The sequence below is a fragment of the Ruegeria sp. HKCCD6157 genome (genome assembly GCF_013110685.1).
GTDB lineage: Bacteria > Pseudomonadota > Alphaproteobacteria > Rhodobacterales > Rhodobacteraceae > Ruegeria.
Window position 1 is genome coordinate 1 of record NZ_WVRB01000010.1, and the last position, 57671, is coordinate 57671.

Annotated in this window: 45 protein-coding genes and 1 pseudogene (1 of these 46 running past the window's edge); 27 read left to right on the forward strand and 19 right to left on the reverse strand. The window is 58.0% G+C overall.

Translation table 11 applies throughout. The features are described 5' to 3' along the window. Both GS612_RS19260 and GS612_RS19265 read left to right on the forward strand, forming a co-directional pair. Window positions 1-419: pseudogene (locus tag GS612_RS19260) on the forward strand (hypothetical protein); the annotation flags it as partial. A gap of 126 nt (window positions 420-545) precedes the next feature. Next, window positions 546-1910, forward strand: coding sequence for an O-antigen ligase (locus GS612_RS19265; RefSeq protein WP_171642496.1), 1365 nt, complete (start codon window positions 546-548; stop codon window positions 1908-1910). Here the strand turns inward: GS612_RS19265 and GS612_RS19270 are convergent. From GS612_RS19270 to GS612_RS19285, 4 genes are read right to left on the reverse strand one after another with little or no spacing between them, the layout of a single operon-like run. Then, the gene (locus GS612_RS19270) at window positions 1907-2587 is read right to left on the reverse strand and encodes a polysaccharide deacetylase family protein (protein WP_171642498.1); all 681 of its coding nucleotides are present in this window, start codon (window positions 2585-2587) and stop codon (window positions 1907-1909) included. The two genes, GS612_RS19265 and GS612_RS19270, sit on opposite strands and share 4 nt — an antisense overlap. Beyond that, window positions 2584-3627 carry a GNAT family N-acetyltransferase gene (locus GS612_RS19275; protein ID WP_171642500.1) on the reverse strand — a complete coding sequence of 348 codons (1044 nt, stop codon included), beginning with the start codon at window positions 3625-3627 and terminating at the stop codon, window positions 2584-2586. Before GS612_RS19275 ends, GS612_RS19270 begins: the two co-directional genes overlap by 4 nt. Window positions 3628-3634: 7 nt before the next feature. Then, window positions 3635-4837, reverse strand: a complete 1203-nt coding sequence (locus GS612_RS20755) for a GNAT family N-acetyltransferase (RefSeq protein WP_171642502.1) — start codon at window positions 4835-4837, stop codon at window positions 3635-3637. Further along, window positions 4834-5793: a glycosyltransferase family 2 protein gene (locus GS612_RS19285; RefSeq protein WP_171642504.1), complete on the reverse strand. Its 960-nt coding sequence runs from the start codon at window positions 5791-5793 to the stop codon at window positions 4834-4836. Before GS612_RS19285 ends, GS612_RS20755 begins: the two co-directional genes overlap by 4 nt. A gap of 234 nt (window positions 5794-6027) precedes the next feature. On the opposite strand from GS612_RS19285, the gene GS612_RS19290 reads away from it, so the two are divergent. Genes GS612_RS19290 through GS612_RS19300 form a run of 3 tightly spaced genes read left to right on the forward strand, consistent with a single transcriptional unit; the run spans window position 6028 to window position 8885 of the window. Then, window positions 6028-7047 carry a GNAT family N-acetyltransferase gene (locus GS612_RS19290; protein ID WP_171233838.1) on the forward strand — a complete coding sequence of 340 codons (1020 nt, stop codon included), beginning with the start codon at window positions 6028-6030 and terminating at the stop codon, window positions 7045-7047. Between the two features lie 27 nt (window positions 7048-7074). Continuing rightward, window positions 7075-7707 carry a hypothetical protein gene (locus tag GS612_RS19295; RefSeq protein WP_171642506.1) on the forward strand — a complete coding sequence of 211 codons (633 nt, stop codon included), beginning with the start codon at window positions 7075-7077 and terminating at the stop codon, window positions 7705-7707. Window positions 7708-7721: 14 nt separating this feature from the next. After that, window positions 7722-8885: a DegT/DnrJ/EryC1/StrS family aminotransferase gene (locus GS612_RS19300; protein WP_171642508.1), complete on the forward strand. Its 1164-nt coding sequence runs from the start codon at window positions 7722-7724 to the stop codon at window positions 8883-8885. A 34-nt stretch (window positions 8886-8919) separates the two neighbouring features. On the opposite strand, the gene GS612_RS19305 is transcribed toward GS612_RS19300, so the two are convergent. Beyond that, window positions 8920-10446 (reverse strand): oligosaccharide flippase family protein, encoded by a 1527-nt coding sequence (locus tag GS612_RS19305; RefSeq protein WP_171642510.1) that lies wholly within the window; start codon window positions 10444-10446, stop codon window positions 8920-8922. Window positions 10447-10827: 381 nt separating this feature from the next. On the opposite strand from GS612_RS19305, the gene GS612_RS19310 reads away from it, so the two are divergent. Both GS612_RS19310 and GS612_RS19315 read left to right on the forward strand, forming a co-directional pair. After that, complete coding sequence (locus tag GS612_RS19310; RefSeq protein ID WP_171642512.1) at window positions 10828-12090, forward strand: nucleotide sugar dehydrogenase; 1263 nt, start codon at window positions 10828-10830, stop codon at window positions 12088-12090. Beyond that, window positions 12077-13333 (forward strand): glycosyltransferase family 4 protein, encoded by a 1257-nt coding sequence (locus GS612_RS19315; RefSeq protein WP_253286228.1) that lies wholly within the window; start codon window positions 12077-12079, stop codon window positions 13331-13333. Before GS612_RS19310 ends, GS612_RS19315 begins: the two co-directional genes overlap by 14 nt. Before the next feature lie 148 nt (window positions 13334-13481). Here the strand turns inward: GS612_RS19315 and GS612_RS19320 are convergent, their stop codons facing one another. The 6 genes from GS612_RS19320 to GS612_RS19345 all read right to left on the reverse strand — a co-directional run bounded on the left by GS612_RS19320 (window position 13482) and on the right by GS612_RS19345 (window position 22479). Then, window positions 13482-15029 carry a hypothetical protein gene (locus GS612_RS19320; RefSeq protein ID WP_216603656.1) on the reverse strand — a complete coding sequence of 516 codons (1548 nt, stop codon included), beginning with the start codon at window positions 15027-15029 and terminating at the stop codon, window positions 13482-13484. 167 nt (window positions 15030-15196) lie between these two features. After that, a complete protein-coding gene (xrtD, locus tag GS612_RS19325) occupies window positions 15197-16747 on the reverse strand; it encodes a VPLPA-CTERM-specific exosortase XrtD (protein ID WP_253286229.1) in 1551 nt (516 codons plus the stop codon). Window positions 16748-16948: 201 nt separating this feature from the next. Further along, window positions 16949-18382 (reverse strand): hypothetical protein, encoded by a 1434-nt coding sequence (locus GS612_RS19330; protein ID WP_171642518.1) that lies wholly within the window; start codon window positions 18380-18382, stop codon window positions 16949-16951. Window positions 18383-18538: 156 nt separating this feature from the next. Further along, entirely contained in the window at window positions 18539-19150 is a 612-nt protein-coding gene (locus GS612_RS19335; protein ID WP_170346999.1) for a polysaccharide biosynthesis/export family protein, read from the reverse strand. A 115-nt stretch (window positions 19151-19265) separates the two neighbouring features. Next, a complete protein-coding gene (locus GS612_RS19340) occupies window positions 19266-21719 on the reverse strand; it encodes a tetratricopeptide repeat protein (RefSeq protein ID WP_171642520.1) in 2454 nt (817 codons plus the stop codon). Between the two features lie 70 nt (window positions 21720-21789). Beyond that, on the reverse strand, window positions 21790-22479 hold the full coding sequence (locus GS612_RS19345) for a sugar transferase (protein WP_371809364.1): 690 nt from the start codon (window positions 22477-22479) through the stop codon (window positions 21790-21792). A 655-nt stretch (window positions 22480-23134) separates the two neighbouring features. Here GS612_RS19345 and GS612_RS19350 point away from each other — a divergent pair. The 4 genes from GS612_RS19350 to GS612_RS19365 are packed head-to-tail and all read left to right on the forward strand — an operon-like array spanning window position 23135 to window position 27265. Next, complete coding sequence (locus GS612_RS19350; protein WP_171120590.1) at window positions 23135-23992, forward strand: ExeA family protein; 858 nt, start codon at window positions 23135-23137, stop codon at window positions 23990-23992. Between the two features lies 1 nt (window position 23993). After that, complete coding sequence (locus GS612_RS19355) at window positions 23994-25535, forward strand: lipopolysaccharide biosynthesis (protein WP_171642522.1); 1542 nt, start codon at window positions 23994-23996, stop codon at window positions 25533-25535. A gap of 31 nt (window positions 25536-25566) precedes the next feature. After that, on the forward strand, window positions 25567-26400 hold the full coding sequence (locus GS612_RS19360; RefSeq protein WP_171642524.1) for a CpsD/CapB family tyrosine-protein kinase: 834 nt from the start codon (window positions 25567-25569) through the stop codon (window positions 26398-26400). After that, window positions 26381-27265, forward strand: a complete 885-nt coding sequence (locus GS612_RS19365) for a glycosyltransferase family 2 protein (protein WP_171642526.1) — start codon at window positions 26381-26383, stop codon at window positions 27263-27265. The genes GS612_RS19360 and GS612_RS19365 overlap by 20 nt, the downstream gene beginning before the upstream one ends. A 59-nt stretch (window positions 27266-27324) precedes the next feature. On the opposite strand, the gene GS612_RS19370 is transcribed toward GS612_RS19365, so the two are convergent. Next, on the reverse strand, window positions 27325-27891 hold the full coding sequence (locus GS612_RS19370; protein ID WP_171642528.1) for a VPLPA-CTERM sorting domain-containing protein: 567 nt from the start codon (window positions 27889-27891) through the stop codon (window positions 27325-27327). A gap of 632 nt (window positions 27892-28523) precedes the next feature. Between GS612_RS19370 and GS612_RS19375 the strand changes: the two genes are divergently transcribed. The 3 genes from GS612_RS19375 (at window position 28524) to GS612_RS19385 (ending at window position 31944) form a co-directional block, all read left to right on the forward strand. Beyond that, window positions 28524-29234, forward strand: coding sequence for a methyltransferase domain-containing protein (locus GS612_RS19375; RefSeq protein ID WP_170347013.1), 711 nt, complete (start codon window positions 28524-28526; stop codon window positions 29232-29234). Between the two features lie 200 nt (window positions 29235-29434). Then, the gene (locus GS612_RS20760; RefSeq protein ID WP_216603657.1) at window positions 29435-30922 is read left to right on the forward strand and encodes a hypothetical protein; all 1488 of its coding nucleotides are present in this window, start codon (window positions 29435-29437) and stop codon (window positions 30920-30922) included. Beyond that, window positions 30919-31944, forward strand: coding sequence for a glycosyltransferase (locus GS612_RS19385; protein WP_171617578.1), 1026 nt, complete (start codon window positions 30919-30921; stop codon window positions 31942-31944). Before GS612_RS20760 ends, GS612_RS19385 begins: the two co-directional genes overlap by 4 nt. A 38-nt stretch (window positions 31945-31982) precedes the next feature. On the opposite strand, the gene GS612_RS19390 is transcribed toward GS612_RS19385, so the two are convergent. Both GS612_RS19390 and GS612_RS19395 read right to left on the reverse strand, forming a co-directional pair. Next, window positions 31983-33368 (reverse strand): sensor histidine kinase, encoded by a 1386-nt coding sequence (locus tag GS612_RS19390; RefSeq protein ID WP_171642531.1) that lies wholly within the window; start codon window positions 33366-33368, stop codon window positions 31983-31985. Next, the gene (locus tag GS612_RS19395; protein WP_170347020.1) at window positions 33358-34023 is read right to left on the reverse strand and encodes a response regulator transcription factor; all 666 of its coding nucleotides are present in this window, start codon (window positions 34021-34023) and stop codon (window positions 33358-33360) included. Before GS612_RS19395 ends, GS612_RS19390 begins: the two co-directional genes overlap by 11 nt. A 166-nt stretch (window positions 34024-34189) precedes the next feature. Between GS612_RS19395 and asnB the strand changes: the two genes are divergently transcribed. Continuing rightward, a complete protein-coding gene (gene asnB, locus GS612_RS19400) occupies window positions 34190-36127 on the forward strand; it encodes an asparagine synthase (glutamine-hydrolyzing) (RefSeq protein ID WP_171642533.1) in 1938 nt (645 codons plus the stop codon). A 15-nt stretch (window positions 36128-36142) separates the two neighbouring features. On the opposite strand, the gene GS612_RS19405 is transcribed toward asnB, so the two are convergent. Then, window positions 36143-37627, reverse strand: coding sequence for an NAD(P)/FAD-dependent oxidoreductase (locus GS612_RS19405; protein ID WP_253286230.1), 1485 nt, complete (start codon window positions 37625-37627; stop codon window positions 36143-36145). A 671-nt stretch (window positions 37628-38298) separates the two neighbouring features. Between GS612_RS19405 and rfbF the strand changes: the two genes are divergently transcribed. The 6 genes from rfbF to GS612_RS19435 all read left to right on the forward strand — a co-directional run bounded on the left by rfbF (window position 38299) and on the right by GS612_RS19435 (window position 44799). Continuing rightward, window positions 38299-39072, forward strand: a complete 774-nt coding sequence (rfbF, locus tag GS612_RS19410; RefSeq protein WP_171642537.1) for a glucose-1-phosphate cytidylyltransferase — start codon at window positions 38299-38301, stop codon at window positions 39070-39072. After that, window positions 39054-40139 carry an NAD(P)-dependent oxidoreductase gene (locus GS612_RS19415; RefSeq protein WP_210093869.1) on the forward strand — a complete coding sequence of 362 codons (1086 nt, stop codon included), beginning with the start codon at window positions 39054-39056 and terminating at the stop codon, window positions 40137-40139. The genes rfbF and GS612_RS19415 overlap by 19 nt, the downstream gene beginning before the upstream one ends. Continuing rightward, on the forward strand, window positions 40136-41368 hold the full coding sequence (locus GS612_RS19420; protein WP_171642539.1) for a class I SAM-dependent methyltransferase: 1233 nt from the start codon (window positions 40136-40138) through the stop codon (window positions 41366-41368). The genes GS612_RS19415 and GS612_RS19420 overlap by 4 nt, the downstream gene beginning before the upstream one ends. Continuing rightward, the gene (locus GS612_RS19425; protein ID WP_171642541.1) at window positions 41368-42246 is read left to right on the forward strand and encodes an NAD(P)-dependent oxidoreductase; all 879 of its coding nucleotides are present in this window, start codon (window positions 41368-41370) and stop codon (window positions 42244-42246) included. Before GS612_RS19420 ends, GS612_RS19425 begins: the two co-directional genes overlap by 1 nt. After that, the gene (locus tag GS612_RS19430) at window positions 42243-42644 is read left to right on the forward strand and encodes a GtrA family protein (protein WP_170347032.1); all 402 of its coding nucleotides are present in this window, start codon (window positions 42243-42245) and stop codon (window positions 42642-42644) included. Before GS612_RS19425 ends, GS612_RS19430 begins: the two co-directional genes overlap by 4 nt. Window positions 42645-42762: 118 nt before the next feature. Continuing rightward, the gene (locus tag GS612_RS19435; protein ID WP_171637930.1) at window positions 42763-44799 is read left to right on the forward strand and encodes a B12-binding domain-containing radical SAM protein; all 2037 of its coding nucleotides are present in this window, start codon (window positions 42763-42765) and stop codon (window positions 44797-44799) included. 19 nt (window positions 44800-44818) lie between these two features. On the opposite strand, the gene GS612_RS19440 is transcribed toward GS612_RS19435, so the two are convergent. Together GS612_RS19440 and GS612_RS19445 are read right to left on the reverse strand one after the other, a co-directional pair. Further along, window positions 44819-46861 carry a hypothetical protein gene (locus GS612_RS19440; RefSeq protein ID WP_171642543.1) on the reverse strand — a complete coding sequence of 681 codons (2043 nt, stop codon included), beginning with the start codon at window positions 46859-46861 and terminating at the stop codon, window positions 44819-44821. After that, complete coding sequence (locus GS612_RS19445) at window positions 46858-47865, reverse strand: glycosyltransferase (RefSeq protein WP_171642545.1); 1008 nt, start codon at window positions 47863-47865, stop codon at window positions 46858-46860. Before GS612_RS19445 ends, GS612_RS19440 begins: the two co-directional genes overlap by 4 nt. A gap of 221 nt (window positions 47866-48086) precedes the next feature. Here GS612_RS19445 and GS612_RS19450 point away from each other — a divergent pair, with 221 nt between their 5' ends. Beyond that, a complete protein-coding gene (locus GS612_RS19450) occupies window positions 48087-49592 on the forward strand; it encodes a PepSY domain-containing protein (RefSeq protein ID WP_171642547.1) in 1506 nt (501 codons plus the stop codon). Window positions 49593-49654: 62 nt separating this feature from the next. Continuing rightward, entirely contained in the window at window positions 49655-50770 is a 1116-nt protein-coding gene (locus tag GS612_RS19455) for a glycosyltransferase family 4 protein (RefSeq protein WP_216603659.1), read from the forward strand. Between the two features lie 7 nt (window positions 50771-50777). On the opposite strand, the gene GS612_RS19460 is transcribed toward GS612_RS19455, so the two are convergent. Beyond that, window positions 50778-52046, reverse strand: a complete 1269-nt coding sequence (locus GS612_RS19460) for a glycosyltransferase (RefSeq protein WP_216603660.1) — start codon at window positions 52044-52046, stop codon at window positions 50778-50780. Further along, on the reverse strand, window positions 52047-53483 hold the full coding sequence (locus GS612_RS19465) for a lipopolysaccharide biosynthesis protein (RefSeq protein WP_171642553.1): 1437 nt from the start codon (window positions 53481-53483) through the stop codon (window positions 52047-52049). It lies immediately after the preceding gene. A gap of 307 nt (window positions 53484-53790) precedes the next feature. Between GS612_RS19465 and GS612_RS19470 the strand changes: the two genes are divergently transcribed. The 4 genes in view from GS612_RS19470 to GS612_RS19485 are tightly spaced (at most 3 nt apart) and all read left to right on the forward strand, a layout consistent with a single transcriptional unit that may run on beyond the window. Next, window positions 53791-54717 (forward strand): glycosyltransferase family 2 protein, encoded by a 927-nt coding sequence (locus tag GS612_RS19470; RefSeq protein WP_171642555.1) that lies wholly within the window; start codon window positions 53791-53793, stop codon window positions 54715-54717. Window position 54718: 1 nt separating this feature from the next. Beyond that, the gene (locus GS612_RS19475) at window positions 54719-55693 is read left to right on the forward strand and encodes a lysylphosphatidylglycerol synthase transmembrane domain-containing protein (RefSeq protein WP_171642557.1); all 975 of its coding nucleotides are present in this window, start codon (window positions 54719-54721) and stop codon (window positions 55691-55693) included. Beyond that, entirely contained in the window at window positions 55690-57129 is a 1440-nt protein-coding gene (locus tag GS612_RS19480; RefSeq protein WP_171642560.1) for an FAD-dependent oxidoreductase, read from the forward strand. Before GS612_RS19475 ends, GS612_RS19480 begins: the two co-directional genes overlap by 4 nt. 3 nt (window positions 57130-57132) lie before the next feature. Beyond that, window positions 57133-57671: the 5' portion of a polysaccharide deacetylase family protein gene (locus GS612_RS19485; protein ID WP_171642562.1), read on the forward strand. Its footprint extends 211 nt past the window's final position; 539 of the gene's 750 nt are visible here — the first part of the coding sequence; the start codon lies at window positions 57133-57135; the stop codon falls past the right edge of the window.

Consider the following 57671-nt stretch of genomic DNA (forward strand, 5'->3'; position numbering starts at 1 on the left):
AAATGCGACATCGGAATGTGCTGATCGAGAACAACATAATATACAATGGTCATATCCACGGCATCTCGGTCCATGGTTCGGACAATATATCTGTTCGAAAAAATACATTAATCCATGTACCAGGAGGGCATTCAGTTCCAACCATCAACATTTCACCGGATTCAACATCCGTGGTGATCGAACAAAATGCGACAGCACCGATTATAGGGTATGAAGGGCAGCGCAATTGGGTAGTGCTTAATAACGCAATCATTCAGGATCAAAGCCCGTCGAAAGGCGGCTATTATGATAGCGAGTTCATCTATTATGCAGTTGGTCGCCAGAACGGATACAATGAATACGGGGTGCGCCCCGGAGGGGTGGTCGATCAGCTGCAAGCTGGGTCGACATTGGTGGAAATATATCCCTCACGCAGGTAAGATATGGCAGCGGAAGTGTTGACATCCGGCTTGGCGTTGGCAGGCCATGAGGTCAAATCGGTGCATAGGCGAACATCTGGATGTATGCGGCTCAGCCAGCGCAATCACAAGAGAGCGAAGATTTAGATGACTACGCTTCTAGCAGCAAAAGCCAAAGCCGAGGTGACAAAGCCGCTTGTGCTGGGGCTTTTGATATTTTCCTTTGCAATGCCATTCTTCTTTTTTCTGGGCGGGTTGAAGCTCAATGGGTACCGAACGGTTTTGCTCATCTTCATGTTCCCGGCTGTTTTGGGCTGGCTTAGTGGCCGGGCAGGAAAAATCAGGGGAATCGATTTTCTGGTCATCGGCTTTGCGTTTTGGGCAGCGCTTTCGCTTGCCGTGAACCATGGTTTTGGGAATCTGTGGGAATTTATCGGGATGTTCATGATCGAAACTCTCGCCCCTTATTTCATAGCCCGGACATATATACGCAGTCTTGGAGCATTCAGGTATTTCGTGAAATGCTTCTTTGTTCTTATGCTGATCCTTCTGCCATTTGCCATGTTCGAGGCCAGCACGGGCAAAGCACCGCTGCTGGATATCTTCGGAAAGGTCCTGAATGTGTATCCTTGGCAGGGGTGGAAATTTCCGCCGCGGTTGGGCTTCATGCGAGCTCAGACAACAATGCCGCACCCGATTCTGTTCGGGGTATTTTGTGCACCGGCTTTTGCGCTGACTTGGTATGTCCTTGGGTGGGGAAAATCGCTCTATTCAAAGGCTGGGCTTACATCCATCGTCGCGGGCGTTGTTTTCTTTTCGCTTTCATCAGGTGCCTTCCTGAATGTTATCATACAGGTGATGCTGATGGCTTGGAATCGGTTCTTTCAATTCCTCAAGAGCAAATGGAAAGTTTTGATCATCGGCTTTAGCGTACTGTTTTTTCTGGGCGAAGTAGCGTCCAGCCGAACCATGTTTCAGATTTTTGCCACACACTTTACATTGTCACCCGGAACAGCATGGATGCGAATTCACATCTTTAACAATGTTTCGGACGATATCCTGAGAAATCCGATTTTTGGGATCGGTTTGTCTGAATGGACCCGTCCAGCCTGGATGTGGACGCTGAGCAGTGTCGATAATTTCTGGCTAGTGATCGCCTTGCGGCACGGGCTTCCAGGGTTGTTCCTGCTGGTTGGTGCAGTGGCTATCCTTTTCTTCCGGGTTGGGGGCAAGCAACTCAGTGGGGCGACGGCGGATGCCCGTCTGGGATATCTGATCTCATTGTTCGGTCTGATCATGTCAGCCGTTACGGTGCATTTGTGGGATGCCACGTTCTGTTTCTTGATGTTCTTTCTTGGGGCAGGGGTCTGGTTTCTGGATGCAGATGACGGGTCCGGTCAGGATGGGGACCAGGCCCAGGCCGAGGAAGGAGGGCGAAAGATGCGGTATACCCGGTTCCCCAAGGCCCTGCCCGGAGAACTGTCTATCGGGCGGGTTGCACGCACCCGCTAGCCGGTCGTCGTCCAGCGCCGTCTGGCCATTCCCAATGCACGCCGAAGGCGGCGTAAGGGCGCTACCCTGCCAGACAGGACCGCTTGTATCTGGTGATCGCTCATATCCTCACGCAAGGATGTTCGGGGGCGCAGGAAAGCGTTCTTTTGCCAGGTTCCGCCATCGCTTGACCAGGCGGCCGTGTATCCGGCCGTGCGCAGGGCGCGCAGAACACGAGCATCATACCGTCCAAAGGGGATGCCTGCCTCGGTCACCGGGCAGCCGCATATCATTTCCAACTGCGCGCGGGATTCGCTGAGTTCTCGGATCAGAGCAGCGTCATCCAGTGTCGGCCAGGCAAGATGGTCAATTCCATGGCTGCCGATTGTCATATCCGCATTCTGCAAGCGACGCAGATGGTCTGCATCCAGTGATCCGGCCTGTCCGATCCGTCCGGTCAGGACAAAGAACCGTGCCCGAAGCCCCCGGGCCGACAGCGCTGGCAGGGCGATGTCATGATCCGAAAGATTGCTGTCATCGAAGGTGATGGTGAACCGGTTCGGATCGGGGTCTGCGGCGATCCGGTCCAGAACCCGTTCGAATTGCTCGACCGAAAGCCAATAGGGGGCCTCGCCCGGTTCCAGAGGGCGTTTCGGTGTTCCGATGCCGTGAAAGTTGATACCGATGGGCTTTGTCATGAGCGCAGTTTCTTCAGGCGGGCGTGAATGGTTTCGGCGATGCTGATCAGGGCAGAGCTTGCGCCGGCAGGGCGGAACTCGTACGGGCCCGCTGCGCGCAGCTCTGTGCCGCCCGTGCGCAGCTTGTAACGTGTGACGGAAGGGTTGGCTTCAGGATCTATCCCGCCCAGGTCGAAATACTTCAGGCCCAGGTCGCGACAGCGCAGCATGGAATGCCACATCAGATAATGCCCGGCATTCAGGCGCCGCCCGGTGTCCAGAGTGGCCCCGAACAGATAGACGGCATTGGACCCAGCCCGTCCCAGCGTCATCGCGGCAATGTCGGCCCCGTCCTTGCGGGCAAACAGAACCTCATGAGCAAAGTCAGCCCCCTCAAGGCCATAATAGAATTCTGGCGGGATATCCGGCCGAAAGCCTTTGGCTGTCTGAACCTCGGTATACATCGGATGAAACCGGTCGGCTGCCTGTGCAATCGGCACGATATCCAGATCAAGACCGGCTTTCAGCGCATTGCGCAGGGGGTTGCGCCATTTTCCGTGCAGGGCACGCATCAGTGTGTCTTCGTCCTGGGTACAATCCACGACCACGGTTCGATAGGTCGGGGATCGATCGGTGGGCAAAAACGCTTCGCTACGGGCCAGCTGATCCAACAATGCAACATCATGCCAGGGTGTGGCCGGAAACCGCAGGCGCAGGATATGCCCGCTCTCCTGAGCATACGTACGCAGTGCGGCCAGCACGGCACGCAGTGTCGCAGCGTCGGGATCAGGCCGATCGACATGCTGCACCAGCGGTCCGGCGGCAAGCCATGCAATGCCACGCCGCAGGCCGGGAACATGTTTGATGCGCAGACATGCGGCGGCAACAGGCTGCCCGTCCGGGGTGGTGAGCATCAGGAACTGTACGTCTGCCCCGATCCGGCGGGCCGCCGCGCGGGCATAGGTCAGGCTGTGTTCAAGGGTCAGGTCGCGGAACGACGCGCTGAGGGCGGGCCACTTTTCTTCAGGCAGAACCCGTGCAGAGAGCTGATATGCGATCATATCCGCCTCATATTCTTGTTTTGATCCAGCTGGACCACAGCGATTTGTTTTTCAACGGGATCACGGCCCTCAGCCGGGGTGCAACCCGCCCGAACCAGAGCCTGTAATAGACCAGGTGCAACACACGCGCCCAACCAAGGCAGAGTTTCAGCAAGACAGGGGATATTCCTGATCGCCTTGAGACGATCAGGCGATGAGTGGGCACCGATTCACCGCCATAGACCAGCTTGTAACCATATGCGCCAACCCCGGCTTCGATCCGCGTCACGCCTGCGGCGATCAGCTGTTCGATCATCTGAACCAAGCCGATTTTCCCAAGGCTGAGGCGTTCCAGTTCCGGGTCGGTCGATCTGGCGGGCAACCGCCAATGGCAGGTCTGCCCCTTGACCAGGCAGAATTGGGTGGCAAGGGGGCCGTCCTGGCCCTGCTGTTCGACAAACCAGGTTTCCTGCCCCTGCTGGGTGGCGTCTGCCAGATCGCAGTAGAAGGCGGCGCTGCCAGGCCAATCCACGAAATGGCCTCCTTTTCCAACCTCCTGCCATTGCCGGTTGTGGAAGTCGACGAAATCCCCGAATTGATGCGCATCAGGATGGACCATCCGTGTTGTCAGGCCGTGGTCATTCTGTAGGTGTTTCAGATCCCGCCGATACTGACCCCGCCGTTTCTTGGACAGGTTGGCAAGATAGCCCTCAAACGTATCGGGCAGATCAAAAACCGTATGGGTGCCAGCCGGCGTGTCGGTCAGCGCCAGCCCCGGTGCCACCCCATTGCGGATGGCTGCCAGCATGGTGCCGTGTTCCGAGGCGGGGGTGAAACTGACCAGATGCGCCCGGCCATCGTCGAGAAGGCCGTTCAGGGCCTCGGCGCAGCTGTTCTTTAGCGCGGTTTCCGTGGCGGCCAGTTGGAAAATCACCGTGTTGGGATCGGTTGCGGCCAATTTGGCGATACGGATCCTCACAGGCCCCAGCCAAACCGGATAGATCATGAACGGCAGCAAAGCGACCAGCTGCCCCTGGGCGTCATATGCCACAAGGGTCCGGAGCGTTTTACCGCGCCCGAAATGAGCCCACCAGGTCAGGACCCAGACCGGAGCGGCATAGATGTCCGCGCCGGTCTGTCGGGCCAGTGCGGCCCACGCATCGGTCATGCGTTCAAGGCCCGTGACCCCATCAACCCATTTGAATGTCAGCCGGACGTCTGTGTCGGTCACTCTGTCGGCTCCTGGCTGGTCAGGTGATAGCGCAGCGAGGCCCGGGCCAGACGCCGCCGCGCGGCAGCTTCTTCCCGCCGATTTGCGACCGACATGACAAAGCGCAATACGGATGACCCCACAAACACCATCCGGCCGCGGAACAGGCCCCAAAGGCCATAATGTTTGCGCAGATAGATCATCTTGCTTTTCTGCATCTGTACGTACATCCGCGAGCGGATCTGGGCGGTGCTTTTGCCGCCTCCCTCAAGGTGCAGGATGCGCGCTTCGGGGGTGAACACGCATTTCCAGCCTGCATCGCGGATGCGACGGCACCAGTCGGCCTCTTCCGAGTAGACGAAGAATGCCTCGTCCAGAAGGCCCACGGCCTCGAAGACACGACGGGGCACAAGCATGAACATGCCCGAGACGACGTCGACCTCGCGTTGCGAACGCCGATCCCAGTCTCCGTACTCGGCGCGGGCCAGAAGCGGATTGCGCCGAGACAGGCGGTGCAGCCCAAACTCGATCAGCGCCAGGTTTCCCGGACCCGGGTCGGCAAAACAGGTGCGCTGAATGGTGGTTTCATCTTCCAGGACCTGACATCCAGCGCAGCCGACATCCGGGTGCTGATCCAGCCAGTCCAGCATGGTATCGATCGCACCATCCAGAATGATGGTATCGGGATTGAGCAACAGCAGATTGTCACCCCGTGCGATTTCCAGACCCTGATTGTTGGCGGCGGCAAATCCCCGGTTCGCGTCATTGGCGATCAAGCGAACATCAGGGAATTCGTCACGGACAAGATCGACGGATCCGTCGCTTGATGCATTGTCGACGACGATGACCTCATGCGGCTTCCGGGTCTGCCGGGAAATGGATATCAGGCAGTCCCGAAGAATGTCCCGGGTATTCCAGTTCACGATGACAATGGAAACAGCGCATTCGCTCTGCGTGCCGTGTGACGGTGAAGTCATGAAACCCTGTTCTCGTTACTCACTTACATTTTCAAATTGTTTAGCCATTGTTCTGATCTATGAATACACTCAACGTCATTAAGCGACGGCTGTTGTTAAATAGTAGCTGTGAAATTCAGAGCGAATAAACCGGTATATTGAGGTATTAGTTTGGCTGTGCAGGAACTTGAAGGGCAAGATAGTGTTGCGATTGAATGCACTGAAACCCTGACCGCAGACCGGAATGCCGAATGGATGACGTTTCTGAATGCGGCCCGGCATCAGCATCCGCGGCAATCTCCGTTGTTTACGAATTCGGAACAAAGGTTGAATCGCAAGGTGATTTATGCCTCGGCGCGCCGGGATGGGGCGCTTGTGGGTGTCGCTCTGATCTCGCTTGAACCGCACCCGTATCTGCCCGGCGCCTGGGCCCGGGCCCACTGCCTGAGCGGCCCGGTTTGCGACGATGCCGCCGACATGGTGACGTTTCTGGACGGCCTGTGCCGACAGCCGGGGTTTTCAAGGGTCGGCAGCCTGACTGTCACCCCGTTCTGGACCGAAGAAGAGGCCGACACACTGGATGCCGCGCTGTCTTGTGCGGGTTGGCGCGTGGCTGAAGAAGATCAGTTTCGTGAAACCGGATGGGTCGACATATCGGTCACGAGCGAAGAGATCATGGCGGCGTTTTCCAAAAGCGCCCGTCGCGAGGTCAGACGCGCCGAACGGCAGGGCGTGACGTTCCGAAGCGCGCAGACCCCGGAAGAGTTCCGCATTTTTCTCGAGAGCATGAACCGGTTGCGCGTTTCGCGCAGGCTGCCCGAGCTGAGCTTTCCCGCCTATGAGGCGATGTTTGAAGATGTATTGCGGCCCGATGAGATTGGCACCGTGATCATGGCCTGGCAGCAAGAGGCCTTTCTTGCCGGGCTTTTGGTGTATCGCAGCAGGGACATTGTGCACGGCCGGCATTTCACCACCGAGCCGGATCATCTGCGGGCGGCGGGCAATCTGCGTATCGCCCCGGCCTTGTGGTTGGAGGCCATGAGATGGGCCAAGGGCAAGGGCTGTAGCACCTTGGATGTCGAGGGCTATCACGTACCGGTTTCGGGCGAGAAGAAGTTCAACATTCACAAGTACAAGTCAGAGTTCAATCCGCGCGTCGTGCAGCGGATTTCAGCACGTGAAAAGGTGTTGAACCGGTCTGTGTACCTGACGGGAAATGCGCGTGATCTGATCCGGGGGCAGTTGAAAAAGCTCAAGAGGGCAGCGGCGGGTTAGGTCCCTGAACGATTGGTAAGGCGAAGTATGAATCTGGCCAAGAAAGGCAAATTGCAACTGATCCGGGGGGCCGCGCGACGTGGGCCGGTTGTTCTTGTCCGGCAGCTTTGGCTGGCCCTGATGGACAGCTTTGTGCGCAAACGCCATCTGGTATTCCGGCTTGGTGCGACCAGTTGCGCTGCCCACTCACAAGCCGGGCAGGACGTGCAACAGGTGCGGGAAATTCGATCACGCGAAGACCTTACCAGTGACGAACTGGCCAGCCTGACGGACCCTGAGGCGGCGCATGACTGGGGAATGCTGGAATGGCTGGACGCCGGGTGGCAGCTTTGGGTGCTGACGGAAGAGGGGCGCATCCAGGCGGTGGCCTGGGTTAGGGATGCCGCGCATAGCCGCGATTTCTTTGTGCCCCTCACCGACACGGAAGAGCTGTTCTGGCATGTTTATGTCCTGCCAGAATACCGCGGCAGAAATTTGCAGGGCCGGCTTTGGGACACGATTGTTGCCAACAAAATATCCGCGGGAATCGACGGGTTTTATACCAATTGCCGGGATTACAATTTACCTTCCAGGCTCAATATCCTGAAAACGGGGTTTTCACCGGTTGGGCACTGCAATGAATACCGCCTGACACATCATCGGACTTGGCGGCAGTACTGAAATGCGAGGGTGGCATGAGCAGCGACACACATGAGACCGCGCTTTATTGCGGCGACCCGCCCATGCAGTTTGCCAATCTGTTTCGCCGGGACCCGGCAGGCGGATATACGGCCCTGTTTCGGAAACGCCCGGTTTTCTGGAGTTTCAATACCCGCGTGGCGATCCGGGCGGCCTGTGATCTTTTGGCCTTGCAGCCCGGGGACGAGGTTTTGGTGCCAGCCTATAATTGCGGCTCAGAGGTTGACCCGCTGATCGACGCGGGTCTTTCGGTCCGGCTGTATCCTGTCTCGGACGATTTACTGGCTGATCCGGATCGCATTGCACCGCTTATCACGGAGCGCACGCGGGCGATTTACGTGACGCATTACTTCGGCGTGATCCAACCCTCACTGACCGGGCTGCGGGCGCTGTGTGACCGGCACGGGTTGCGGTTGATCGAAGATTGCGCGCTGAGCCTGCTGAGTGGTCAGACCCCCGCCGAAGGCCGGGTGGGTGACGTTTCGGTCTTCTGTTTTTACAAGTTTGTTCCGGTTTTGGGCGGCGGCGCCTTGGTGATCAACGCGCCGGATCTGCATGCTGAGCATCCGTTTACACGCCCGCCCCCCCGCAAGATGGTCACCAAAATGCTGCTGCGGGCCGGGCTGGGCAATGTGCTTGGTACAGCGCGCCTGAAAGGGCTGGTGCAGGCGTTGCGGGGCGGCGAACAAATCCCCGTGGGCATGTGTCCTGAGAGAGAACTGGAAGATATTCCAAGCCATTACTACTTTGATCCGGCTCTGCGCAACACCCGCATGAGCGCGTTTGCGGCCCGCCCCTTGCGGGCGTTTTCCGTATCCGAGGCCATCGCAACGCGCCGGGCAAACTGGGAAAGGTACCGTGAACTTCTGGCTGATGTCGCGGGTGTGCGCATGCTTGTGCCCGAGCTGACGGTCGACACCTGCCCGCTGAACATGCCGGTGTTGGTGGAGGAGCGCGACCGTGTCGTGCAGGCTTTGCAACACGGCGGGATCGGGGCAACACCTTGGTGGGCGGGATTCAACCGTAATCTCGACTGGACCGGACAGGCCGAAGCGATGGCGCTTAAAAATGACGCCGTGTCACTGCCGCTACATCAGTATCTTTCCGAGGCGCATGTCGATTACATCGTCTCGGAGCTGAAAGAGGCGCTTGCAACCTGATCTATAGGAAAACCCGCCCGAGACGGGCGATACCCTAATGTCCCGTAATAAACTTGGATCTGATTTTCGCCGCCATACCCAGTACTAGGCTCTCGAACCCTTTTGGCTTCCCGGCAAGGCGCCAGAGCAGCAGATGTGTGCCAACATAGACAAAAACGCCGACCAGAACTTTGACCGAGAACCGGATACGCAGCAGCGGCAGGTCTTCCGCTGTCTCGTAAGCCCATCCCACTGCGTCGCCACTGCCATAGGCGCTGCTGACAAATAGAACGGCAAGCAACATGGCAAAGGTCGACGCAAATGTACGCCAGGCCATCAGGATCGGCGCCAGAAGCCCGCCGGTTCCGAAATCTTTGGCCATGATCAGCGCTAGACCGATCGCAAACAGGCTGGCGGCTCCGGAGCCGAGGATCGCGCCGGTAAAGCCGTAGTTCGATCCCAGCACCGTCAGCGCAGTTGTGGCGATCAGCAGGATCGTGTTGCGGAGAAACAGGCGCTTTGTAGAGCCTTCGACGTAGCTTGCAGACCGAACATTGGCCTGCAATGTCTCGATCGCTTTCAAAGGGGCAAGCACCCAGATGACCTGTGCAGCGGCCAGCCACTGATAACCGGCCACGACAACGATCAGGTGATTGGCAACCAGAGCCATGCCGACACTGGCTGGAACGATGATCCCTAAGAGGATGGCGTTGGCCCGTTCGAAGGCTTCCCGGCTGGAGCCTTGGGTCCGGGTTGTATTGGCAAGGCTTGGGTAAACGACCCGTTCCAACGGGCCGATGATCTGGCTGGTGAACAGGACCACAAGGCGATAGCCGACCCTGAAAATCCCTGCATCGGCCAGACCCAGCATGCTTCCGATGACAATCTGGGGCATGTTGTTGATCAGAAACTGAGTGATCTGGGCCCCCAGTGACCATGATGACACATCAATGCAGTCATGCCAGCATCGGAGCGTTAACCTGGGCCGCATCGGGGCAACGGAAAAGCTCCAGATGACCCGGATGACCTGAGTGATGACGCTGGCGACCACGATGGCCCAATAATCACGCCAGATCCATGTGAGGCTAATGGCCATCAATGTATATGCAATTCGGCTGGTCGTTTCTTCGCCTGCGATGAAACCGAACCGGAGATCTCTTTCCAAAAGTGGGAAGCGTGTGCTCTTGATGGAACTTGCGATAGCGATGAAGCAGAGCGCGGGGATAAGCGATTTCAGTTCCGCAAGCCCGAAAAATGTCATCAGAGGGGCGCTGGCCCAGATCAGGAGTGCCGAAAAGATGCCCAACAGCACCTGCATCGTGAATACGGTGTTCAGGTGATCGTCGGTGATTTCGGGCTGGCGGATCAGAATCATGGAAACGGCCCGCTGGACGATTTCCAGAAACGCGGCCGCGATTATGAAATAGGCAATGATCCCGAAATCCGTCGGCGTTAGAAGACGGGCCGTCACAACCAATGTCAAAACGCCCAGAAACTGGCTGAAAACGCCCGATGCAAACAATGTTGCGGCCCCCCTGGTAAGGGTCGTGCTGTGATCGGGTGTGCCCGGGGCGATCGTCACGCCTGGTTCAACTGGAGGCTTCAAAAGACTTGCCTTTCCATACTCGGAACAAAAAACTTAACAACGTACCAATGTTTCTAATCTGGCTACCCTCAACGTCGCTTCAAAAAACCCGCACTTGCTGTTCTAGGAATTTAGTCGGCTGGCTGCTAGTCAAACCTGTAAGTATATTTTTGTGTTGAAATCGCATGTTTTTCCAGTTTCAGAGAGATACACCATGTTTCAATCAGTACCGTCGCGGCGAGTCGGCGCAGAATATTACATAGCAAAATGAAGTTTCGCCTCAGTGTCTCAGATTGGATTCTGACTGCGCAAGGGTAACAAGTAGAAGAGCCCGGTGTTTTCTGGACCCGGCACCTGTTTTCAAGATGGTATAACGGTATGAAGATTGCGATTTTTGGTCTGGGGTATGTGGGGTTCACGGCAGCATGCTGTCTGACCCGTGAGGGGCATGAGGTGATCGGCGTCGATGTGAATGCCGACAAGGTCTCGGAAATCAATGCCGGGCAGCCTCCGATCAAGGAGCCCAAGGTGGCCGAGTTGCTGACCGAAGCGTTGGGCAAGAACCTGATCCGCGCCACGGTTGAAATTCCAGACCTGTCGAATGTGGATTTGGCCATCGTTTGCGTCGGCACGCCCAGTTCCACTGACGGGTCGCACAACATGAATTTCGTGGCCGAGGTGACGCGGCAGATTGCCAAGGCCGTTTCGCCCGACCGCGCGCGACCGCTGACCGTAGCGTACCGATCCACCTTCCGGCCGGGCACGGTGCGGCAGCTGATCGAGCCGATCTTTCACAGCTATCTGGGCGATCGGACGGGTCAGGCGGTCGAGATCGTCTATAACCCGGAATTCCTGCGCGAGGCTTCGGCGGTGGATGATTTCTTCAACCCGCCCAAGATCGTTGTCGGCACGGTCGATGGCAATCGCTCGGCGGTGATGGACGAAATGCACGAAGGGTTGGATGCGCCGGTGTTCTACACCGCGTTCGAAGAGGCCGAGATCACCAAATTCGTCGATAATACCTGGCACGCCACCAAGGTGGCCTTTGCCAATGAGGTCGGCCGCATCTGTCACAGCATGGGCGTGTCCGCCAAAACCATGCACGAGATTTTCGTCTCGGACACCAAGCTGAACATCTCGGCCTATTACACCCGTCCGGGGGGCGCGTTCGGGGGGTCCTGCCTGCCCAAGGATGTGCGTGCGTTGCAACATATCGCCGGTGAGGTGGGGGCGCATACGCATCTGATCGACAGCCTGCTGCATACCAATCAGGCGCATAAAACCTATCAGGCGCAGGATATCATGGCGCGGCTGCCCGAAGGGGGCCGGGTGCTGATGGCGGGGCTGGCCTTCAAGGCCGGAACCGATGATCTGCGCGAAAGCCCAAATGTCGATATCGCCCGGCGGCTGTTGCAGGCGGGCTATCAGCTGTCGGTCTATGATCCTGCGATCAAACCGGCCGATCTGCGGGGGCAGAACCTTGGTTATGCCTTTACCCACCTGCCCAACGTGGGCAGCCTGCTGGTGGACCGCGCCACGGCCGAGGCCGGGCCCTGGGATCTGGTGGTCGGCTCGAACCGGATCGTGAATGATCTGAACCTGGGTGATGCAGAGGTGGTAAGAACCTATGAATATGACTAGCCCTGTGCCCGCCGTTCAGCCGATTTCGTTCGAAGAGCTGCGCCAGAGCCAGCCCCTGAAGGGCCTCAAGGTTCTGATCGTGGTGGAAAACCTGCCTGTCCCCTTTGACCGCCGCGTCTGGATGGAGGCGCGCACGCTGGCCGCGGCCGGCGCGTTGGTCTCGGTCATCTGCCCCACCGGCAAGGGGCACGAGGAACGCGTCTGGGAAGATGAAGGCATCAAGGTTTATCGCCATCCGCTGCCTTTGGATGCCAGCGGTGCGCTGGGGTATCTGCTGGAATATGGCGCGGCGCTGTTCTGGGAAAGCTGGCTGGCACTGAAGATCAAGTTTACCCGCGGTTTTCACGTCATCCATGGCTGCAACCCGCCCGATCTGATCTTTCTGGTGGCGCTGCCCTTCAAGCTGTTTGGCGTGCGCTATCTGTTCGACCACCACGACATCAACCCCGAGCTTTACGAGGCCAAGTTCGACAAGCGCGGCTTTTTCTGGAAGCTGATGAAGACGTTCGAGCGGCTGACCTTCGCCTCGGCCCGGGTGTCGATTGCCACCAATGAAAGCTATCGCAAGATCGCCATCGAACGCGGCGGCATGGCGCCCGAGGATGTGTTCATCGTCCGCTCGGGTCCGGACCTGAGCCGGTTGCAGCACCTGCCGCCAAACCTGGACTGGCGCAATGGGCGCAAATATATGGTCGGCTATGTCGGTGTCATGGGCGATCAGGAAGGCATCGATCTGCTGCTGGAATCCGTGGCGCATCTGGTGCAGGTTCAGGGGCGCGACGACATTCAGTTCTGCCTTGTGGGCGGCGGCCCCAGCCTGGACAAGCTACAGGCACAATCGGCTGAGATGGGTCTATCGGACTATGTCACCTTCACCGGCCGTGCGCCGGATCAGGATCTGTTCGAAATCCTGTCGACCGCCGATGTCTGCGTGAACCCGGATCGGGTGAACGAGATGAACAACAAATCCACCATGAACAAGATCCTTGAATACATGGCCTTCGAAAAACCCATCGTTCAGTTCGACGTGACTGAAGGGCGGTTCTCGGCGCAGGAGGCCTCGCTTTACGCCAAGGCCAACGATCCGGTGGATATGGCCGACAAGATCACCGACTTGCTGGCCGATGACGAACGTCGTGCCGCCATGGGCCGCTATGGCCGTGCCCGGGTCGAGGCCGAGATGGCCTGGCCGCATCAGGTGCCCGCGCTGATCGCGGCGTATCAGCGGATCTGGAAGGGGTAATCGGCCAGAGTGCTACTTTGCTACTTGTTTTGTTCCTGCCTGCCTTGATGTTTTCTTGCGGTACCTCAGCCTAATTATTGGCTATTCAATAAAATGTTAGGACAGCGCAGAACAAGGTGAAGGGCTCAGTGTGCGGTCAAACCGGTGGCTATTGGGAAACGGTCCTTTGATACAAAACCCATGGGGCAGTCGTCGCAACTATCTCGAAACCACGGGTCTGCTTGGGAGGCGTTTTTTTTGAGCAGACAACGATTGTATCGACTTCGGTATTCCGCAACAGGCTCAGAGCCGATGACACTGTATGATCAGCACTTAAAGCAATGCTGTGTACCATGTCATTTACATGGCTTAGCGGCCCAATGATGCGCAGCGGTTGTTGGGTCGGGTTGGCGAAGGTTGGGACAGCCGTGCCGCTGAATATCATGAGAAATGACAGAGGCTTGCAGTTGGGCTTGAAAACCCACGAGTCTTTTGCGTCTTCCACATAAGCCCCTGCGCCAAGGCTGCGCGTGTCGTAACGATTCAATGCCTCAAGATAAGAGGAGTAAATTTTGCCATCCTGATACCACCCGACGGTCAACATCAGATTACGCAGCAGAAACAGTCCGGCAATCGCTGCAACTGCTGACCGTTGAGATGACTGCCTCACATTAGAGTTCAGCGATAAGCTGGCGGCCAGAAGGGCCAGCATTAAAAGCGGGATACGTTCACTCAGATGTCCGACGCCGAACAGGTTCGGAGGAGTTATCAGGATCAGCAAACCGCACAGCGCCACGGCAAGCTTCATACGCCAGTCGATCCGCCACCTCCCGATGATGAGGCCACCGATCAGCACGCCCCATAACAGGATGCCAAAGCCCCAGTCGAAAGTGCGCCATGTGGATTCGGTCACGCGCAGGAAACCGTCAACTCTCAGATACGCTTCGGTGCTCAGGCGTGCCCATAGTGTTCCTTGCTCGGCATGGGTTAGAAGATTTGATACAGGTGTGGCGACGCCACCGCTTGCGGTTTTCGTTTGCAGAAAGACCACAGTCGGCGCGATGGCGATCGATACAAGTCTTGCGGCTTTACGCAACAAAACCGGTAGCCCGGGATAGCCTGATCGGAACGCAAGCGACAGCTCGACCATACTCAGCAGCAGCCCCCACAGCGCAAAGGCCAAGCCGTGAATAAAGAAAAGAAGCAGCCCCAGACATGCTGTGACGGCCAGTTGCCGTATAGGCCGGTCCTGTGTCGCAATCCAGAAGCCGATTGCGCCCAGCAGAACCCCCAACCCAAGCAGGAAATTCGAAAAACCCCAGATCAGGATATGGTTATACGCCACCAAACCGGCCAGAAATACGGTCAGTGCCGAGAGTTGGCCGTGCAAAACACGTGACAGGTACAAAATTCCCGCGAACGGGGCCGCAATGATCAGGCCAGCGATCAGCTTGGCACCCAAAAGCGGGGGCAGCACTTTCATGATGCCTGTGCCCAGAATATCCAGGCCGAGATTGGGCAGCAGTTGCCAGGCCGCCTCATAGTTCTGTTGCAGCATGGCCGAGTCCGGAAGATTGGCCAGAATGTAATAGCGCGCGATATGAGCGTAGAAATCCGTCAGTGGCAGAACGGGTGTCACACACAAGGGGATGAGGCTGGCAAGCAGAGTCAGTGCCAGAACTGGTCGCAGAGAACGGCTTTGAGGTGTCGTAATCATTTCTGCCGCAGGTACTTTTCTAACCATATACTAGAAACTAAAAACTGATCCATCAGGTACCAATAGCACATCATTGTGCAATCTATTTTTCTTATCGCGACCACTCAAAATCCAACTACGATAACTTGGCATCAAAGGCTTAGAAGCCTGAGCGCCGAATTTCTTCCTCAAAACGGTACAAAACGCGGCAGGCGGTTCAGGCTTGGCTCCATGAAACGTTGCAACCTTGCATCCGCATCCGCTTCGGTTTCACCGGGCAGGATGGGGGTCACAAACCGGACCAGAGCGCCATCGGTGCGCCCCATGGTGAAGCCGTCCTGAATGACGCTCATCTTGGCGCGGAAATCATTGACCATACGCTTGCCGCGCTGCTCGAACCAGTAATAGACCAGCTGTTTTGACAGCTCTTTCTGAATCACGGCGCGGTTGACCGTAAAGCTGCCATAAGGCGTGTTGCCCGGGTTGATCTCATAAGGTTCAAGGCTGAAGATTTCCCAGCCGCCCACCGGCAGGCACACTTCGGGCGAATGGATGCCGTCGCCGTCGGTCTGCTTGTCGTAAAAGGCCACGAACATGTTCACGAAGTCGCCCGATCCGGTGTTGATATAGGTGGCATTGAGGTAATCGCTGGCACCCAGAACCTGTTCAACCTGTGGATCCAACGTGGTGGGCGACCCGGACCAAGGGCCAAGCTGTCGTGGATATAGGACAAACGGGTCACGTTCCACAGGTTGCACTTCGGAAGCGGGCCGCAGGGTCCAGGCGGTTGAAATCGCAAGCGTCAGAAGGGTCGCAACCGCCAGCGCCACCGATGCGCGAATGCCAAAGATACGCAAGGCAACAGAACCCAGCCCCTGGGTATCCAGATCAATGGTCTCGGCAAAGGGTTGCGGATTCGGCGCTAGGCGCTGCAAGCCGATGGCCATCAGGAACAGAATGGCGACGCAGAGCAGGAAGATGATCCAGCCTTCAAAGAAATGCATGAAGCCTTCAGCCTGCTCGATGCCGTGCTGGTTGACCAGCACGCCAATCACGCCGATGCGGATCGAGTTCATCAGCACGGTCAGAGGGGCCGCCGAAACCAGCAAAACCACCTTGTGCCAGATCGGGCCACGGTAAAGCAGGGCAAAGAGATACGAGAAGCTCAGGATCGGGAACAGATAGCGCAGCCCGGAACAGGCCTCGGCCACCTGCAGTTTGTAGACCCCCAGATCGATGATGTTGCCTTCGATGAAAACCGAAACACCGGCCATCTGCACGAACCAGACGCCCAGCTCGGACGAAATCCATTGCAGGAAGATCGTGAGCTTCCAATAGACGAACTGCGGCAGCGGCAGCATGAACACCAGATGCAGCACGGGAAGCTGGTGGTATTTGCCCCGCTGCCAGCCGAACACGGTCAGCATGACGCCGCCCACCCAGATGATCATGGCATAGGTGACGATATCGGGAATACGGGCCAGGTTGCCCAGAATGGCGATGATCAGGGCCACGGCAATCACCGCCACCCCCGGCCAGCGGTCATGCACAACCGGGTTGGGGGGCGGCATATCCCGCAATTCACGCAGGAACAGATACAGCGAGATGATCGGGATCAGCGGGCCATGGCTGTATTCGGGGGTGCTCCAGGCGGCGCCCAGAGACACGATCCCGATCCAGAAGACGGGTACCGATCCAAGCAGCAGCAGGACAAACCAGAACAGCCCGACGGTGTTCATGACCGGCAAGCCTCTTCTGGCCGCTTCAAGGATATTACTGCGGCTGTTTTTCGAATCGAGGTGATGCATCACGGTCCATCATGCACAATAAGGTGCGGTCTGAAATTATGACGGCTCAAGCTCCCGCTATTTTGATCCGTTTTCGGGACATTGGGCGCGGGATGTCCTGATTGTCGATATCGTGAACCGGATGAATGAACGTCAGGGTTTGAGAGAAAAGCGCCGGCCCAACGTCAGAAAGACCGAGTTTGAAGTTGCCTTAAAGCCGTTCTGATCGTCCATTTCATATTGGTACCCCACGTTTACGGCCCAGTCTTTCGTGACCGCCCGTGTATAGGACGCACTGAACGTACCGCGCTGGCGCGGGTTGGGTTGACCGGTTCCCTCGTCTTCCTGGTCGATGTAATCGATACTGAAAGACAGCCCCGATACCGGGTTGATGAAATAGTCATATGTCAGAAACACCAGTGTTTCACGTGTTTCTATGCTCTGCGTACTGGTGCCGACCCGGCGTTGCACCGTTGCCCCGATCCGGGAACTGGCCAGCTGATAGCTGTAGTCGAGCTGCCCGATCGGTGTGACTTCGTCGAATGGTCCTCTGGTCAGGCCCACGTTGAAGCTCAACACGCCGTTGGCGCGCTGAAAACTGCGGCCGGCCGTTGCGTTTATCCGTGACCCATTAACCCCGAATGTCTGGTCAATCTGAAAATCCGCCGAGCCGTCTGGCAGGGTTTTGCTCCATGCGAAATCCCAGACGAAATCCTCGGTTACGGTGTTGGTATTGGTTGTGCGCTGCGTGTCATCCACCTGACTGTAACCGATATTCGCACTGACGGTGGTGACAGGGGATACGTCATAGGTCCCGCCAACTGTCACAACCGTTGTTTGCTCATCGGTTCGCACGTTGTCTTCTGCAGAGAAATCAGTGTAGCCGAGACGCAAGTTGGCCTGAAAAACCGGTGACACCCGCAATGTCGTGATCGCCGTGTAATCGCTTGACTTGTTGTCGAACAGGTTCGGATCGATTGTGTTTGTATAAGTGCGTTCGCGATAGCTGTAGATGAACCGGAAACCGAGCGGATCGTTCAGCCCGGTTTCCCAGTCCAGATCCCCGCGCGTGTTGACCTGATCCCCGATGGTTCCGGTCACATCGGCGGCATCAATTCTGCCATCCAGATTGGTGTCGGTCAGTGAACGGTTAAAGGCCAGGTCCTGCTCGCGGTACTCCAGCAGCAGACCAAGCTGGCTGTTCAGGCGCGATCGCTGGTACGACAGGCGGGCAGACGGGTCCGCAAAACTGGAATCCGTCCCGATAATCGGCTCATTGGCGATCCGGTACAGTCCGGAAAGGTCAAGAGCCAATCTCGAATCCGAGGTCTGCTTCAGAATTCCCAGGGCCAGCGTATTCTCCCACCAGGTCGTGGACCCAAGCGAAGGATCGGTCAGGCGAAGATTGCTGTCATGTCTGAGCGACGAGAGATAATCCAGGGTCACACTCAGGCCGGTCCCGGTCCCAATCTGCTGACCGGTCGGCAGGCCGACCCTTCGGGCCGGGTTTCGCTGTGCCCGTTGTGCGATCAGTTGCTGGCTGGGTGTTTGCTGCACAACCGTCGGTGCGACGGTTGTCTGCTGCACGGATGTTTGCTGTGTCGAGGTTTGTGTTTGCTGCGCAGTCGTTTGCTGTGTCGAGGCCTGCTGCCCGACAGCTGGTGTAAACGAACTTATGACAGCGATCCCGCCCCCCAGAATGGTGGACAGCCTGCTCCTGGATTTCCCCACCTGTATCAGCCCCTATTCGAACAAGCGGCGTGCTGGTACGACAACAACGTCTCCGGGTCTAAGCACTGTATTGCCTTGGATGCCACCGCCCGAGCCTTTGTAGTTATAGGTGTATTTTCTCATCACGCCTGTTTTACTGTCAGCCCGGCGCAATTCGATGCGCTTGCGAGCCGCGAAATTGGTCAGGCCACCGGCCTGAGCCAAAACCTGGAGAATTGTTGTGCCTTCGGTTGCCAGATGCTTGCCGGGCACATTGACCTCACCCATGATGAAAACATCGATGGTTGGTCCGGATGCGGCCTGTCCGCCCAGAAGCGGCGGCGGAGCCAGCGACGCCACTGAAATAAAGACTGTCGGCGGCGTATTGAAATTCGAGGCCAACGCCGATGAGAGCGACGCGCTTAATCCGCTGGTCGACTGACCGGCCGCACGGATCGAGCCGGCAAGCGGAAAGTTGATGGACCCGTCCGGCAGAACCAGAATGGTCCGATTCAGGGTGGGGTCTTCGAGAACTTCAACCTGCAGCGCATCACCCGGTTGGATTTGATAGGATTGCGCCCATGATGCGGTGGCCACGATCATGGTAATGACAAGTGCGGTCAAGGACCCGATGACTGTACGCATATTCAAATCTCTCACTTTTTCCTACTTATGCCTTCCCACAAGCTGCAAAACAATCAGCAGGGAGTCTGATACATACAAGATGCGGCAGAAATGCAGCGGCGTCATTAGCTCTGCGTTAGTGGCTGTTGGTGGGTACAGCGTTCAGCTGTTCAATCTCAGCCTCTACCAATGACGCGACTTCCGTAGAAGCCCCGCTGAAAGCCCTGGCTTTATGGAGAAGACGCAGTGCATCTTCGTTCCGTTCCAAAGCCGCATATGTTTTCCCCAGATGATATAGTACCAGGGGATGCTCAGGGAACGCCGCTGCCGCAGGTTCAAGGTAGGCGACCGCCTCTTCATAATTTCCCACCCGGTAGGCGACCCAGCCATATGTTTCTTGAAAGACCGGTTCCTGTGTGCCGCGCAAACGTTGCGCCAAAACTTGCGCGCGCCGCAGGCTCTCCTCATCGTTACGATGTGTTGTCAGCAGGCTTGCAAGATTGTTGGCTACAATCAGAGAGCGATTGGTGATCGGATAGAGCTTTTCGTATGTAGCGATTGCCTGGTCCAGATCCCCGCTGCGTTCGTACTCCGTCGCCTGCAGCATGAGCAAGGCCGGGTTTTCAGGCAGATTGGTCAATGCCTCGGTCAGAATTTCCCTAGCCTGATCGGGCGCGTTCCGTTCCGTTGCCAATCCGTGCAACGCAATCCATGCCCGCGTCGTAGTCGGATATTCCTCAAGAATGACACGGTAGAGCTGCTCAGCCTCACCGCGGTCGCCTTCACTGATCAACGCGCGGGCTTTGATCAGGCGGATTGGCAAAGAATCCGGGTCTTCTGCAAGCAACTGGTCAAGATGGGCGAAGGCTTCGGCCGTCTGCCCCTTTGTAAGCATCAGGCGAACAAGCGCGATATCGGCGGGCAGGCCAAATTCGGGATCATCCGCCAGCTCGTTCAGGAAAGAGGTCAGCTCTTGTGTGCGTTGCTGTGCGGCCAGCATGTGCGCCCTGAGCTCATTCGCGGAGCGCCGTGTTCCCGGGCTGTCCAGATCCCTGATGGCATGAAGGACGGTTTCCAGGCGGTCCCAATCCTGCATGCTCAGATATACTTCTCCCAACAAAAGCAGAAGCTCGGAATGTTCCGGAGTCTGGCGCAGGGCTTGGGCCAAAACACGTTCGGCGATCACCAGATCACCTTCCGCGATCAGAAATCGGACATAGCGCAGCGTTTCGTCCGGTGCGTTCCCCGAAATTTCCGTCGCCAGCGCCAGCATCTCGCCCATCAGTTCTCTGTCTCCGTTGCGCTCATGCGCCTGGGCCATCAGGGTCATCAATTGCGGGTCACGGGGCGCCTGACCGAGCGCTTCGCGCAAAAGCACAATCGCATCGCCGGTCTTGTCCTCGTCAATCAGCCAGGACGCCTTGAACTTGAGAGCGCTGACCTGGGCTGCATCCTCGGACAGGACTTTTTCAACCAAAGCGCGGGCTTCATCGGGCTGGCCGGCCTGGAACAGCATGAGGGCAAATTCTGCCTCACTAGCGCGGGTCTGTATGTTTCTTTCCGCGCCTTCCAGCAGTGTCTGCATCTCGGCGATCGCGGCTTGTTCATCACCCGATCGGAATTTCAGCGCTGCACGCACCGTCTTGAATTGGAACGTGTTCGGGCCGTTCTGAGCGATGATCGTATCCAGCTCGGCAATTGCCGCTGCAGAGTCGCGGTTATCGTTCAGAAAGGCGATCAACCGCTGTGTCGGCATGTGATCTTCAGCGAGCGGATCCACCTCGGCCCGCAGCATCTGTTCTGCCGCATCCAGATTCCCCTGATCGATATAATGTTCCACAAGCAACTGCTCGACGCCCTCATCGTCAGGGAATGTCACGGCCATCTGCCGAAGAAACGCCTCGATTTCTGCGGGCATATCCAGTTCCTGAAGCGCGCGGAGCCGGATTCCATAAAGGCTTTCTTCCATTGGATCGGTGGCTATGGCCACCTCTGTTTCCTGCAGAACACCCGGCCAGTCCTCATCGCGGATCAGATGGTCAATTACGATCTGGCGCGCGGTCATCAGTTCCGGATGGCTTTTGATCATCTCGCGGGCTCTATGGACGGCGACGTCCACACTTGCGAAATCCCCATCCCTGACCGCGTCGGTATAAGCCAGCATATTATTGATGGATTTGATTTCGATATCATCCGGAGCCAGAGCACTTGCCAATGCGCCGTGACGCCTGACATCTTCCCAATTCCCCACTTCCAGAGCCATCTCGGCAAGGCTCCGATGGCCCTCAAGGTTGTCTGGGTACTGTTCTATCAGCCGCAGATACTGACCATATGCAACCGGGATGTTGCCGCGCTCGCGCTCCACCCTGGCAAAGGTCAGTCGCGCTTCTTTATGCTGGCCGTTGAGGTTGAAAACATTTCTGAACTCAACAAGTGCGCGCTCTACATCACCGGCTTCCAGATGGGCCAGCCCGGCCTGGAAATGCGCTTCGGCCCGCTCCTCGGCCGAGTCGCACGCGCTCAGCAGGAGCGTCGCCGCAAAAAGAGCTGCGATCAGCCGTGCGCCAATAGGAGGTACGATCCAGTTCATTGCTGTTCTCCTGCAAAACTTAAGGAAAAAGCATACAACCAATCAACCTGTTCGGCTGCATGGCCCGTTCTCAGCAACCCGTGCCGCGCAGGACAACAAAGATGGTCTGGAACACGATTGAAACATCTGTACTGAACGACATGCTTTTCCAATATTCGGTATCGTGAAACGCACGCTCAGCAAATGTGGACTGATTGCGTTTCGAAACCTGCCAGGGTCCCGAAAGGCCGGGGCGCATGGCGGTATAGAATTTTCCAGGATAAAGTTCTTTCTGGTTCACCATCATCGGGCGGGGGCCGACCACGGACATTTCACCGATAAAAACGTTCCAGAACTGCGGCAGCTCATCCATCGAGGATTTGCGCAGGAAAGTTCCGAACTTGATGATACGCGGGTCATTGCGCAGCTTCTGATCACGGTCCCATTCTTCCTGGGCTTCGGGGTTCTTCGCCAGATGTTCCTGAAGCACGGTTTCAGCATCATGGACCATGGTGCGCAACTTAAGCATCTTGAAGGCTTTGCCATTCTTGCCGACACGTTCCTGCCGATAAAACGGAGTCACGCCCTGGCATGCAAGAAACGCGGCCAGCAACAGCACCACCGGCACGACAAAAGGCGCTGCAAGCACTGCGAACGCTATGTCAAAAAGACGCTTGCCCCCGCTTCTGTATATTCCTGGATATGACACTGCAGCAGGCACAACAGAAATACCGGAGTAGCCCGCGCCAGCGTTGGCCACTTCTTTCGAATGACTTGTCACTATTTAAACCCCCAACACACACAATTACTCACGAACCACTCACCAAACTTACGAACCGAACACGCTCGACCTCAACCACATATATTTAAAATCTTATATTTTTATACCACTTCGACCCTGCACTTACTCACTTGCGAGGCCGCTTTCCCGTATCCAACTGTTAACAAATTCCACCTGCCTTGCAAAACATTAATGCTGGCGAACGTGTTCTCTGGTCGCTGAATACAGGTGCTTTTTTACAGTATCGTGAAGATACGATCAGCTGATTGGCCGCAAATTCATGAACTTTCGTTTCCCTGTGGGACACAATGGGCGAAAATTTTACCCTTTAGGTTTGATTTCCACCCTTAGAATCTTTTTTAATGTGTGATCACATCAGGTTCTGGTCGCCTCTTTTTTGGTCAACCCAATAAGGACACAACGGAAACAATCGCACCGATCACTTCAGATTGAGAAAGCGGGAAGGTCAATTCACCGCGTGTGCAGTTTAGTGGTGCCTGCTATCTTGATTTTGTGACAAACTAGTACCCAAGTACTTTTTGTTTATGTGATGTGTTCGTTGTGTAAGGGATTTCTGGTGGTTCAGAGTATGAGTTTGGATAATCTCCGGGGGGCCAGTACGAGGTTTGACAAGGCAGAAGGCAACCGAGGTGCAATGGCGTCCAGCGACGGGTTTTATCTAGATTATTTCGGGCTTGACCGACGGCCCTTCACGCTGCTTCCGGATCCCGGATTCATGTACTGGTCGCCGCTGCACAAGCGCGGTTACTCGGTCCTGCAATTCGGCATCATGAGCTGTGCGCCCATCACCGTGCTGACCGGGGAAATCGGGGCCGGGAAAACCACCCTGATACAGCATCTCCTCAGTGAGATGGAGCAGTCGATCACGGTTGGGCTGATTTCGAATGCGCAGGGCGGTCGCGGAGAGCTGCTGCAATGGGTCCTGCACGCGCTGGGTCTGCCGATCGAGGCGGATGCAAGCTATGTACAGATATTCCGGGCGCTGCAGGATTTCCTGGTCGCGGAATATGCCGAGGGCCGGCGGGTGGTTCTGATCTTTGACGAAGCGCAGAACCTGACCGTCGAAGGGTTGGAAGAAATCCGGATGCTGACCAATATCAACTCGAATACGGATGAGCTGATTCAGCTTGTTCTGGTTGGTCAGCCTGAATTGCGCGACATGGTTCTTGATCCCAAGATGCGCCAGCTGACACAGCGCGTTGCCGCAAGTTTTCATCTTGAACGGATGGATGAGTCTTCGGTCAAAGCCTATATCAGACATAGGATGAAAACGGCTGGCGGTTCAGGCGATGAGTTCACCGAAGAGGCCTGCAAGCAGATTTTCACACAAACGCGCGGTGTTCCGCGACTTGTAAATCAGTTCTGCGACTTTGCCCTGCTTTATGCCTGGACGAATGAGGCCGAGAAAGTGGATGAAGAGGTTGTGGAGCAAGTGGTCAAAGATGGCGTGTTCTTTGGCGGAAACTCACTCGAGAAGGAGCTGACAGTCTGATATGGGCCCGGTTCGCTATTACTTTTCCATTTTCCTGAGACGGTTTCCGTATTTTCTGATCGTCGCCCTGATCGTGTCTGTAGCGTCATTCATTGTCGCCAGAACGTTGCCTGCCACGTATGTCTCGACCATGCGCCTGATTGTTGAATCGCCTCAGATTCCGGGCAATCTGGCGGCCAGCACCGTCACGACACCCGCGGCGGAACAGCTTCAGATCATCGAACAGCGCCTGCTGACCCGTCCGGTCCTTCTGGAGATCGCACGTGAGTTTCAGGTACTGCCCGATCAGGATGAGGCAAGCCCTGACCAGATCGTCAAAGCCATGCGCAAGAACACTTCGATTTGGACTTCTGGCGGCCTCAATCAGGCCAATCTGATGACGATCAGTTTCGAGGCGGGAACCGGCCCGATCGCGGCTGGTGTATTGAATGCGTATCTGACGGAAATCCAGAAGCTGGATGTCTCGTATCGCAAAGAACGTGCAACCGATACGCTGGCTTTTTTCCAATTGGAAGTCGATCGCCTGAGTGACGAGCTAAGCAAGCGCAGCGCCCGCATTCTCGAGTTCAAGAATGACAATTCTGATGCGCTCCCCGACAGCCTGCAGTTCCGGCTGGCTCAGCAAGGGGCGCTGCAAACCAATCTTGAACAGACGGATCAGCAGATATTTTCCCTCAGAGCGCAGCGGGAAAAGCTTGTAAAGATATTCAGCTCGACAGGGCAGGTTGTTGGGCCCCCGCAACAAAACCAGACCCCGGCACGACAACAGCTAAGTCAACTGCAGTCACAGCTCGACAATCAACTCGTGGTCTATTCCGATAACAGCCCGCAGATCAAACTGCTGCGCGCCAGGATCAAAAAGCTTGAGCAGGTCGTGGCTGCAGAACAAGCGACCGCCCCTGCCTCACCTAACACACAGACGGGCAATTCAGCCCTTGATCTACAACTGGCTCAGGTCGACTCACAAATTTCTGCGCTCGAAGATCAGCGCCGCGTGACTCAGGACCGGCTCAACGCGCTGACCCTGACTATTGATCAAACCCCGGCCAACGCCATCACGCTTGCAGAGTTAACACGCGAACACGACAATATTCAAAACCAATACAATGTCGCGGTCAGCCGGTTGGCCGAGGCCTCGACCGGAGAACGGATCGAAGTCACGTCCCAGGGGCAGCGTATTTCCGTAATTGAACACCCGTCCACGCCAACCGAGCCAGCCAAGCCAAACCGATTGATGATTGCCGGAGGGGGTGCGGCCTTTGGCATCGCACTGGGGCTGGGGCTTGTGGTGCTGCTGGAAATCCTGAACCGGTCCGTACGTCGACCCGAAGATCTGATCAGCAAGCTTGATGTCTGGCCAATCGCCACGATCCCCTATGCCCCTTCACGCGGCGAAGTCATCATGCGCCGAACCGTTTGGGGTGGAATCATATTGGCCATTCTGATCGGGGTTCCCGCAGCAGTCTGGGCCGTGCACATCTATTATCTGCCCCTCGATCTTATTACAGAGAGAGTCATGGATAAACTGGAGACATTCTGGTGAGCATTGTTTCGATTGATTTGGTGGAAGTGTAATGGACCGTCTTCAGCAAGCGATTCAGAAAGCGCGTGAAGAGCGCAACAGCCGGCAGCAATCTCAGCCCGCGCCAGCCACAGACGTTCAGCAGCCCCCGGCGCAGCAAGTAAGTGTCGATGAGGATATCTGGCTGGCTGTGCCAGAAATAAAGATCGAGAAACGCCTTATCTCTCGCAACCGTTTGATGTCATTCTATGGGGGCGGAGACGCCACCCCCTATGACATGTTGCGGACCAAGATGCTGCAACAGATCTTGTCCAACAAATGGCGCAGGGTGGCATTGACCTCCCCGTACAGCGGGTGCGGCAAAAGCACGACGACGGCCAACCTGGCCTTCAGCCTGGGGCGGCAGGAAGATCTGCGGACGATCGTGATCGATTTCGACATGCGGCGCAGGGGGCTGGCCGAGATTCTGAAGCAAACCGGCAACCACAGCATGGCCGACGTCATTCAGGGGTCGGTGCCGTTTCACGAACATGCGCTGCGGTATGGCAAGAACGTGATCTTCGGGCTGAATTACACGCCCACGCGCAACCCGGCGGAGATCTTGCAAAGCCGACGGGCGATCGAATTTCTCGAACAGCTTGAGGCGGATTACGAACCCGACGTCATTCTGTTCGACACGCCCCCCCTGATGATGAGCGATGACAGCCACGGGTTTCTCAGGAATGTCGATTGTGCCCTGCTTCTGGCAGCCGCCGAAGAAACCAGCATTGACCATATTGACGTTGCCGAACAGCAACTGGCGGAACTGACCAGCGTCATGGGGATTGTGCTGAACAAATGCCGATACATCAGCGGGACGTTTGGCAATGAGTACGGATCCTACTGATACGGCCCCGGCCGATGCAGTGATCATTCCCCATTACAACGATTTGCCCCGGCTGGAACGATGTCTTCTTGCCCTGAGAGAGAATGATCTGACGGCAACTGAAATCGTTGTCGTTGACAACAACTCTCCGGTTTCGCTGGATACGATGCGCCAGGCCTTTCCCGAGGTGCATTTCGTGGTGGAAACCCAAAAGGGCGCGGCCCATGCCCGCAATCGCGGAGTTGCAGAAACCAGAGCGCCCCGACTGTTTTTCATTGACGCCGATTGCGTACCCGCGCCGGACTGGTTGAGCGTCGGGCGTCAGGTCGCGGATCAGGCCGATCTGATTGGTGGCCGGGTAGATGTCTTTGACGAAACCCCACCCCCGCGCAGCGGCGCAGAAGCGTTCGAGGCTGTTTTTGCATTCAACTTCCGCAGGTATATCGAGGTTCAGGGGTTTTCCGGCGCCGGCAACCTGCTGACCCGACGCGATGTGTTCGATGCGATCGGCGGGTTCATCAACGGTGTCTCGGAAGATCGGGAATGGACCATGCGCGCGGTCGCACGCGGGTATAGCCTGATCTACCGGGACAACTTTCGTGTCAGCCATCCATCCCGGCAGAATTGGCTCGCGCTCAAGGCCAAGTGGCGGCGCACGACACAAGAGGCATATCTGCTGCATGGCACCAACGCCGCCGCGCGCATGCGGTGGGCGATCCGTGGATTGGCCATGCCGGCCAGTGCAATTGTGCACACCCCGAAAGTCCTCAGAAGCGACAAGCTGTCCTCGGCGGGCGAAACCAGCCGGGCGGTCATCACATTGTTCCGGCTCAGATGTCAGCGGATGATCTGGATGTTGCGCCAGGCGGCAGGTGGCAACATCTGATCAAAAGAAAAGGGACCGCGAAACGGCCCCTTGTCCTGTTTGTCAGGTTTGTGTGTCGCTTAGGCGGCCTTGCGGCGACGCGTCAGAGCCAGACCACCAAGCGCGGTCAGAAGCAGCAGACCACCGGCGGGCAGCGGAACTGGTGCGACGTCGAAATCAAACGTAACCGGAACCAGGTTGCCATTGGCATCGAGTGCTCCTTGAGAGTTGGCCCAGCTAAACACCAAATTCTGGCTCAAGGTGTTCGGGCTGACACTGCTGAACAGCGTGCTGAGTGTCGTCTGAACACCGCCCAGAACAGATGTCGATGCCAATACGTTGGCAGGATTCAAGGCGTCGACCCAGCTCACCGTCAGACCAGTAAACGTGCCCAGCAAACTGATGGTGATCGAAGCGTTCGCAACACCAAAAAGAGGATCGCGGGGTGATTGGAAGTTAACCGCGTACATTCCAGGTCCGCCCATCGTGGAAACCGTACCGGAGAAGAGCGTGTCGGAGGTAATGTCATACCCCCCACCAGGCAGGTTACCACCACCCGCTGACACCGAGGTCAGAGCGCTGGCCGATCCGGCCATCATCACAGCAGTAGCAAGCCCCGCCGCCATCATCTTAAAAGTTCTAAACATACAAAGTCCCACCTTTGATTTTTATACACACAACCCGCTCGAAATCCCGGCAGGGCACCTACTGCATTTATTGATAATTCATTTCTATTTGATTGCGAAGGATTTTTCTCGGAATTGTGGCTTTTTATGGGCGCGAAGGCCAAATGACCAGCACAATGGATGCCCGAATTACAGTTTGTTTCCCCATCGTGAACCAGAATCACCCGAATAAGGCGAATCTGCGTCTGGAGAACATGCCAACTTTCCGGCGATTCCGAGCGTTTTCACACTGCACCAAGCATAATCCGAACCGGTTCAGGCAATGCAGAACCACGCCCGATCACTCTGTGATGAAATGCAGCCGGCGCGCATTTTCACATGACGGGCACCCCCGTGCCGCACAAGGCAAGAAACAATACAAACCATTCCCGCACACTGTCCACTTTCGGCCCGCCGCAAGGGCCCTGCGGATCGCGACAGAAGGGAAAAAGGCCACAAACCCGGGTTCCGCCATATTTCTTCTTCGACGGTCCGAAAGTTTCGTGTAGCTTTGGATTGTTATTGTACCAAGTTCAGGCACGCATTTTCAATCGGAAGCCCTTGTTTAGCCGTTTGTCCATTGTGCCTGCCTATTTAGCGAGGAGACATTGCGCATGGGTGTTGGCCAGAACATAGCCGCTGAGAATGCGAACTGGACCTTTGGGGGCAGTGTTCCCGATACGTTTGTCGACCACATCAAATTGTCTGTTCCTCTTTATGAAATGGGTCACGGCCTGATCTGTCAGGTTTCCGATTTCTTCGTCCGCAATGACAGTCTCTGCTATGAAATCGGCACATCGACCGGAGAGTTGATCCGCAAGCTGGCAGAACATAATGCGGGAAAGCCTGACGCACGCTGGATCGGCATCGATGTCGAACCTGAAATGGTGAAGGTCGCCGAAGCTCATTGCGCGGATGTCCCGAACATTTCCATTCTGCATGACGATGCCCGTCATATGGAGATGGAAAAGGCGGACATGATCGTCAGCTATTATACCATGCAGTTCATCCCGCCCCGGTACCGGCAGGAACTGTTCACCAAGATCTACAACACCCTGAACTGGGGCGGTGCGTTTGTCATGTTCGAAAAGGTCCGGGGGCCGGATGCGCGGTTTCAGGATCTTGTGACTCAGCTCTACAACGAATTCAAAATCGGCAACGGATTCTCAAGCGAGGAAATCGTCGAAAAGGCGCGCAGCCTGAAAAGCGTGCTGGAACCGTTTTCCACCCAGGGCAATCTGGATCTGCTGGGCCGGGCCGGTTTCAAGGATGTGATGAGTATTCAGAAGTATATTTGTTTTGAAGGTTTTCTTGCTATCAAATGATTGCTTAACGCCATGCCGGCAGAGACCGGAGTGGGATAACACCGCTTATGGCCCGATTGATGGAGGCTGCCGAGGACGCTGATGAACGCGCCTGATTTTGATCCCTGTGAAATGGCACTGGAAGACGGGCTGAATGCAATAGTTGCTTGCTTTCAGCACACCGTACTTGCGGCGAAGATGGTCGCAGAACGGATATGACCGTGTCGGCTCTTTCGGACAAGCCATCTTGGACGGTCGGGGCTTTCCTCCTGTTGATCGCGGCGCTGCTGGTCTGCCTGTCCGTTCTCATGATCAATGGCGGGCCGCTTTATTACTTCGATACCGGCAGTTACATCCGGCAGGGAAATGTGGCCTTGAGCAGTTTCCTTCCGCCGACAGCTGATAGCGTTGCGGCAGGTGTAACCCACAACGCCGATGAGGATAACACCGCAACCGGATCACGGTCACTGATCTATGGCCTCATCATGGCTGCGCTTGTTCGGGTCGATGCCCTGTCCATCCTTCCGGTATTGCATCTGGCTGCCACGCTGCTGGCCGTCTGGATGCTGGCGCGAACCGCTGGCCGGTCGCCGGGTGGAACGCCGAACACAGTCATGATGACCGCAGTGCCTTTGCTGGTGGCAGCCAGCACTTCATTGCCGTTTTATGTCGCCTATATGATGCCGGATATTTTTGCACCGGTGCTGCTGATCGTGATTGCCTCACTGACGGCCTTTGGGCGGATGATGCAAACCTGGGAACTGTTTTTGGTATCCAGTCTGGCCCTGTTCAGCGCCCTTCTGCACCCGTCTCATCTGGCGGTTGCGGCGTTAATGATACCTTTTGTCGCTTTGGCCGCGCTCTGGGGGAAAAGACCACGACGCTGGCGTGCGACAATCTTGATGATGATGGTTCTGGCGCTGGCACTGGCCGAGCGCAAGGCCTTTCAGGTCACCGTGGAAATCGCCACCAACAAAGAGGTCGTCTATACACCGCATATCACCGCGCGGCTCATCGTTGACGGGCCGGGCATGGATTATCTGGACGAGGTCTGTCCGAATGCCGAAGTGCCCACCTGCGCACTACACGAAGCGCTGTCGTGGTCAGATGACCCCTACAGGCTGACACCCTCCCATATCATTTTCGAACGCTCGCCCAACCTGGGTTCTTTCCGGCTCATGTCGCCCGAAGATCAGAAACGGGTTGCCCTGTCCCAACGGGAATTCGCCAAGGCGGTTTTCCTGTCCCGGCCCCTTTCCACCTCGTTGGCACTGGCCCGGAACGGCTATCAGCAGGTATTGCGCTATAGCATTGCCATGACGATTCCAACGGATGTGGAGCTGGAAAACGCCCGCTGGTTGGCCAGAATGGAAGATATCCGGCCCGATATGTTCCAAGGCGGTTCATTGTCTCAGGACAGGGGCTGGATAGAAACGGCCGATATCGTGCACGGCGTGATCTATGCCGTCTCTTTTGCCTTTATCGTTTTCATTCTGCTGCGGCCGGGTAGTGTGTCGCGTGACATGAAGCTGTTTGCGCTGTTCATCCTGATCGGAATAGCGGTCAACGCTCTGGTCTGCGGGGGAGTATCACAACCCGCGGATCGTTACGGCGCGCGCGTGATGTGGTTGTTGCCCTTTACGGCGGCCTTTCTTTTCCTTGTTCAGCGCTCAGGCGCTTCGCGTATCATTGCCGGAGATCCTTCGTGAGTTCAGATCACCCCCTTTCCATCAGCGTGGTCATGCCGGCCTACAATGCCGAACATCTGCTGCCGCGCGTTTTGCCGCCATTGATTGAAATGTTGAATACCGGACAGGTGCAGCAGGTTCTGGTGGTGGATGACCAGTCCCCCGACGGTACCGCGGCGCTGGCACGGGAAATGGGCGCAACTGTTCTGACCACGCCCGTCAATGGCGGGCCAGGGGCTGCCCGCAACCTGGCCGCCCAGCAGGCAACGGGCGATATCCTGTGGTTCGTGGATTCCGATGTCATCGCCTGGCCGGACGGGCCTGACCATATTCGCCGGGCGATGTCCGAAGACAATGTGGGCGCCGTGTTCGGATCCTATGATGATGCCCCGGACGGGCAGGCCTGGTTTTCTCGCTACAAGAACCTTCTGCACCGCTATCACCATCAGCGCGCCCGGCGCGAGGCGCGCACCTTCTGGGCCGGGTGTGGCGCCATCCGGCGCGACGTGTTTCTTGAAGTCGGTGGGTTCGATGTCAAAACCTATGAGGTGCCTTCGATCGAGGATATCGAACTGGGTTACCGGATCGCGGCCACCGGTCGCCGTATCCTGGTCGAGCCGCTTTTGCAGGGCAAACATCTGAAGGTCTGGACCATCCGCAACAGCCTGAGCACGGATATCTTCTGCCGCGCCTTGCCCTGGGCCCGGCTGATGATCTCGCGTGAGGGGTTGACCGATGACCTGAACACCTCGATGGCCGAGCGGGCACGGGCCGCAATTGCCGGGCTGTTGCTGCTGTCGCTTCTGGCCCTGCCGTTCTGGCCGGGAAGCTGGCCTTTGCCTTTTGTGTTACTGGCCGCGGCCTTTGTCGCCAATCTGGATCTGGTGCGCGCCATGTCCGGGCATGGCGGGCCGTGGTTTGCGTTCAAATGTCTGCTCTATCATCAGGTCTATTACGTCTACTCGGCCACCATCTATGTCTGGTGCCTGTTCGAATATCACATGCTGGGCAGACGGCATAACTTGTCGGTCAGGCGAAGTTAACCTGTCAGGTTGCACCCGCCGAAAACCGGGCAAACCGATCAGTTTGCCCTGCGCAAATTTCCTTTGAGGGACCGCGTTCTGGGCTTTCTGGCAGCTTCAATCTGGCCCGGCAGCGTTACCGAAACGCGCGCACCACCCAGAGAGGATGTTCCGATACTGACAGATCCGCCGTAAAGTTCAGCGATATCCTGCACGATCAAAAGCCCCAGCCCATGCCCCTCGGTCTCATCTGTATTGTCTTTCTGAGCCGACCCCTCTGATCTACCCGCCCCCATCCCGGGGCCATCATCCTCGATACTCAACGTGATCATGCCCGGTTCGGGTGCCGTCACTGATATGCGCACATGGCTCTTGGCCCAGAGACAGGCGTTTTCAAGCAGATTGCCCAGGATCTCCTGAATGTCGGCCTCCTCGCCCCAAAAGGTGGTTCCGGCGTCTATGGCGTTTTCGATATGCGGCATCCTGTTTCGGAGTGTGATGCCAAGTGCAAACGATACATCTTCGGCGCAGGCATGCACCGGAGAGGATTTTCCATAGGGGCGTTCGGTACGCGCGCGGCTGAGGTTGCGTTTGATGACACCGGTCATACGCCCCACAAAATCCGTTATCTGATCTCCTTTATCTCCCTCAAGCTCTTCGGCAACGCGCGCCAATGCCGCCAGCGGTGTTTTCAGGCCATGCGCCAGCTCTGCGTTTTTTCGACGGTGTTTTTCAATAATCGTGCCGTTGCGCCAGTGCAGCTCGCGCAGTTCCTCAACCACGGGAACCAGATCGGGGGGCCATTTCTGATCGTCTATGATGGTGTCGTTTTTACGCATGACCTTCACGGAATTGCTGAGCCGCTTGAGCGGCATCAGCCCCCTGTTCACAGTGATGTAGACCGAAACCGAAACCACTATGGCAAGACCAATGAAAATCAATGCAATCAGCTTTGCAGCCCGGTTGGTCTCTTCCGTGACATGCATCAGTGGGGCCGCAATCCGGAAGGTCAATGTCTCATCCGGTACCATCCCGGGAAACGCAGCCCGCCTTCCACGCAGAACATCTCCGCCCGGGATTACGAAATTCCCTCCGGCTTCCGGGACGTCCAGAACCCAGCTATCTGCGGTAACAGGGCCAAGTGACTGGGATTGCAACAGGATTTCGTCAGACCCGTCACGCGTCAATTGCCAGAACCATTGCTCATTGGTCAGGTCATAATAGCTCGGGCCAACGCTCTCGAGCAGTTCAGCCTGTGCCCCGTCATAGGCGACCCGCCGGGCTTCGATCAACAAATCCTGCCCAAGCAGCAAATCCATTTCGCCGATTTCATGAGCCCGGTAGACCTGAATGCAGATCATGGCCCCGATACCCAGTATGGCGCAGCAGATCGCTATCGTGGCAATCGAAACGCGACGGGGGATCGTAGCCCAATTATGCGTCATCTACCGGAATCCGATACCCATGCCCCCGCACGGTTTCCACCATTCCCGCCGAAGTTTTCCGACGCAAACGTGAAACAAGAACATCGATGACGTTCGATTGCAGATCCATATCCTCGGCATAGATATGTTCGATCAGATCTGCCCGGCTGACGACAGATCCCGCATGTCGGGCGAGATGCTCCAGCGCCCGGAACTCGAAAGCGGTCAGCGATACGCTGCGCCCTTTGAAAAAGGCGGCTTTTTCATCCGGCAGAACCGAAAGATCTCCGACATCGATCGAGGGCGTACCACGCCCGCTTGCACGGCGCACCAAGGCCTCGAGCCGCGCCAGAAGCTCTTCGGAATGAAACGGCTTTGACAGATAATCATCAGCCCCGCTGCGCAGCCCGGAAACGATGTCGTTCCAGCTGTCACGCGCCGACAGGATCAGAACCGGCACAGCCACATTCCGGCTGCGCCATTCCCGCAGGATCGACAACCCGTCCAGCCCCGGCAGCCCCAGGTCCAGCACGATCGCGTCCCAATCCTCGGTCTCTCCCAGAAACAGCGCATCATTGCCGTTTCCTGACAGTCTTACGATATCACCCCGGGCGCGCAGCAAGCATTCAAGATCACCGCGCAGTGTATCGTCATCTTCCGCAACCAGTACCTTCATAACCCCTCATACGGGACAAACGGCCCAAACGTGAACACAGCATGACAAGACCCGACATGCGGCGTTCACCCCACCTTTTATATATTTCACCTGATCGGTTGTCGAAAGCGATCCGTTTCAGAACCCGAAATTAAGTTTTAACGATTTGAGGTGCCGGATGTGCGGTTTGTTTGGAATTTTCCCAGAGGATACAACCTCATCCCCTGATGTCACACGGCTTCGTCAAAGTGGTTTCGCCATTCGACACCGCGGCCCCGATGCCAGCAACATTCTGAACGAGCCCGGTCTTGGCCTGGCCCATCAACGCCTGTCCCTGGTTGATACCGACACCCGGTCGGATCAGCCATTTACGGACCCAAGCGGCCGCTATATCCTTGTCTACAATGGCGAAGTCTACAACTTCAGAACCCTGCGCGCTGAACTTGAGGCCTTGGGCATCCCGTTCCGCACAACCTCGGACACCGAAGTTGTGCTGCACAGCCTGATCCAATGGGGCGAAGATGCGCTGGCCCGGTTCGATGGCATGTTCGGACTTGCCTTTATCGACCGGCAGACACACCGGGTTCTGCTGGCCCGGGACCGGTTTGGCATGAAACCTCTTTACTGGATGCAAGGCATGACCGAACAAGGCCCCGCCTTTCTGTTCGGTTCAGAGATCAAGGCCTTCGAACCCTGGATAACCCTGCAACCCGATGTCAACTCGATCGCGGCTTACCTGATGAAATTCGGAGGCCCGACCAGCGGCCCGACCTTCTATCAGGGGATCCGCAGCCTGACACCCGGCACTTACCTATGGCATGACGGATCGGGCAATATCGACACCGCCTCTTTCTTCCACCTGACCGACTTTCTCGATCTTGATGAGATGACCCGTCTCGATGGCCTGTCGGCTGCCGATATCGTCGATGAATATGCGGATCTCATGCATAAATCCGTGGCCTCACATTTATTCGCGGATGCACCGGTTGGCGCGTTTTGCTCTGGCGGGGTGGATTCATCCCTGATCGTTGCTATCGCAGCGGCCCAACACCAGAATATCGCCCTGTTCCACGCCAATGTGAAAGGCGCCTGGAGCGAGGTGGACGCCGCCTCGGAACTGGCCAAAAGCCTGAAACTTGATCTGCATGTCATCGAGGCTGAAGAGCAGGATTTCGTCGACATGATCCCGCGCGTAATGCGTCACTACGAATACCCGTTTTCCTATCATCCCAATTGCGCGCCATTGATGATGATCGCCCAGCTCGCGGCGGATTCAGGGATCAAGGGGCTGTTGTCAGGCGAAGGATCGGATGAGCTGTTTCTGGGCTACCCCTGGCTTGGCCGCAAACGCCTGACAGACGGGTATGAAAGGATGATCAGCGGGTTGGGTTCGGCCATACGCGCAATACCGGGGGTTGGCCCGATCCTGGCACCTGACCGGATGGGAAACATGGAAAACGTCCGCGACATCCTGAATGGTCGCGAGATGGCGCAGGACAAGCGGGCCGTAGCCGACAGCCTGGCACAGCTGCCTCGCAAGTTTCAGGAAAGAGGCCGGCAATGGAGCCTGGATTACATGCACCACCATCTGCGAACGCTTTTGCATCGCAACGATACAATGGGCATGGCTGCCGGGATCGAGGCGCGGTTCCCGTTTCTGGACACACAGGTTGCCCGGTTCGGGGTCAATCTGCCGGCACGCTACAAGCTCAGAGCCTCTCCGTTCGTTTTCGAGAAGGCACACCCCTTCATCCGCGACAAATGGGTGGTCCGCGAGGTTGCCAACCGCTACATCCCCAACAATCTGAGCCAACGCATCAAGATCGGGTTCTGGACGACGGTGTTTCAGCGGCTTGAGATCCGGCCGGAATACTTCAGGAACGCCCATTTGGGGGATCTTTTCAGCCTGACCCGGACACAGATGACAAACACAATCGAAGAGGCCAACCCAGATCTTCGACTGCGGTTGCTGCTGACCGAGGTTTGGCTGCGATGCCGGCTGGATCATCAGGACGAAGATCGCGAAATCAACAGATTACGCGATCACGTCAGCATCCGGTCGGACAGATTCCGCCCCCGACCGTCCTCTGCCAACAAACCTGTGAGCGCTGCGGTCCACAGTTGAAGGGCTGCCCCTTCCTCAGAGAGCCGTGCTTTTGCGGACGGCGGATTGCGGGGCCGCCTTTTTCTTGGGTTTGGCTTCAAACTCTTCGTGATAAGAGCGCTCAACATTGACATCCCAAACGTCATGGTCCTCGCCCAGAATATTGCGCGCGGCGTACATCGCCGACAGCATGGAATGATCCTGGTTGTTGTAGCGGTGCAAACCATTGCGACCCACGGTCTGGAAGTTTTCCAGCGTCTTCAGCCAGCCGCTGACCGTGTCCAGGGCGTCCTTGTATTCACTGTCATAGACCGGATAGGCCTTGGGCTGCCGGATAACCGCGTGGTCAATGACATCGCTGGCCTTGGCCAGACCCAGTTTTTCAAGCTCTTCACTGGCGAGATGCCTGAGATCCTCGTCACTTGACGACCACAACCCGTCACCTTTCTGGCAGAAATACTCCATCCCGATCGATGCGGTGTTCTGATCTGGCAGCATTTCCGCGGACCAGGCGCGGAAATTCTGGATGCGACCCACCTTCACCTGCGGGCTGTGGATGTAGATCCAGTTGTCCGGGAACGGATCCGCGTGATCCAGGATCAGGGTCACGATCAGGAAATCACGATACCGCAGACGGTCTGCCGCCTCGACGACCTCGGGCGGTGGCGGCGGATCAAAAGCATGGATCAGATCACGAACAGCCATCGAATTGACGAACTCTTCGCCCTCCACCCGCTCGGTGTGTTTTTCGCCATCTTCAGTCCAGTGGCGCACATCGATCGAAGTGACGCGATTGCCATCACGGTTCACCTGGATCACTTCGGAATGGGTTTCGACCGAACCCCCCTTTTCCCGGATCAGGTCACGGGTCTTTTCCCACATCATGCCGGGGCCTAGGCGTGGATACTGGAATTCCTCGATCAGGCTGGCGGTGTCATTGGCCCCGGAAATCGCGTTCCAAACCGCCTTGGGCAGGGACAGGTTCTTGATCCGCTGCGCGGCCCAGTCGGCCCGGATTTCGGACGGCGGAATGCCCCAAACCTTCTTCGTGTAGCTATGAAAGAAATGCATATAAAGCCGCCCGCCAAAGCGGTTGATCACCCATTCTTCAAAGGTATCTTCCTGCGGCTTGGGCCGCAGCTTCCATTTGATGAAGCTACCGATAATCTTATAGGTCTCATAAGGCCCGATATTGCCCAAAGCGTTGAAGATACGCAGCGGGTAATCGTAGAATTTGTTGCGGTAGAAGATGCGGCTCAGGCGTTGCACGGTGATGAAATCATCCCCCATCACCTCGTGCCACATCTCTTCGACCTCACGCACCTTGGTGAAAAACCGGTGCCCGCCAATGTCGAAGCGATAACCTTTGTGCGTTTCGGTTCGTGAGATGCCACCAACCATGTCCGAGGCTTCGAACACCCGGGGAACATGTGTGTCGCTCAGTTTCTGAAGTTCATAGGCTGCTGTCAGCCCTGCAGGACCACCACCAATGACGACAACGGGAACAATATCTTTTTTCAAATGACTAACACCCATACCAAAACACTGACCTAAAGCTACAAGAGGTTATCCGAGATTCACAACAAAATCCTGTCAGTTCTCGAAACGGGGCTCCTGCGCTTTGAGTTCCACCCCTTCCGTGTAGAAAAATCAACCATTCGGTTTGACGAACCGCACTCGCGTCCTTCTCTGCAAATCGCTGGCAGACCCAAACCGGGTCGCCTGTACCGAAAGCCGGTTCCCGCTTTGCGGAACCATCAGCCTTTCACACCGCCCGAAACAGCACGCATTTTCCACAACGCCTTGAAACATAAAGATGATTGCTGACTGGCACAGCCAGCCGAAACTCCCCGCCCGGAAGCGACACATAGATTGGATCCACACACCTCTTGCACGGCACCTGACCTGAACCATGACTGCCTTTTTCAGGCTGCGTCTGTGATGTCCTTCACTGTATCGACGGACCGAAAGGGCGCATCAACAATGCTGTGACTTTTCTCGCATTGTGTATAGTTGAGCGCCAGAGCAGCAGGAAATTCAGCACCTCACGACTCGTCGCTTGGTGAATCTTGACAGGGTGGCACCGCTGCCGTCCTAATACGTGAGAATGTTTGCAAAACCCAGGTGTCTCAAACCTGGGGGACGATGAGTAAATTGGTAGCCAGTCTCGTTGTTAACGAGGGAGCGATTTTATGAAGTGTGTTATTCTGGCCGGCGGCTTGGGAACCCGGCTCAGCGAAGAAACCGTCAAGATTCCAAAACCCATGGTCGAGATCGGCGGCAAACCGATCATCTGGCATATCATGAAAATCTACGCGGCACACGGCATCACGGATTTCATCGTCTGCCTCGGCTACAAGGGTTACGTGATCAAGGAATACTTCGCGAATTTCTTTCTGCACAGTTCAGACGTCACGATCGATCTGGCCAATGGCGGGCTTGAGATTGCAAACAGTAAATCGGAACCGTGGCGCGTGACGCTGGTCGATACCGGAGAGGACAGCCAGACCGGGGGGCGGCTGCGCCGTGTCATGCATCTGCTCAAGGATGAAGAGGCCTTTTGCATGACCTATGGCGACGGGGTCGGGAATGTCGATATCAGTTCGCTGGTCGCGTTCCACAAAAGCCACGGCAAACGCGCCACGCTCACCGCAGTCGTGCCACCGGGGCGTTTCGGCGCGTTGGAGCTGGCTAGCGATCAGATCGAACGTTTTGCCGAAAAACCTGGCGGTGACGGTGGTTTTATCAATGGCGGGTTCTTCGTGCTGCATCCTTCGGTTGATGATCTGCTGGACGGGGACGGCGCAATCTGGGAACGCGCTCCGCTTGAAACGCTGGCCGCAGACGGCGATCTGATGGCGTTTCGCCACAAGGGATTCTGGCAACCGATGGATACGCTGCGCGACCGCCGTCAGCTCGAAGCCCGCTGGCAGGAAGGCAATGCTCCATGGAAGGTCTGGGAATGACGCTGGGTTCCACTCCGAAAATCATCCTGCTTGGCAATCTGGGCTATATTGGTCCGGTCGTGGCGGCGGCCTTGCGGAAATCCTATCCCAACGCCAATCTGATCGGCCTTGATCCCGGGTTTTTCTCGGACCGGCTGACCACGCATGATGCGTGGCCCGAGCGGGTTCTGAACCAGCAGATCATCGCGGATATTCGCGATATCGATGCGTCACTGTTCCAGGGGGCGGATGCGGTTGTTGCACTGGCGGCCATCTCGAACGACCCGATGGGTGCCCGGTTCGAAACAGTCACCACGGAAATCAATCAGGATGCCATCGTGCAGGCCGCTCATCTGGCCGCCGAAGCCGGGGTGTCGCGCTTTGTCTTCGCCTCCAGCTGTTCGGTCTATGGTTTCGCCGAAGGCGATGCCAGATCCGAGGACGCGCCCCTGAACCCGCTGACCGCCTATGCCCGCAGCAAGATCGGGACCGAGCGCGCGCTGGCGGCCATGGACACGCCGGGGATGCTGCGTACAGCGCTGCGTTTCGCCACCGCCTGCGGGCCGTCGCCCCGGCTGCGGCTGGATCTGGTGCTGAATGATTTTGCCGCCTGTGCGGTCACCGCTGGCAAGATCACGGTGCTGAGCGACGGCAGCCCGTGGCGGCCGCTGATCGACGTGCGCGACATGGCCCGAGCCATCGACTGGGCCATCACCCGGACCCAAGATGCCGGGGGGCAGTGGCTTGCGGTCAACGCTGGATCGGATGTGTGGAACTATCAGATCCGCGATCTGGCGCAGGCCGTGGCCGAAGCGGTCCCCGGGGCCAGCTACTCGATCAATCCCGATGCCTCGCCCGACAACCGGTCCTACAAGGTCGACTTTTCGCTCTACAAACAACTGGCACCCGAACATCAGCCGGTGCAGACGCTTGAAGGCACCATCCGGGATTTGTTGCAATTGCTGAACGATATCAACTTTGGCGATGCCGATTTCAGGTCATCTCCGTTGATGCGGCTGAAAGCGCTTGAAGAGCATATCCGCACAGGCACACTGAGCGAGGATCTGCGCTGGAGGATGCCGCAATGACACACCCCGCTTGCCGGAGCTGTGGCGCAGCCCTGACCCAGACGCTGGTCGATCTGGGGCTTTCGCCGCTGGCCAATTCCTATGTCCCGCCCGAGCGCGCGGGCACGGCCTGTCCGCGCTATCCGCTGCATGCCTGGGTCTGCAACGACTGCTATCTGGTACAGGTCGAAGACGCCGTACCGGCGGATGAGATCTTCAATGCCGATTACGCCTATTTCTCGAGCTATTCGGACAGCTGGCTGGCCCATGCCAAAGCTTATGTCGAACAGATGGTCGACCGGCTTGATCTGGGACCCGATGATCTGGTGATCGAGATCGCCTCGAATGACGGGTATCTGTTGCAGTATTTCGTCGAGAAAGGCATCCCGGTTCTGGGGATCGAACCTTCGGGCAGCGTGGCGGCGGCAGCCGAAGAAAAAGGCGTGCGCACGCTGGTCGATTATTTCGGCGAGGCGCTGGCCCGCAAGGTGGCCGCGACCGAGAAACCTCCGGCGCTGATCGCATCGGCCAATGTGCTGGCGCATGTGCCTGACATCAACGATTTCGTCGCCGGGATCGCCACGCTTCTGACCGGCGATGCGGTCTATACGGTCGAATTTCCGCATCTTCTGAACCTGATCAGAGAAGTGCAGTTCGACACGATCTATCACGAACATTACTCCTATCTGTCGCTGCTGGCGGTGGAAAAGATTTTTGCCAAGGCGGGCCTGCGTGTCTTCGACGTCGAGGAACTGCCCACCCATGGCGGTTCGCTGCGGGTGTTCGCCTGTCTTGAGGGTGCCAGCCATCCCGAAGGGCCCGGTCTGGCCAAGGTCCGCGCGGATGAGGCTGCGGCGCAGTTCGACCGACCTGAGGGCTATATGAATTTCACCATTCAGGTCGAAGCGCTGCGCGACGGGCTGCTTGGCTTCCTGCGCGAAGCAAATGCCAGGGGTGACACCATTGCCGCCTATGGCGCCGCCGCCAAGGGCAACACGCTGCTGAACTATGCCGGGATCGGCCCCGACCTGATCTCTTACTGCGTTGATCGCAACCCGGCCAAGCAGAACACGCTGCTGCCCGGCAGCCATATCCCCGTGCATGGGGTCGAAGTCCTGCGCGAGACGCCGCCGGATTACGTGCTGATCCTGCCCTGGAACATCCGGGACGAAGTCACGGATCAACTGTCCGACCTGAAGGCACATGGCACCCGCTTCGTAACGGCCGTGCCAGAGATCAGGATCAGCTGATGGCACGGGTTCTGCTGACGGGCGCAACCGGATTGATCGGGCGCGCGACAGCCACGGCTCTGACAGAGGCGGGCCACGAGGTGGTGACGCTGGGCCGCAACCCGGCAAGCGACATCACCTGCGATCTGCTGGACCCCGATGCCATCACGACAGCCCTTGAAACAGCCCGCGCCAACTATCTGGTGCATCTGGCCTGGCATGACGGCGCGCGCGACCGCTGGACTTCTGGGGCCAATCTGGACTGGATGGCCGCCACCCTGCATCTGGTGCGGGAGTTTGCACGCACAGGAGGCCAGCGCGCGGTCTGCGCCGGAAGCTGTGCTGAATATGACTGGTCGGTACCGGAGCTGATCGAAACCAGCCCCCTGCGCCCCCGCACCCTTTATGGGGCGGCCAAGGCCGGAACCGGTCTGGCACTGTGCGCGGGCCAGCAGACGCTTGGCCTGTCCCTGGCATGGGCCCGCATCTTTTTTGTCTACGGGCCGGATGAACCGCCGGGGCGACTGTTTGGCGATCTGATGTCAAACCTCGGGGCGGGACGGCCGGTTGATTGCACCGATGGGCGGCAGGAGCGGGATTTCCTGCATGTCGATGATCTTGCCCGCGCCTTGTTGCGCGTGCTGGAAAGCGATCTGACCGGCCCGGTCAATGTCGCCAGCGGTACGGCGACCCCGGTTCGAGACCTGATTGCAGAGGTGGCAAACCAGATGCACCGGCCCGATCTGATCCGCTTGGGCACCATCGCCCGCGCAGCGGACGATCCGCCCCGGCTGGCGGCGGACGTGACCCGGTTGCGGGACGAGACCGGTTTTATGCCACAATATGACATTGCTTCCGGAGTCGCCCGGTGTCTTCGGTCAAGGGAGGAGGCCGTATGAAATCTTCATCCTTTCTACGCAAGCAATCCTTCATGCTTTTTGCCCTGGTCGGCATCGTGAATACGGCCTTCGGGTATGCGGTTTTCTCGGTTCTGAGCCTGTCGGGGTTGCCCGCACAGGCGGCTCTTGCGATCTCGTTCGTCATCGGCGTGTTGTGGAATTTCATGACCCACGCCCGGATCGTATTCGACACCAAAGGGTTCAGGAAATTGCCCTTCTACCTGCTGGCATATGTCATGGTTTACGTTTTCAACGCCTTTTCGCTCGAAGCTCTTCTGAGCACGGGACTGCATCCGATCCTTGCACAGGGCCTGCTGGTTCTGCCCGCGGCCGTTCTGGCATTCATCCTTGTTTCCCGGGCGCTGACCGATCGCTTCCCGTGGCAGCAGGAGGTCTGATATAATGCCTCAAAACTACAGACATAAACACTTTCGATCCGTAACCGGTCCATCTGATATATAGTAGGATATGGACTGTTAAATGTATTTGGTACCAGTGCTGGAAGGATAATCGTCAATGCGTCTTTATCTTGCTGATCTTGGACATAACCTCGTTACTGCCACGTCGGACACCTACCCGTTGGGTGTTGGAAATCTTGCAACCTATGCCCAGGCTCATGCAAAAAGCCCGACACCGATTGAGGTCGCGATCTTTCGTGATCCGCAGGAATTCAAAGCGGCCGTCGACACAGCTCCGCCCGATGTGGTCGGCTTTTCCAGCTATTCCTGGAACCACCATCTGGCCCTGTCCTTTGCCGACTACGTCAAGGCGGTCAATCCCAACAGCCTGACCCTGATGGGTGGTCCCAACTTTCCGCTGACCGAAGAAGAGCAGGACAGCTGGATCCGGACCATGCCGCAGATCGACATGCATGTGCGCGGCCCCACCTATGAGGGCGAGCGCGCGTTCCTCAGCACGCTGCAACGCTTCATCGATGTCGGCGCCCGACGCGAAGGCATGTGGGAAGAGGCCGTCGATGGCGCGCTTTACGTGCACCCAAAAACCGGAGAGATCCTGCGCGGGGCCGAGCCGCCCCGCATCCGCGATCTGGATGAAATCCCCTCGCCCTATCTGGCCGGGTTGATGGACAAGTTCTTTGACACCGGCCTGTTTGCACTGATGCAACTGGCACGGGGCTGCCCGTTCACCTGCGCGTTCTGCAATTCGGCGGTCAAATCGAACTCGAAGGTGTTCCGCCATTCGTTTGAACGCACCAAGGCCGATCTGGATTACGTCGTCGCCCGCATCAACCATGCCAGCCCGCTGTGCTTTGCGGATGACAATTTCGGCATGTATGTGCAGGACGAAGAGGTGGCCGATTACCTGGGCCATCTGATGGATCGGTACGACTGGCCCAAATACATCCGGACAACCACGGGCAAGAACCGCGGCGACCGGATCATCAAGGTGATGCGCAAGGCCAAGGGCCGGTTGCCGATGACCTCTTCGGTTCAGTCTCTGAATCCGGAAGTTCTGAAGAACATCAAACGCGACAATATCAGCCTGGACACCTATGCCGAGGTACAGCAGGAGCTGCATTCAAAGGGCATGCAATCCTATGGCGAGCTGATCCTGTGCATGCCCGGTGAAACCCGGGAATCCTTCATGGATGCCGTCGATCAGCTGATCGAAACCGGCGTCAGCCGGGTCGCGGCGCACCAGTTGATGCTGCTGCACGGCGCACCGCTGGCCAACCCCGACAGCCGCGAGAAATTCGGCTTCAAAACCCTCCATCGCGTGGTTGCCCGATGCCTGGGCAAATATACCGGCCCAACCGTGGTCGAGACCGAGGAAATGGTGGTCCAGTCCGAGAATTTCTCGTTCCAGGATTATCTGGACACCCGTGTTTTCCATCTGCTGCTGACGATCTTCTATTACGAAGACAATTTCGAAGAAGCCTTCCGGCTGGCGCGGTCCCGTGGCATCCGGCCCTTCCTGATCGTCAAGCATATGCAGGACATTCTCGATCAGGCCCCCAAACCCTTCCGGGATGCGGTGGCCGGTTATCTGGAGGAAAACCAGCAGGAGCTGTTTGAAACCCGCGCCGACTGCGTCGCCTGGGCGCAGGAAAATTATGACGACCTGATCAGCGGCGAATTGGGGGGCAATCTGCTCAGCAAATATTCGATGATTGGCCGGTTCATCGTGCTGGACGAAGCACTTGATTTCCTGAAACGGGCCATCAGCGACCTTCTGGACAAGGACGACCACGAAGCGCACGAGATGCTCGACACGATCATCAATTACTACAGCGCCGTGATGCTGCATGTGCCCTTCTCGGAAACCCTGGAACACGAACCCGTCTGGAGCTCGTCTTTCGATGTCGAGGCCTGGAGGAATTCGGGATATCAGGGCGTGCTGCAGGATTACCAGTTCGATGCCCCCCGCGAGTTCCAGACCCAGGTCGATCAAAGGGTGAAAACCACCTTGCTGTCACGGATCGAAACCTTTGGCGAACATGCCTCGGGGCTCGGCCGGTTTACCCGAACGATGTTCGCCAATGATTTCCGGCGCAACTTCGTGTCAGGCGAAAGCCAACACGCCGCCGAATAGGTCTGGCTTTGGGCTGGGCCTATTCGCCATCCCCCAGATAGACAACGTCGCGGCCCGGGAAGGCCGCGATGATGTCTGCGTTCTGCTCGGGGCCCATATCGCGCAGGAAAATCGGTTTGCCCTCGGGCAGGAACGGGTCGTTGAGATAGAGTGCAGACCCGATATCGCCCTGTGTCGAAACAAAGACCAGAGCGTTTCCAAGCCCGGCAGCCTGCCGACGTATGTCACCGGTATAGCCACCATACCCATTGTATTTCGACACCCCCCGCCATGGGGTGAAGCTGACAACAGACACCGCACACAGCAATAGGATGACGCAGTGCAGGCGGCCACGATGCCGTTCGGGCAGCCGGTCCCGGACGGTCTCGATCCCGGCCGCCACCAAAGCCAGCGCCGGCAACAAAGCCGTATGCCAGTAGCGCGGCCCAAGATAGAACGTGCCCGTAAACCAGTAAAAAAACAGGGCCCCCACAAGGATCGCGAACACCACCAGCATGGCCCGGTCGAACCCGGTCAGTTTCCTGCCCCATATGAACGCAATCCAGACCGGAACCAGGGACCCGAATGTCCAGCCCAGAAGTTCGTAATTGAGCGCGGCAAAACCATTGATCAGATTCAGCAGACCCTCGGCCGGGCTATGCCCGACCCAGATGTCGAGCGCGCCCCAGCTCTCGGCCGGTGGCCCTACATTGGGACCAAACCCATAGGCATTCTGCGTGTCCGGCCATAACCGGCTCAGGTAATCCGCTTGCGGGGTCAGCAGCGCGTCTCCGGTGATCATCAGGTTGAGCAGCAAAAAGACCCCACCCGACAGAACACCGCCCAAGGCGCAGGCGATCACCTGTCCGATCCCCCCCGGCAGGCGCCGCAGCAACCACAGGCCGGTCAAAACGCTTATGATCAACCCATCAAGCTGTCGGGTGACAAAGGCCCAGCCCAAAGCCAGACCTGCAACAAGCGCAAGCAAGACATCCCTGCGCGTTGATCCCTCTCCGGCTCTGAGCAGACACCACCATCCCAGCAGCACCATCACCAATGTCGTGGAATGTGCCATCAGCGTGCCCCCGACGGCGAGCACCCAGGGCGACGTGGCCATCAGCAACGCCACCAGATCGGCCCGTTCGCGACTGACGGCACGGCACAGGATGCCATGCGCCAGCCAGACAGAGATCCCGGTCAGCACGGGGTTGACCAGCCAGGGCACCCCGGCCAGCACGCCCAGGCTCAGAACGATGGCCCAACCCTGCGCCGGCACGCCGATCCACTGATCGCCGCGAATGTCGAACAGATAGTATTCCAATGCGGGCTGCGCCGCTGCGGGGGGGGCCGGGCTTCCGAGGACGCCCGCAGCAAAGGTACGCGCCTGAAACAGATACGCCACCTCATCCTCGACATGAGGCACGCGGTCGAACGCCGCCCAGGCCAGAGCCGCGCTGGCCAGCGTTGCAAAGACCGCCAGGGCCGGAACCGGGATGCGGGGTGCCCGGTCAGGCCCGGCAACTGTGAAAACGGCGACCAGTGTCGCCATCTGCACAAGGTTCAGCGCACCGCCGATCCCGATCTGCAAACCGAAGGCCAGATAGTACCCATAGGCCACGTACGGCGTCGCGGAAACGCAAAAGGCCGCAGCCAGCCCCAGCAAAAGGATCAGCCGCCACCGTCCTGCTTCTGCCATCAGGCCCGTTATGGCCGCCCTTCCCTGCGGTCGTACAAGCACAAAGCCCGTCAACACCGCCTGCCCCGCCAGTATCGCCAGCATGATCAGGTTTTCAGGAGGGTTTGCGGAAATCTCGAGCCGCGGAAACCAAAGGGGCTGGGTCAACCACAACCGGGCCGCACTGCCCAAAAGCAGCGCCGCGCCAAGCAAGCCAAAAAGAAACTGGCCACGCTGCCGGAAAACACCCCCCACAAGCAACGCAGCAATCACCACGGCCACATACCAAAGGCGCAGTTCCGCCAACGTGGCATTGCTGCCCGCGAGGTCCGCAGCCCAGGCCGAGCTGCCGCATAAGGCCATTGCCCCGGCAAAGAGCCACATCACCCGACCTGAACGCATATTCATGCCATATGCTCGTCTTTGACAATCGCCGGGTCCCGTGCGGGACCTTCGATATTGATGCGTTCCTGTTCAGTGACGATCGGACCGCCCCGCACCTGATTGTGGATCGAGGTTATGTATTCCCCCAACATGCCGATAAACAGCATCTGGATGCCTGACAGGAAGAACAGCGCGACGATGATTGTCGTGGTTCCCCGTGGAGCCAAATCCGGATTGAAGAGATAGAACACCACTGAAATGAGGGAAAACAGAATACAGCTGATGGCAATCACCAGACCACTCAGCGTACAGAACCGCATGGGGGCACGTGTGAAAGAGAAGATCGCATTCAGCGCCTGATCGGTCAGCGCCATCAGATTGTGCTTGGAAACACCTCTTTTGCGGGCCCGCCACACATACGGAACGATGATGCGGCGAAACCCGCAACTGGCGATGATGCCCCGGATATAGGGGTAGTGGTCGTTATGCGACAGCACCGCATTGAGCACTTTGCGGTCAATAAGCTGGAACTCACCCACTGATGGCTCTAGCCAGACATCGGACAGCCGGTTGACGATCGTATAGAAGATGCCGCGTGCCACGCGCATCACGATCCCCTCTTCGCGGGTGGTGCGGGCACCCGCCACCACATCATAACCGCTTTCCCATAACTGCACGAACTCCGGGATCATGTCCGGCGGGTCCTGAAGGTCGACGGGCAGGATGACGACCACGGCATCCCCTTCGGCATAACGCAACCCGTTGAAGGCGGATCGGAACACACCAAAGTTGCGGGCGTTTACGACAACCTTCACATTCTGATCTTTTTCAGCGATCTCACGCAGGATCTCGACAGTCCGGTCGGAGGATGCATTATCGACAAAGATATGCTCGCACCTATAGCCCGGCAGATTTTCCTCAAAAATCGCTTTTACGGTTTCATAGCAATTCGCCACATTGTCTTCTTCGTTGAAGCACGGCGAAACAATAGAAATGGTTTTACGACTTTGTTCTAAATTTGAAGACACCAATTACCCAACCTCCAAGTTGGAACGATTGTATCATCCGGGGCAGTATCGGATTCGCCCATCGCCCAAAGTACAGGAATATTTTGCAATAACGTGCGCTCACCGCCACATCTTCTGCCGGATTCACGCGTCTAAAACAGTCAGTTCTCTCCGACCCCTTGTTTCTTAAACATCAGTTTCATTTAGTGTGCCGGTAAATTTATCAGCTGTCAGCGTTTCAAATGAACCGAACCTTTCGCAACTGGCTATTTTCCCTGCACACCTGGTTGGGGTTACATCTGTCGATCTTCTTTACCTTTATGTTCCTGACGGGGACGGTGCTTGTCGTCGGTATCGAAGTTGAATCCATTGCCCGACCGGAAATCTGGACCACCATTGCCAAAGAAGACCGAACCGCCAGTTTTGCGGAAATCTATGACGGCATTAAAACCACCCATCCCGAAAGCACTGTGTTCGTCATCGAGAAATACCCCGCCCCCTGGTTTGCAGATCGCACCTTCGGGCGAACCGGCTGGGGCGAAAACATCAGCTTCTGGACCGATCCGGCGACCGGAGCAGTCGTTTACGAAACGAGGGATGGCGGGTTTCGCGACATCCTGCGCGATCTGCATGATACGTTTCTGACCACCAAACGCCCCATCTTCATCCTGATCTCGGCAACATCTGTTCTGCTTCTGTATCAGATCGTCAGCGGGCTGATTACCTACCGGCGTTTCTGGAAAGGATTTTTCCGCTGGCCCAAACGCGCCGGGGGGTTCAGATCCTGGTCCGGTGCCACGCACCGGCTGACGGCCCTCTGGGCCGCGCCCCTTCTGATCCTGATTGCAATCACCAGCTTCTATTTCATGCTCGGTGGCCTGGGGTTCGAAGGTACAACCCCAAAACCCCAGCCCACTTCCGCCCGTGACACCACCCTGCCTATCGGTTTCAGTTCCGACACCCTTGAACAGGCCGAGGCAAGCGCTGTTGCCGCCTTGCCTGGTCTGGAGCCGCTTGTCATGGTGCTGCCCGGCGATCCGTCCGGTACTTTTGGCTTTGAAGGCCCAGTGGCCGGTTTTGCGAAAACGAGCGGATGGGGCAGCGTATCGGTCGATCCGGTGACCCTTGAGGTGCTCGGCGCGTTCACCCCGGATGATACCCGCGGCTTCGCACGCTGGAAGGCATTGATGAACACATTGCATTTCGGCACCTGGGGCGGTGCAGTTTCACTGGGTCTCTGGGTTCTGTCAGGCCTTTTGGCCACCGGCGTTGCCCTGACAGGCGCCTTGATCTTTGCGGCACGGCTGGCCCCTGAGGCGGCACAATACAGCCCGCTCCGACGCATCTGGCGTGGGTTGGGGATGTCCCGCTGGATCTATCTGCTGATCCTTCTGGGCATTCTGCTGACCGCGTATCAGCGCTTTGGGCCGGGCAGCCACCAGAGAGCTGGGGTCTTTCCAATCGATGCACCTGGCGCGGCAGCCTATCTGATCCTGTCTGCACCTCTGCGCCGCGATACCCCGCTTGATATCGAAATGCATATTGGGGAAGCCGGTATCACCGCGGCATCTATAACAACAGATAGAGAGGCCGCGCAGCCCGTTGAGCTGATACAGAACGGCGAAAAGGCCCAGGCATTTTTTCGCATCACGCCCAATGATACAGCCAATCAGATCACAGCCCGCCTGACAAAACCGGATAGTGCGGACAAAATCATCACGTTCCGACTGGGACAGCCGATATGGTAAGTGAAACAACACTCCCCCTGACAAATGAGAGAACTCTTCAGGAACAGCTGAGCATCCTGCAGATGTGTTCGTATTTCTCGTTCGGCGGGGGCATTCAGCGCCACATTACCGATCTGGGCGGATCCCTGATGGCGCGTGGACACAAGGTGATCAAGGCTGGTGCCCCCGGCGAGCTTGGCGAGACCGCGGATGGCAGCGTCTTTGTACCCTTGCGGCTTGACCGGGTCAGCGACCACAGCGCGAATGGCAAGCTCAATCCGGCCCTCAGAATGTACTGGCTGGCGCGCTCGGCCCTGACCCTGCGCCGGGCCCTCAAGGACCATAAGGTCGATATCATCCATGCGCATGAGACTGCCCCGCTTCTGACGGCTCGTCTGGCCAGTCTGGGAATGGGAATTCCCATTGTGATGACCTATCACGGCTCGTCGCCCGACCGTCTCAACGCGGTGGCCCGCGCCTGCCGGCAGCAAGCCGATCTGGCGATCTGCCCCAGCGAAACCGTCATGCAATCCCTGCTGGAACGCCAGGTCGACCCCGACAAGGCGCGGGTGATGCTTTTGGGGGTACGTCCCAACCCGCCCGCCGATCCGGCCGCCTCGGATGCCCTGCGGCGCGAACTGTTGGGCGAAGATGGCACACATCTGGTTCTGTCCTTGTCCCGTCTGGATCACCAGAAGGGCCTCGACGCGATGATCGAAGTGGCCCGGCGTGTGCGGCAGGATCTTCCCGGTCTGCGGATCGTTGTCGGCGGCGAAGGCGTGCTGCGCGGTCAGGTCGAGGCCTGGGCCGAAGAAGCCGGGGTTTCAGACATCATCCGTTTCCCCGGTGTGATCTCGGATGTCGCCACCTATCTTGCGGCTTCGGATCTTTATCTGCTGACATCCCGGTGGGAGGCTCTGCCGATTTCAATTGTCGAGGCGTTCCGCGCCGGGCTGCCGGTGATTGCCACCGATTGCGGCGGTGTGCGCGAGCTGGTGGATAACGATGTCGGACGCCTGTGTGCGGTCGATGATCTGGACGGCCTGTCTCAGGCGCTGCGCGATCTTTGCCGCGACCGCGCCGAATATGACCGGCTGAGTACCAATGCCACGGCCCGTGGTGCGGAAGACCGGTTTTCGCCAACCCATGTGCATAGCGGGTTTGAAAAGCTGTATCGGCAGCTGGCCGGGCGGGGATAACCCCCGGTCAGCCCGCCGCGCCGTTCTCAAAAGCACCAGCTTCCAAGGCATGGGCCAGATCGGCCCGCCCTGCACGATGCGCGGCCTGCGCAAAAGCCGCGCCGAACCGGCCCAATACCTGATCTTCGCGCCAGAGCGCCTCAAACCCGTGCCGCGCCGCTGCGGCCATCTGATCCCGCGCGGCACCTCCGTTCTGAAAACGGCGCATGGCTGCGATCAGATCATCTTCGGTTTCGAACAGTTCCCCGCCCCCTGCCCGCTCGACGATCTCGGGGAACGGACCCAGCCGCCGGGCGATCACCGGCGTGCCCAGCCGGAAGCTTTCGATCAGGATGATGCCGAAGGTTTCATAACAGACCGAGGGCACGATCAGCCCCAGTGCGCCACGATAGTAAGCGTTCAACTCGTCCGGCGTCTTGCGGCCCAGGAATTTGATCCGGTCATTGCCTGCGGCCTGTGCCTTCAACTCATCCGCATAGTCACCATCACCCAGGATCAGCAGATCCGCGTCGGGATAGCGGTCAAAGGCCGGGAACACATCCTGCAACCCCTTGATCTTTTCCAACCGCCCGACAAACAGGAAATAGGGGCGGTCATGCGCCGCCGGTTCCGGCAAGGCGCTCTGATCCAGGTCGGGCAGGAAATAGGGCAGCACCTGCATGTCCTGCCGCAGGCCGAATTCACGATGTTTGGCGCGGCTGAATTCGCTTTTGGCAATGATCAGATCCATGTGATCCAGCGCCCGGTCCAGCGCACCGGTATACCGCCACAGCTGCGGTGGACGCTTGTGCTGCAACACGCAGCGCAGGCACTGGCGCTCATCGCACAGCTCGCGCCCATGCCGCCACAGAACATGGGTGGGGCAAACCAGCCAGTGTTCATGCGCCTCATAGATTTTCAACCCCTCGCCCATCGGCAACAGGCCCGGCCCGCCGATCAGAGAGGTGTTGTTGTGCCAGATGATATCCGGCTTCCGCTCGGCCAGTAACTCGCGGATGCGGGCAGCATGGACAACCGGACGGCCCAGTTGCTGGGTCAGCAGGTTCGACATCATGCCGTTGCGGCTGCGCAGCCCGACACGCCGCACCCCGTCAGGGGGGCCTTCAGGCTGCGGTCTGCCGCCCAGAATCAGATAGCTGTCTTCGTCATGCACCACCGTCACGTCGTGCCCGCGCGCCACAAGCGCCCGCGCCATGCGCTGAATGCCGATGGCGTCACCGCCAAAGGAATAGGGGGGATAAAATGTGGTGAACATCAAAATGCGTAACGATTTCATCTATCTCTCAATTCCTTGAGTGTCAGCCGCAGGCAGGTGCCCGCCTTGTGGCCCAAGCATCGAAACCAGCAGGCGCAGCCTGTCCCGCTGGAACAGAAAAGCCAGCAAACCATAGGCCAGAACACCCGTCACCGTACCGGCAAGTAAAAGCAAAGCCGGGGACAGGCCGTCCAGTTGCCACATGACCCCCTGCACTGCCGCCACCATCCCCCCTGACAGCAGAAGCGGCGCAAGATGCTGCCGCATCAAAGCCGGCCCGGACAGCCCGGCAATATGCCCCAGATTGGCAAATTTGAGCGGCCAGACCAGCAGAAAGACGGCCACAAAACCGGCTGTGACGACCGGCAACCCATACGGGGCCAGCACCACAATCACCCCCGCCGCCAGCGCCACCTCGACCCAGGACAGAACCGCCAGACGACCGGGCTGACCGGCCGCCAGACAAAAGGTCTGCTGCACCTTTTCGGCACACAGATACATGCCAAACACCGACATCAGGCTCAGGACCGGAGCCGCCGGAGCCCATTTCTGACCGAACAGCAGCACCAGCGCCGGTTCCGACAGAACCGCCAGCCCGGCAAAGGCCGGAAAGGCCAGAAACCCGGTCAGGCGCATGACGTCGATCAGCAAATCCGTCGCCGGACCACCATCGCGCGCCGCCGCACCAAAGGCAGGCTGCGCCACGGTGCGCAGCGGTGTGATAATCAGGAACGAGGCGGTCTCGATCACGCGCCAGGCGATTGCGTAATACCCCGCCGGAACCGGCCCCAGCATCGCGCCGATGATCACCGCAGGCGATTGCACCGCAGCCAGTTCGGCCGCGCGCAGGCCCAGAATCCGGTGACTGAAATGCAAGACCCTGCGCATGTGATCCCGTGACGCATGGAGTGCCGGGCGCCAGGAGACCGCCCCCCAGGCCATCACGATATTGGTGGCCGTCATCGCCAGCCGCTGACCGACCAGGCTCCAGACCCCGTATCCCGCCAGCGCCATGCCTATGCCCACGACCCCTCCGACCGCCGCGCCGAGCGCTGCACGGATGGCCAGAACACGGAACCGCATTTCCCGGCGCAGGATCGCAACCGGCACCGCCGTCAGTGAAATCATCAGCACCGTTGGGGACAATCCGATCAACAATTCGCGCGCAACCGGCTCATTGTAGAAATATGAGACCGGCCCCGCCCCCAGATACAGCACGACCGTCAACACGCCCCCCAGCAGCGCCAACAGCCAGAAAACCGAGTTCAACCGCTCTGGTGACAGCGCCTCATGGGTCAGCAGAATGTCGGAAATCGTTTCGCGCACCAGGAATTCGGAAAACAGCACAAAGGCTGCAACCATCGCCAGAAGACCAAAGGCCTCGACCCCTAAAATACGGGCAAGAATGGCAAAAATGATAAAATTGAACGCCTGCTCGATCCAGATACCAGCCGACATCCAGGCAACTCCGCTGCTGAAACTCTGCCGCCCTGACATCCGTTTCCTTCCTGCTGCCCGCACCCTGCCAAGTGCCGATGGACACATGGCTCAAACACTCACACCTGTTGCGCACAGTATGCGCAATTGCAAACTTGACGCCTTAACGGTCGAATTTGGTCAAATTTATTGTCTATGTTCAGTCTGTACGTGTTCGAATACTATACGCAATACAGGGAATTATGCCCGTCATGTTCTAGGCGCCACGCAATTCTTGCAGCGGGGGCTGGGGCAGGGATTATTGAGTGAATAAAAGGTTTTCATTTTCATGAACAAAGTCGCAGAGCCGATGGAGACGAACAGCACCATACCCGAAGAGCTGATCGCATCGGAAACCGCCGGCATGAGCCTGAGCGTGGTCATCCCCGCCTATAACGAGGAAAACGCCGTCCGCCACACGGTCGAGGATGTGCGCACCCATCTCGAACCGCTGGGCATTCCCTACGAGATCATCGTGGTGGACGATGCCAGCCAGGACAACACCCGCGCCGAGGCCGAGGCCAGCGGCGCCACCGTCACCTTCAACGATGTCAATTCCGGCTATGGCGCCAGCCTCAAGCGCGGGGTGCGGATGGCGCAGCATGAATATGTGGCCATTCTGGATGCCGACAGCACCTATCCCGCGCGCTATCTGCCCGGAATGCTGGCCATGTGCCGCGATCAGGACATGGTCGTGGGCGACCGGGGCGCGGCGATGAAGAACGTGCCGCTGCTGCGCCGTCCGGCCAAGAAATTCCTGTTCGCCTTTGCCTCGTTCCTGGCCGAGCGCAAGATCAACGATCTGAATTCCGGCCTGCGGGTGTTTCGCAAATCCGAGCTGATCCCGTTCCTGCCGCTCTTGCCGCAGAATTTTTCCTTCACCACCACGATCACGCTGTGCATGACCTCGAACGGCAAGCGGATGATCTATACGCCGATCGAATACGGCAAGCGGGTGGGCAAATCGAAAATCCGGCCGATCGACTTTCTGAACTTCATCATCCTGATCCTGCGCATCAGCACGCTGTTCAACCCGCTGCGGGTGTTCATTCCGCTGGGGCTGGCGTTTTTCACGCTGGGCACGGTGAAGTTCATTATCGATATGTTCTACTGGAACCTCAGCGAAACGGCGGTGTTCTCGTTCCTGGCGGCAATCATGATCTGGTCGCTGGGGCTGATCGCCGACATGATCTCGCGGCTGCATCTCAGACCGTGACATGAGCGGCAAGCTGCTTTCCGACCCAAATCAACGGCGCTGGCTGATCCGGCTGGTCGGATCGGCTCTGGTACTGGCGATCCTGTTCTGGATCCTTCCAACTGATGCAATCGTGGCAGGGCTGAAGGCGATCCCGATCTGGGTTTTCCTGTCCGTGTTTGTTCTGTTCCTGTTGGCCCATGTTGGCGCGGCCCTGAAATGGTGGCTGCTGCTGAACCGGGGGCTTTCGCCCCTGCTGGCCATCCGGGCGCATTTTGCCGGGCTGGCTGCCAACCTGTGCCTGCCCGGAGCTATTGGCGGCGATACGGTGCGGGCCGGTCTGGCGCAGGCGGCGATGAAAGACGGCGCGCAGGTTGTTGCGGGCGCAACCGTTGATCGGCTGATCGACATGGTGGCGCTGCTGACCCTGTCCTGTCTGGGCCTGGTCCTGACATGGGAAAGCGCGGCGGGCGGGCATATGATCTGGCCGGTTGCGCTGATCCTGCTGGCCGCGCTGGCGGGTATGGTCGCCTTGCCGCGCCTGCTGCCCCTGCCCTGGCGCTATGTCCCGTCCCTGCCCGGCAAGGGGTTTGCCCATCGTCTGGCCGATGCACTGGCCGGGATGGGCCGCAAACCCGGCACGCTGGCAGTCGCTTTCATCGCATCTGTGCTGATCCAGTTGCTGCTGGTCCTGCTGGCCTGGTGGCTGGCCCTGGCGGCGGGTGTCGATGTGGCCGCCGGGCCATGGATCTTCGCCTGGCCGCTGGCCAAGATCATCGCCGTGCTGCCCGTGTCTTTGAACGGGCTGGGCCTGCGCGAGGCCACATTGGCCGGTTTCCTGGCCCCCTTCGGCGCCAGTGCCCCGGCTGTCGTGGCCGCCGGGCTGGTCTGGCAGGTTGTGTTGTTTACAGCGGGCGGGTTTGGCGCGCTGGTTCTGACCATGTCCGGGATGCGGTTCAGCGCCCCGGCAAATTCCCAAAAGGAAGAGTGCAAGTGACGGATGTTTCCCGACCCAACGGCGACGACACACCTGAAATCATCATACTGGGTGCCGGACCGGCCGGGCTGGCCGCGGCCCATGCGTTAACCGGGCAGGCCTGCGTGACGGTAATCGAACGCGCCGCTATCGCGGGCGGCAATTCGGCTTCGTTCCCGGTGGAGGGCGTGATCTGTGATTACGGCTCGCACAGGTTTCATCCGGCGGCAGAGCCCGAGGTTCTGGCCGATGTGAAATCCCTGCTGGGCGACGATCTGCTGCTACGTCCGCGCCACGGGCGCATCCGGCTGGGCGGCAAATGGATTCACTTTCCGCTGAAACTGACCGACGCGCTGATGCGCCTGCCCAAACCCTTTGCCGCGTCGCTGATCGGCGACATGGTGCTGAAACCCTTCCGCAAGAAAAGCGAAGGCCCCGAGACATTCTCGACCGTGCTGTATGACGGGCTGGGCCCGACGATCTCGGACAATTTCTATTTCCCTTACGTGCGCAAGCTGTGGGGGCTGGATCCGGACAAGCTGGCGGTGAAACTGGCGGAACGACGGGTCGGCAGTGGCTCGGTCGGCAAGATCCTGATGAAGATGCTGCGCCTGCTGCCGGGGCTGCGCAGCGAAACGGCGGGTCGGTTCTTTTATCCGCGCAAGGGGTTCGGGCAGATTTCGGACGCGATGCGCAACAGTGCCGAGGCCAATGGCGCCACCTTCCTGTTCAATACCGAAATCACCGCCATCGAACGGGACGGCAATCGCATCACCGGGTTGACGATCCGCGAGGGCGAGGAGGAACGCCACCTGACCGGCGATCTGATCCTGTCGACCATCCCGCTGACCGGGTTGACGCGCCTGATCGGCGACCCTCCGGCAGAGGTGGTCGAGGCCGCCCGCGCCATCCGCTTCCGCGGCATGATCCTGCTGTATCTGGTGCTGGAGACCGACCAGTTCACCGAATTCGATGCGCATTATTTCCCGGAACTGTCGATCCCGATCAGCCGGATGTCCGAGCCCAAGAACTATAACGCCAGTGGCGCGCCAAAGGGCGTCACCGTTCTGTGCGCCGAGTTGCCCTGCGACCCGGATGAAAAATGGTGGTCCATGTCCGACGAGGAACTGGGGCAGGAATTCACCAAATGGCTGGGTCAGTTGGGCCTGCCCGTCACCGTGCCGGTGCGCCGCTGCGAAACCCGGCGGCTGAGCCATGCCTATCCGGTCTACGATGTGGGCTATGAAGAGCGGTTCGATACCGTCGATCAGTGGCTCTCGGATCTGGACGGATTGCTCGTATTTGGACGGCAGGGCCTGTTTGCTCACGATAATACCCATCACGCTTTTGCCATGGCCTATGGCGCGGCGGATTGCATCGACGACAAGGGCCATGTCGACCGCGCGAAATGGAACCGGTATCGCGAGGTCTTTGCCACCCATGTGGTGGAAGACTGACCCATGCCCGCCTGGCAGGCCGATATCCTGATGTATCATTCGATTTCGGATGCGCCGGGACCGACCTCGATCGCGCCCGACGTCTTTGCGGCACAGATGCAGGCGCTGGCGGCGTCCGGCCTGCCGGTGGTGACGCCGGACGCGCTGGCCAACCCGCCTGCCCCCCGTGTGGTCATCATCAGCTTCGATGACGGGTTCCAGGATTTCGCCGATACCGCCTGGCCGATCCTGCGCGAACATGGCTTCTGCCCGATCGTCTATCTGCCCTCGGGCCTGATGGGTGGCACCGACAGCTGGGCCGGGGGTAATATCCCGCCCCGCCCGCTGATGGAATGGGACCGGATCGAAACACTGGCCGGTGAGGGGGTTTGCTTCGGGGCGCATAGTGTCAGCCATCCCGATCTGTCGACGCTGGATGCAGAGACCTTGGAGGAAGAAGTCACCGGATCCGGTCAGGATATTGCCGCCCGGCTTGGTCAACCCGTCCGGCATTTCGCCCCGCCCTATGGCGCGTCGAACCCGAATGTACGCGCACAGATCGC

Coding starts and splice junctions, on each gene's coding strand:
- GS612_RS19265 (WP_171642496.1), top strand. CDS start 546: ATGACTACGCTTCTAGCAGCAAAAGCCAAAGCCGAGGTGACAAAGCCG.
- GS612_RS19270 (WP_171642498.1), bottom strand. CDS start 2,587: ATGACAAAGCCCATCGGTATCAACTTTCACGGCATCGGAACACCGAAA.
- GS612_RS19275 (WP_171642500.1), bottom strand. CDS start 3,627: ATGATCGCATATCAGCTCTCTGCACGGGTTCTGCCTGAAGAAAAGTGG.
- GS612_RS19285 (WP_171642504.1), bottom strand. CDS start 5,793: ATGACTTCACCGTCACACGGCACGCAGAGCGAATGCGCTGTTTCCATT.
- GS612_RS19290 (WP_171233838.1), top strand. CDS start 6,028: ATGACGTTTCTGAATGCGGCCCGGCATCAGCATCCGCGGCAATCTCCG.
- GS612_RS19295 (WP_171642506.1), top strand. CDS start 7,075: ATGAATCTGGCCAAGAAAGGCAAATTGCAACTGATCCGGGGGGCCGCG.
- GS612_RS19300 (WP_171642508.1), top strand. CDS start 7,722: ATGAGCAGCGACACACATGAGACCGCGCTTTATTGCGGCGACCCGCCC.
- GS612_RS19310 (WP_171642512.1), top strand. CDS start 10,828: ATGAAGATTGCGATTTTTGGTCTGGGGTATGTGGGGTTCACGGCAGCA.
- GS612_RS19315 (WP_253286228.1), top strand. CDS start 12,077: ATGAATATGACTAGCCCTGTGCCCGCCGTTCAGCCGATTTCGTTCGAA.
- GS612_RS19320 (WP_216603656.1), bottom strand. CDS start 15,029: ATGATTACGACACCTCAAAGCCGTTCTCTGCGACCAGTTCTGGCACTG.
- xrtD (WP_253286229.1), bottom strand. CDS start 16,747: ATGAACACCGTCGGGCTGTTCTGGTTTGTCCTGCTGCTGCTTGGATCG.
- GS612_RS19335 (WP_170346999.1), bottom strand. CDS start 19,150: ATGCGTACAGTCATCGGGTCCTTGACCGCACTTGTCATTACCATGATC.
- GS612_RS19340 (WP_171642520.1), bottom strand. CDS start 21,719: ATGAACTGGATCGTACCTCCTATTGGCGCACGGCTGATCGCAGCTCTT.
- GS612_RS19350 (WP_171120590.1), top strand. CDS start 23,135: ATGGCGTCCAGCGACGGGTTTTATCTAGATTATTTCGGGCTTGACCGA.
- GS612_RS19355 (WP_171642522.1), top strand. CDS start 23,994: ATGGGCCCGGTTCGCTATTACTTTTCCATTTTCCTGAGACGGTTTCCG.
- GS612_RS19360 (WP_171642524.1), top strand. CDS start 25,567: ATGGACCGTCTTCAGCAAGCGATTCAGAAAGCGCGTGAAGAGCGCAAC.
- GS612_RS19365 (WP_171642526.1), top strand. CDS start 26,381: ATGAGTACGGATCCTACTGATACGGCCCCGGCCGATGCAGTGATCATT.
- GS612_RS19370 (WP_171642528.1), bottom strand. CDS start 27,891: ATGTTTAGAACTTTTAAGATGATGGCGGCGGGGCTTGCTACTGCTGTG.
- GS612_RS19375 (WP_170347013.1), top strand. CDS start 28,524: ATGGGTGTTGGCCAGAACATAGCCGCTGAGAATGCGAACTGGACCTTT.
- GS612_RS19390 (WP_171642531.1), bottom strand. CDS start 33,368: ATGACGCATAATTGGGCTACGATCCCCCGTCGCGTTTCGATTGCCACG.
- GS612_RS19395 (WP_170347020.1), bottom strand. CDS start 34,023: ATGAAGGTACTGGTTGCGGAAGATGACGATACACTGCGCGGTGATCTT.
- rfbF (WP_171642537.1), top strand. CDS start 38,299: ATGAAGTGTGTTATTCTGGCCGGCGGCTTGGGAACCCGGCTCAGCGAA.
- GS612_RS19415 (WP_210093869.1), top strand. CDS start 39,054: ATGGAAGGTCTGGGAATGACGCTGGGTTCCACTCCGAAAATCATCCTG.
- GS612_RS19420 (WP_171642539.1), top strand. CDS start 40,136: ATGACACACCCCGCTTGCCGGAGCTGTGGCGCAGCCCTGACCCAGACG.
- GS612_RS19425 (WP_171642541.1), top strand. CDS start 41,368: ATGGCACGGGTTCTGCTGACGGGCGCAACCGGATTGATCGGGCGCGCG.
- GS612_RS19430 (WP_170347032.1), top strand. CDS start 42,243: ATGAAATCTTCATCCTTTCTACGCAAGCAATCCTTCATGCTTTTTGCC.
- GS612_RS19435 (WP_171637930.1), top strand. CDS start 42,763: ATGCGTCTTTATCTTGCTGATCTTGGACATAACCTCGTTACTGCCACG.
- GS612_RS19440 (WP_171642543.1), bottom strand. CDS start 46,861: ATGAATATGCGTTCAGGTCGGGTGATGTGGCTCTTTGCCGGGGCAATG.
- GS612_RS19450 (WP_171642547.1), top strand. CDS start 48,087: ATGAACCGAACCTTTCGCAACTGGCTATTTTCCCTGCACACCTGGTTG.
- GS612_RS19455 (WP_216603659.1), top strand. CDS start 49,655: ATGTGTTCGTATTTCTCGTTCGGCGGGGGCATTCAGCGCCACATTACC.
- GS612_RS19460 (WP_216603660.1), bottom strand. CDS start 52,046: ATGAAATCGTTACGCATTTTGATGTTCACCACATTTTATCCCCCCTAT.
- GS612_RS19465 (WP_171642553.1), bottom strand. CDS start 53,483: ATGTCGGCTGGTATCTGGATCGAGCAGGCGTTCAATTTTATCATTTTT.
- GS612_RS19470 (WP_171642555.1), top strand. CDS start 53,791: ATGAACAAAGTCGCAGAGCCGATGGAGACGAACAGCACCATACCCGAA.
- GS612_RS19475 (WP_171642557.1), top strand. CDS start 54,719: ATGAGCGGCAAGCTGCTTTCCGACCCAAATCAACGGCGCTGGCTGATC.